General features: G+C 52.7%; 65 protein-coding genes and 1 tRNA gene. 56 read left to right on the top strand and 10 right to left on the bottom strand.

Going from position 1 to position 50,941, the window contains the following annotated elements:
• Nucleotides 1-76: 76 nt before the first annotated feature.
• The 17 genes from QLG07_RS12950 to QLG07_RS12870 all read left to right on the top strand — a co-directional run bounded on the left by QLG07_RS12950 (nucleotide 77) and on the right by QLG07_RS12870 (nucleotide 7,296).
• Nucleotides 77-283, top strand: a complete 207-nt coding sequence (locus QLG07_RS12950) for a DUF551 domain-containing protein (RefSeq protein WP_282469383.1) — start codon at nucleotides 77-79, stop codon at nucleotides 281-283.
• A gap of 88 nt (nucleotides 284-371) precedes the next feature.
• Nucleotides 372-638, top strand: a complete 267-nt coding sequence (locus QLG07_RS12945) for a DUF4752 family protein (RefSeq protein ID WP_282469382.1) — start codon at nucleotides 372-374, stop codon at nucleotides 636-638.
• The gene (locus tag QLG07_RS12940) at nucleotides 635-844 is read left to right on the top strand and encodes a hypothetical protein (RefSeq protein WP_282469381.1); all 210 of its coding nucleotides are present in this window, start codon (nucleotides 635-637) and stop codon (nucleotides 842-844) included. Before QLG07_RS12945 ends, QLG07_RS12940 begins: the two co-directional genes overlap by 4 nt.
• Nucleotides 841-1,020, top strand: a complete 180-nt coding sequence (locus tag QLG07_RS12935; RefSeq protein ID WP_282469380.1) for a hypothetical protein — start codon at nucleotides 841-843, stop codon at nucleotides 1,018-1,020. The genes QLG07_RS12940 and QLG07_RS12935 overlap by 4 nt, the downstream gene beginning before the upstream one ends.
• Before the next feature lie 2 nt (nucleotides 1,021-1,022).
• Nucleotides 1,023-1,472 (top strand): DUF1367 family protein, encoded by a 450-nt coding sequence (locus QLG07_RS12930; protein ID WP_282469379.1) that lies wholly within the window; start codon nucleotides 1,023-1,025, stop codon nucleotides 1,470-1,472.
• Between the two features lie 9 nt (nucleotides 1,473-1,481).
• Nucleotides 1,482-1,841: a hypothetical protein gene (locus tag QLG07_RS12925; protein ID WP_282469378.1), complete on the top strand. Its 360-nt coding sequence runs from the start codon at nucleotides 1,482-1,484 to the stop codon at nucleotides 1,839-1,841.
• On the top strand, nucleotides 1,805-2,011 hold the full coding sequence (locus QLG07_RS12920; RefSeq protein WP_348994611.1) for a NinE family protein: 207 nt from the start codon (nucleotides 1,805-1,807) through the stop codon (nucleotides 2,009-2,011). Before QLG07_RS12925 ends, QLG07_RS12920 begins: the two co-directional genes overlap by 37 nt.
• Nucleotides 2,012-2,143: 132 nt before the next feature.
• A complete protein-coding gene (locus QLG07_RS12915; RefSeq protein WP_282469376.1) occupies nucleotides 2,144-2,722 on the top strand; it encodes a recombination protein NinG in 579 nt (192 codons plus the stop codon).
• A complete protein-coding gene (locus QLG07_RS12910) occupies nucleotides 2,719-2,838 on the top strand; it encodes a YlcG family protein (protein WP_282469375.1) in 120 nt (39 codons plus the stop codon). The genes QLG07_RS12915 and QLG07_RS12910 overlap by 4 nt, the downstream gene beginning before the upstream one ends.
• Nucleotides 2,839-2,938: 100 nt before the next feature.
• The gene (locus QLG07_RS12905) at nucleotides 2,939-3,562 is read left to right on the top strand and encodes a hypothetical protein (RefSeq protein ID WP_282469374.1); all 624 of its coding nucleotides are present in this window, start codon (nucleotides 2,939-2,941) and stop codon (nucleotides 3,560-3,562) included.
• Nucleotides 3,563-3,822: 260 nt separating this feature from the next.
• Nucleotides 3,823-4,215, top strand: coding sequence for an HNH endonuclease signature motif containing protein (locus tag QLG07_RS12900; protein WP_282469373.1), 393 nt, complete (start codon nucleotides 3,823-3,825; stop codon nucleotides 4,213-4,215).
• Nucleotides 4,216-4,499: 284 nt separating this feature from the next.
• Nucleotides 4,500-4,820, top strand: a complete 321-nt coding sequence (locus QLG07_RS12895) for a phage holin family protein (RefSeq protein ID WP_048918233.1) — start codon at nucleotides 4,500-4,502, stop codon at nucleotides 4,818-4,820.
• Nucleotides 4,813-5,445 carry a glycoside hydrolase family 19 protein gene (locus QLG07_RS12890; protein ID WP_282469372.1) on the top strand — a complete coding sequence of 211 codons (633 nt, stop codon included), beginning with the start codon at nucleotides 4,813-4,815 and terminating at the stop codon, nucleotides 5,443-5,445. Before QLG07_RS12895 ends, QLG07_RS12890 begins: the two co-directional genes overlap by 8 nt.
• A complete protein-coding gene (locus tag QLG07_RS12885) occupies nucleotides 5,433-5,849 on the top strand; it encodes a DUF2570 domain-containing protein (protein ID WP_282469371.1) in 417 nt (138 codons plus the stop codon). The genes QLG07_RS12890 and QLG07_RS12885 overlap by 13 nt, the downstream gene beginning before the upstream one ends.
• A gap of 316 nt (nucleotides 5,850-6,165) precedes the next feature.
• Nucleotides 6,166-6,714, top strand: coding sequence for a KilA-N domain-containing protein (locus tag QLG07_RS12880; protein WP_282469370.1), 549 nt, complete (start codon nucleotides 6,166-6,168; stop codon nucleotides 6,712-6,714).
• A gap of 108 nt (nucleotides 6,715-6,822) precedes the next feature.
• Nucleotides 6,823-7,062: a hypothetical protein gene (locus tag QLG07_RS12875; RefSeq protein WP_282469369.1), complete on the top strand. Its 240-nt coding sequence runs from the start codon at nucleotides 6,823-6,825 to the stop codon at nucleotides 7,060-7,062.
• 48 nt (nucleotides 7,063-7,110) lie between these two features.
• Nucleotides 7,111-7,296 (top strand): hypothetical protein, encoded by a 186-nt coding sequence (locus QLG07_RS12870; RefSeq protein WP_282469368.1) that lies wholly within the window; start codon nucleotides 7,111-7,113, stop codon nucleotides 7,294-7,296.
• Here the strand turns inward: QLG07_RS12870 and QLG07_RS12865 are convergent.
• Together QLG07_RS12865 and QLG07_RS12860 are read right to left on the bottom strand one after the other, a co-directional pair.
• The gene (locus tag QLG07_RS12865) at nucleotides 7,262-7,708 is read right to left on the bottom strand and encodes a hypothetical protein (protein ID WP_282469367.1); all 447 of its coding nucleotides are present in this window, start codon (nucleotides 7,706-7,708) and stop codon (nucleotides 7,262-7,264) included. The genes QLG07_RS12870 and QLG07_RS12865 overlap by 35 nt on opposite strands.
• An 83-nt stretch (nucleotides 7,709-7,791) precedes the next feature.
• Nucleotides 7,792-8,007 (bottom strand): hypothetical protein, encoded by a 216-nt coding sequence (locus QLG07_RS12860; RefSeq protein ID WP_282469366.1) that lies wholly within the window; start codon nucleotides 8,005-8,007, stop codon nucleotides 7,792-7,794.
• 41 nt (nucleotides 8,008-8,048) lie between these two features.
• Between QLG07_RS12860 and QLG07_RS12855 the strand changes: the two genes are divergently transcribed.
• The 20 genes from QLG07_RS12855 to QLG07_RS12760 all read left to right on the top strand — a co-directional run bounded on the left by QLG07_RS12855 (nucleotide 8,049) and on the right by QLG07_RS12760 (nucleotide 25,176).
• A complete protein-coding gene (locus QLG07_RS12855) occupies nucleotides 8,049-8,486 on the top strand; it encodes a ubiquitin carboxyl-hydrolase (protein ID WP_282469365.1) in 438 nt (145 codons plus the stop codon).
• Nucleotides 8,479-9,726 (top strand): phage terminase large subunit, encoded by a 1,248-nt coding sequence (locus tag QLG07_RS12850; protein ID WP_282469364.1) that lies wholly within the window; start codon nucleotides 8,479-8,481, stop codon nucleotides 9,724-9,726. Before QLG07_RS12855 ends, QLG07_RS12850 begins: the two co-directional genes overlap by 8 nt.
• A gap of 11 nt (nucleotides 9,727-9,737) precedes the next feature.
• Nucleotides 9,738-11,087 (top strand): phage portal protein, encoded by a 1,350-nt coding sequence (locus QLG07_RS12845; protein WP_282469363.1) that lies wholly within the window; start codon nucleotides 9,738-9,740, stop codon nucleotides 11,085-11,087.
• Nucleotides 11,044-11,994, top strand: coding sequence for a phage minor head protein (locus tag QLG07_RS12840; RefSeq protein ID WP_282469362.1), 951 nt, complete (start codon nucleotides 11,044-11,046; stop codon nucleotides 11,992-11,994). The genes QLG07_RS12845 and QLG07_RS12840 overlap by 44 nt, the downstream gene beginning before the upstream one ends.
• Nucleotides 11,995-12,003: 9 nt before the next feature.
• Nucleotides 12,004-13,278, top strand: coding sequence for a hypothetical protein (locus QLG07_RS12835; RefSeq protein WP_282469361.1), 1,275 nt, complete (start codon nucleotides 12,004-12,006; stop codon nucleotides 13,276-13,278).
• Nucleotides 13,278-13,730 carry a hypothetical protein gene (locus tag QLG07_RS12830; RefSeq protein ID WP_282469360.1) on the top strand — a complete coding sequence of 151 codons (453 nt, stop codon included), beginning with the start codon at nucleotides 13,278-13,280 and terminating at the stop codon, nucleotides 13,728-13,730. The genes QLG07_RS12835 and QLG07_RS12830 overlap by 1 nt, the downstream gene beginning before the upstream one ends.
• A 14-nt stretch (nucleotides 13,731-13,744) precedes the next feature.
• Entirely contained in the window at nucleotides 13,745-14,842 is a 1,098-nt protein-coding gene (locus QLG07_RS12825; RefSeq protein ID WP_282469359.1) for a major capsid protein, read from the top strand.
• Nucleotides 14,843-14,852: 10 nt separating this feature from the next.
• Nucleotides 14,853-15,143: a hypothetical protein gene (locus QLG07_RS12820; protein WP_282469358.1), complete on the top strand. Its 291-nt coding sequence runs from the start codon at nucleotides 14,853-14,855 to the stop codon at nucleotides 15,141-15,143.
• 57 nt (nucleotides 15,144-15,200) lie between these two features.
• Nucleotides 15,201-15,599: a hypothetical protein gene (locus tag QLG07_RS12815; protein WP_282469357.1), complete on the top strand. Its 399-nt coding sequence runs from the start codon at nucleotides 15,201-15,203 to the stop codon at nucleotides 15,597-15,599.
• Nucleotides 15,600-15,768: 169 nt separating this feature from the next.
• Nucleotides 15,769-16,116 (top strand): hypothetical protein, encoded by a 348-nt coding sequence (locus QLG07_RS12810; protein ID WP_282469356.1) that lies wholly within the window; start codon nucleotides 15,769-15,771, stop codon nucleotides 16,114-16,116.
• A gap of 1 nt (nucleotide 16,117) precedes the next feature.
• Nucleotides 16,118-16,486 (top strand): HK97 gp10 family phage protein, encoded by a 369-nt coding sequence (locus tag QLG07_RS12805; RefSeq protein WP_282469355.1) that lies wholly within the window; start codon nucleotides 16,118-16,120, stop codon nucleotides 16,484-16,486.
• Nucleotides 16,483-16,866 (top strand): hypothetical protein, encoded by a 384-nt coding sequence (locus QLG07_RS12800; protein WP_282469354.1) that lies wholly within the window; start codon nucleotides 16,483-16,485, stop codon nucleotides 16,864-16,866. Before QLG07_RS12805 ends, QLG07_RS12800 begins: the two co-directional genes overlap by 4 nt.
• A gap of 24 nt (nucleotides 16,867-16,890) precedes the next feature.
• Nucleotides 16,891-17,634, top strand: coding sequence for an Ig-like domain-containing protein (locus QLG07_RS12795; RefSeq protein ID WP_282469353.1), 744 nt, complete (start codon nucleotides 16,891-16,893; stop codon nucleotides 17,632-17,634).
• A gap of 49 nt (nucleotides 17,635-17,683) precedes the next feature.
• Nucleotides 17,684-18,358, top strand: coding sequence for a DUF6246 family protein (locus tag QLG07_RS12790; protein ID WP_282469352.1), 675 nt, complete (start codon nucleotides 17,684-17,686; stop codon nucleotides 18,356-18,358).
• Between the two features lie 42 nt (nucleotides 18,359-18,400).
• A complete protein-coding gene (locus QLG07_RS12785; RefSeq protein WP_282469351.1) occupies nucleotides 18,401-21,148 on the top strand; it encodes a tape measure protein in 2,748 nt (915 codons plus the stop codon).
• A gap of 1 nt (nucleotide 21,149) precedes the next feature.
• Entirely contained in the window at nucleotides 21,150-21,374 is a 225-nt protein-coding gene (locus QLG07_RS12780) for a hypothetical protein (RefSeq protein WP_282469350.1), read from the top strand.
• A gap of 12 nt (nucleotides 21,375-21,386) precedes the next feature.
• Nucleotides 21,387-21,881, top strand: coding sequence for a hypothetical protein (locus QLG07_RS12775; RefSeq protein ID WP_282469349.1), 495 nt, complete (start codon nucleotides 21,387-21,389; stop codon nucleotides 21,879-21,881).
• On the top strand, nucleotides 21,881-22,348 hold the full coding sequence (locus tag QLG07_RS12770) for a hypothetical protein (RefSeq protein ID WP_282469348.1): 468 nt from the start codon (nucleotides 21,881-21,883) through the stop codon (nucleotides 22,346-22,348). Before QLG07_RS12775 ends, QLG07_RS12770 begins: the two co-directional genes overlap by 1 nt.
• On the top strand, nucleotides 22,311-22,730 hold the full coding sequence (locus QLG07_RS12765) for an NlpC/P60 family protein (protein WP_282469347.1): 420 nt from the start codon (nucleotides 22,311-22,313) through the stop codon (nucleotides 22,728-22,730). The genes QLG07_RS12770 and QLG07_RS12765 overlap by 38 nt, the downstream gene beginning before the upstream one ends.
• Complete coding sequence (locus QLG07_RS12760) at nucleotides 22,717-25,176, top strand: host specificity factor TipJ family phage tail protein (RefSeq protein ID WP_282469346.1); 2,460 nt, start codon at nucleotides 22,717-22,719, stop codon at nucleotides 25,174-25,176. Before QLG07_RS12765 ends, QLG07_RS12760 begins: the two co-directional genes overlap by 14 nt.
• A 42-nt stretch (nucleotides 25,177-25,218) precedes the next feature.
• On the opposite strand, the gene QLG07_RS12755 is transcribed toward QLG07_RS12760, so the two are convergent.
• Both QLG07_RS12755 and QLG07_RS12750 read right to left on the bottom strand, forming a co-directional pair.
• Nucleotides 25,219-25,689, bottom strand: a complete 471-nt coding sequence (locus tag QLG07_RS12755; protein WP_282469345.1) for a hypothetical protein — start codon at nucleotides 25,687-25,689, stop codon at nucleotides 25,219-25,221.
• 43 nt (nucleotides 25,690-25,732) lie between these two features.
• The gene (locus QLG07_RS12750; protein WP_282469344.1) at nucleotides 25,733-26,119 is read right to left on the bottom strand and encodes an Arc family DNA-binding protein; all 387 of its coding nucleotides are present in this window, start codon (nucleotides 26,117-26,119) and stop codon (nucleotides 25,733-25,735) included.
• A 109-nt stretch (nucleotides 26,120-26,228) separates the two neighbouring features.
• Between QLG07_RS12750 and QLG07_RS12745 the strand changes: the two genes are divergently transcribed.
• The 5 genes from QLG07_RS12745 (at nucleotide 26,229) to QLG07_RS12725 (ending at nucleotide 32,368) form a co-directional block, all read left to right on the top strand.
• The gene (locus QLG07_RS12745; RefSeq protein ID WP_282469343.1) at nucleotides 26,229-26,390 is read left to right on the top strand and encodes an Arc family DNA-binding protein; all 162 of its coding nucleotides are present in this window, start codon (nucleotides 26,229-26,231) and stop codon (nucleotides 26,388-26,390) included.
• A 71-nt stretch (nucleotides 26,391-26,461) separates the two neighbouring features.
• On the top strand, nucleotides 26,462-27,355 hold the full coding sequence (locus QLG07_RS12740) for a phage antirepressor N-terminal domain-containing protein (RefSeq protein WP_282469342.1): 894 nt from the start codon (nucleotides 26,462-26,464) through the stop codon (nucleotides 27,353-27,355).
• 84 nt (nucleotides 27,356-27,439) lie between these two features.
• Complete coding sequence (locus QLG07_RS12735) at nucleotides 27,440-28,144, top strand: Rha family transcriptional regulator (protein WP_282469341.1); 705 nt, start codon at nucleotides 27,440-27,442, stop codon at nucleotides 28,142-28,144.
• Nucleotides 28,145-28,237: 93 nt separating this feature from the next.
• Nucleotides 28,238-30,445, top strand: a complete 2,208-nt coding sequence (locus QLG07_RS12730) for a hypothetical protein (RefSeq protein WP_282469340.1) — start codon at nucleotides 28,238-28,240, stop codon at nucleotides 30,443-30,445.
• 66 nt (nucleotides 30,446-30,511) lie between these two features.
• On the top strand, nucleotides 30,512-32,368 hold the full coding sequence (locus tag QLG07_RS12725; RefSeq protein WP_282469339.1) for an acyltransferase family protein: 1,857 nt from the start codon (nucleotides 30,512-30,514) through the stop codon (nucleotides 32,366-32,368).
• Nucleotides 32,369-32,468: 100 nt separating this feature from the next.
• On the opposite strand, the gene QLG07_RS12720 is transcribed toward QLG07_RS12725, so the two are convergent.
• The 5 genes from QLG07_RS12720 to QLG07_RS12700 all read right to left on the bottom strand — a co-directional run bounded on the left by QLG07_RS12720 (nucleotide 32,469) and on the right by QLG07_RS12700 (nucleotide 36,542).
• Nucleotides 32,469-33,218 (bottom strand): BRO family protein, encoded by a 750-nt coding sequence (locus QLG07_RS12720; RefSeq protein WP_282469338.1) that lies wholly within the window; start codon nucleotides 33,216-33,218, stop codon nucleotides 32,469-32,471.
• Between the two features lie 386 nt (nucleotides 33,219-33,604).
• Entirely contained in the window at nucleotides 33,605-34,141 is a 537-nt protein-coding gene (locus QLG07_RS12715) for an HNH endonuclease signature motif containing protein (protein ID WP_282469337.1), read from the bottom strand.
• Nucleotides 34,142-34,158: 17 nt separating this feature from the next.
• Nucleotides 34,159-35,316: a tyrosine-type recombinase/integrase gene (locus tag QLG07_RS12710; protein WP_282469336.1), complete on the bottom strand. Its 1,158-nt coding sequence runs from the start codon at nucleotides 35,314-35,316 to the stop codon at nucleotides 34,159-34,161.
• Nucleotides 35,317-35,476: 160 nt separating this feature from the next.
• Nucleotides 35,477-35,551: transfer RNA gene (locus tag QLG07_RS12705), tRNA-Arg, on the bottom strand.
• A gap of 70 nt (nucleotides 35,552-35,621) precedes the next feature.
• Nucleotides 35,622-36,542, bottom strand: coding sequence for a formate/nitrite transporter family protein (locus tag QLG07_RS12700; protein WP_282469335.1), 921 nt, complete (start codon nucleotides 36,540-36,542; stop codon nucleotides 35,622-35,624).
• Between the two features lie 247 nt (nucleotides 36,543-36,789).
• Between QLG07_RS12700 and ccmA the strand changes: the two genes are divergently transcribed.
• From ccmA to mlaA, 10 genes are all read left to right on the top strand, one after another.
• Nucleotides 36,790-37,407: a cytochrome c biogenesis heme-transporting ATPase CcmA gene (ccmA, locus tag QLG07_RS12695; RefSeq protein WP_048915371.1), complete on the top strand. Its 618-nt coding sequence runs from the start codon at nucleotides 36,790-36,792 to the stop codon at nucleotides 37,405-37,407.
• A complete protein-coding gene (ccmB, locus tag QLG07_RS12690) occupies nucleotides 37,407-38,066 on the top strand; it encodes a heme exporter protein CcmB (protein WP_282469334.1) in 660 nt (219 codons plus the stop codon). Before ccmA ends, ccmB begins: the two co-directional genes overlap by 1 nt.
• A 79-nt stretch (nucleotides 38,067-38,145) precedes the next feature.
• Nucleotides 38,146-38,889, top strand: coding sequence for a heme ABC transporter permease (locus QLG07_RS12685; protein WP_187497734.1), 744 nt, complete (start codon nucleotides 38,146-38,148; stop codon nucleotides 38,887-38,889).
• The gene (ccmD, locus tag QLG07_RS12680) at nucleotides 38,886-39,119 is read left to right on the top strand and encodes a heme exporter protein CcmD (protein WP_187497735.1); all 234 of its coding nucleotides are present in this window, start codon (nucleotides 38,886-38,888) and stop codon (nucleotides 39,117-39,119) included. Before QLG07_RS12685 ends, ccmD begins: the two co-directional genes overlap by 4 nt.
• Complete coding sequence (gene ccmE, locus QLG07_RS12675; protein WP_282469333.1) at nucleotides 39,116-39,598, top strand: cytochrome c maturation protein CcmE; 483 nt, start codon at nucleotides 39,116-39,118, stop codon at nucleotides 39,596-39,598. The genes ccmD and ccmE overlap by 4 nt, the downstream gene beginning before the upstream one ends.
• Complete coding sequence (locus QLG07_RS12670) at nucleotides 39,595-41,550, top strand: heme lyase CcmF/NrfE family subunit (protein ID WP_048915376.1); 1,956 nt, start codon at nucleotides 39,595-39,597, stop codon at nucleotides 41,548-41,550. Before ccmE ends, QLG07_RS12670 begins: the two co-directional genes overlap by 4 nt.
• Nucleotides 41,547-42,104: a DsbE family thiol:disulfide interchange protein gene (locus QLG07_RS12665; RefSeq protein WP_048915377.1), complete on the top strand. Its 558-nt coding sequence runs from the start codon at nucleotides 41,547-41,549 to the stop codon at nucleotides 42,102-42,104. The genes QLG07_RS12670 and QLG07_RS12665 overlap by 4 nt, the downstream gene beginning before the upstream one ends.
• Complete coding sequence (locus tag QLG07_RS12660; RefSeq protein WP_282469332.1) at nucleotides 42,101-42,559, top strand: cytochrome c-type biogenesis protein; 459 nt, start codon at nucleotides 42,101-42,103, stop codon at nucleotides 42,557-42,559. Before QLG07_RS12665 ends, QLG07_RS12660 begins: the two co-directional genes overlap by 4 nt.
• Nucleotides 42,556-43,776, top strand: a complete 1,221-nt coding sequence (gene ccmI / locus QLG07_RS12655) for a c-type cytochrome biogenesis protein CcmI (RefSeq protein ID WP_282469331.1) — start codon at nucleotides 42,556-42,558, stop codon at nucleotides 43,774-43,776. The genes QLG07_RS12660 and ccmI overlap by 4 nt, the downstream gene beginning before the upstream one ends.
• 27 nt (nucleotides 43,777-43,803) lie before the next feature.
• Nucleotides 43,804-44,565: a phospholipid-binding lipoprotein MlaA gene (gene mlaA, locus QLG07_RS12650; RefSeq protein WP_048915380.1), complete on the top strand. Its 762-nt coding sequence runs from the start codon at nucleotides 43,804-43,806 to the stop codon at nucleotides 44,563-44,565.
• Nucleotides 44,566-44,638: 73 nt separating this feature from the next.
• Here mlaA and fadL read toward each other — a convergent pair whose 3' ends face one another.
• A complete protein-coding gene (gene fadL, locus QLG07_RS12645; RefSeq protein ID WP_048915381.1) occupies nucleotides 44,639-45,976 on the bottom strand; it encodes a long-chain fatty acid transporter FadL in 1,338 nt (445 codons plus the stop codon).
• A 374-nt stretch (nucleotides 45,977-46,350) separates the two neighbouring features.
• Here fadL and QLG07_RS12640 point away from each other — a divergent pair, with 374 nt between their 5' ends.
• From QLG07_RS12640 to sixA, 4 genes are all read left to right on the top strand, one after another.
• Entirely contained in the window at nucleotides 46,351-46,647 is a 297-nt protein-coding gene (locus QLG07_RS12640) for a YfcZ/YiiS family protein (protein ID WP_099753350.1), read from the top strand.
• A 153-nt stretch (nucleotides 46,648-46,800) separates the two neighbouring features.
• Entirely contained in the window at nucleotides 46,801-48,111 is a 1,311-nt protein-coding gene (gene fadI / locus QLG07_RS12635) for an acetyl-CoA C-acyltransferase FadI (protein WP_282469330.1), read from the top strand.
• The gene (fadJ, locus tag QLG07_RS12630; protein ID WP_282469329.1) at nucleotides 48,111-50,264 is read left to right on the top strand and encodes a fatty acid oxidation complex subunit alpha FadJ; all 2,154 of its coding nucleotides are present in this window, start codon (nucleotides 48,111-48,113) and stop codon (nucleotides 50,262-50,264) included. The genes fadI and fadJ overlap by 1 nt, the downstream gene beginning before the upstream one ends.
• Nucleotides 50,265-50,434: 170 nt before the next feature.
• Complete coding sequence (gene sixA, locus QLG07_RS12625) at nucleotides 50,435-50,917, top strand: phosphohistidine phosphatase SixA (protein ID WP_048915384.1); 483 nt, start codon at nucleotides 50,435-50,437, stop codon at nucleotides 50,915-50,917.
• Nucleotides 50,918-50,941 lie beyond the last annotated feature (24 nt).

Genomic DNA, 50,941 nt, shown 5'->3' with positions numbered 1-50,941 from the left:
ACGCAATCATGAATCGTGAGATGGAAAGAGTGCTCCGCATTATCGGGGCCGGGCAAAAATTGAGAGGGAGTGAGTGATGAGCAACTGGATTAAGTGTAGTGAGCGGATGCCACCCAAAGGTAAAACGGTGCTGGTTTGGTATTTGGGTGACTGGGAGTTCGGCATGACATTCGGTGCTGGAATAATGTCAATCTATGAAGGCGGTGGATGGACGGTTATTAAAGTCGATACTAATCACCAAGATATTAATTGGCAGCCACTGCCCCCGCCACCGGAGGAATAATGCACCAGATATACACAACAGAGACACTCACAGGGCTGCTGATTATCGCGGTCCTTATTTTTTGGTGCTGGGCGGGGAGGAGGGGCTGATGGAAAAGATGAATTACGCGGATTGGATGACCGCAGTTTTAACTGCAATCGCATACCTGTGGATAGTCAAAAATTCCTGCTCATGGCTGCTGAAGATAGCTGCAAGGGAGTGGTCGAATCGACGAGAGAAGGACCGCAGGCAGCGAGCTGTTAATGAGCTTTACGACTCTTTCGACCTCGACACGCTGGAGTCAGGCAGCACAATGCGCATTACAACCAGAGGCAGCCTGGTGCTGGTTATGTATCGAGCGGAGACCAAATCATGACAGCAGAAATCATTCACATATCAATAACTCCAAGCTACCGCCTTCGGCTCGATGATGGCGGCTATGTCTTCATGTCCTGGCACAACTGGTACGGCCCAGCCTTCTACCACGACAAATTGGAGCGCCGCGACTATGAGGACTGGTACGAAAATCCATTAGTTTGTCGGGCGCTAGACTGGTTTCTTGCAAGAGGTAAAAAAGCATGACAGCAGAAATCATCCCAATTAAACAGCCGGACCATTTGAGCGAAATTCACAGCGCTTTACTGCTGCTGAAGCTGTTTAACATGGAGGGCGGCCACAGCCCGCATGTAATCGATGAAGTGATTACCAAAGGCCAGATTCACGCAGAGAAATTGCGAGCACAACTGAACCGGAGGTGATAGTGCAATTCGACCTGGTAAAACATCCGGGCGGGGTATTTTCTCTAGTGAACGACAGTGACATCGAACGACTCCATCGCTTCAAAAATGGCGAAACCTACTGCGCCGACATCAAGCTCTCTCGCAACCCCCAATTTCACCGCAAGGTAATGGCCTTTTTCGGTTTCTGCTTCGAGCACTGGTGTGCCGCCCGGGCCGGGATAGGTAATGCCGACGAGCACACGCAGCGCACCCGCTTCAGGAAAGACCTGACGATACTGGCAGGCTTCTACGAAACGGTTGTGAACATCCGCGGAGAGGTGAGGGCAGAGGCAAAGAGCCTGGCGTATTCGAATATGGACCAGGAAGAGTTTGAGCGTTGCTATTCATCACTGATAAACGCCGCAATCAAGCACGTATTCGCCGGAACGCGTGACCCCAACATTCTCAATCAGCTTCGGAGCTACTTCTGAGGATTAATTATGACAGCACGATACGAAATTCGACAACTGCTCAGCAAGGCAGACAAGCCGCTCACTCACGTTGAAATAATCAAACATGTGGTCGGTAAAGACTACAACGTTAACTCGACAAAATCAGCTCTGGCAAAAATGGAGTGCATTGGCGAGGTGATTAACAGCGGCGTGTGGAGAAAGCCTCTTTACACGCTCAACACCGATTTCAAGCCGAAGGAAATCATCAGGAAAGAGAAGATGGTTACCTATCGCCGCAATCCAGAGAAGCCCAAGCATCAGGATGGGAATGGGATTTTCACCATTTGCCGCCGGAAGAGCAGGGTTTATAAATGGATCGACCTTCCTCTGCAGGCGTTACGCCAATGAGCCGACAGAAATCAGCAACACAGCGAGCAATCGACTCACTAATATTCACCCCCACCGCAAGAAGCCGCAGCAAGCGAAAGTTGGTACCGCCAGCGAGCCATGTAACCACCTACGACTATGTGTACACGCTGCTCCGGGCGAAGTTCGATCGAATGAGGAGGACGCGATGACACAACCAGCTGACAGGGCCTGTGCTGATTGTGGCCTTTCGCTGTCACCGGATGAAACATGGGTGTGCGAAGAATGTGACTCACTCTACATGATGATTGGATATGAAGTTATTCAGACAGTCAGGAGGGAGGATGGCGACAATGCTCAAGCCACCGAAGCCGAAAAAGTGTAAAGCCTGCTCTGAGAAATTCACCCCACGCAACACCCTGCAAACCGCCTGCTCTCCAAAATGTGCAATCCAACTCGCTAAGCAACTCACCCAGCGCAAGCAACAGCGCGAGGAGAAAGAGCAGCGTGCAGCCTGGAATAAGCGCAAAGCAGAAACAAAACCTTTAAGCCACTGGATGAGCATGACTCAGCGTGCGTTTAACGACTACATCAGGGCGCGGGACGGGGAAATCTGCATCAGCTGCGGAAACACTTCGGCAGTCAGCTATCACGCCGGGCATTACCGGACGACAGCGGCGGCATCACAGCTAAGGTTCAACGAAGACAACTGCCACAGCCAGTGTGCAGCGTGCAATGTGCATCACTCTGGCGCGATTGGTCCATACCGCATCAACCTGATAGCCAAAATCGGACCTCAGCGCGTCGAGGCGCTCGAAAACAACAATAACCCTCACCGATACTCCCGCGAAGAACTGGACGCCATCAGAGCGCGTTACAGAGCTTTGCTGCGTGAGCTGAATAAACAAAGAGAGGCAGCATGACCGAATACCTAAGGCAAAAGTGGAAGCTCCTCAGAATGTACCGCAGTAAATCCAGCCTGCTTTATGACTATCGGATTTTGCAAAACTTCAGCCACATCATGAGGAGGGCCACATGACCTGGTTAACCCAACTACTCAGCTACTTCAAGCCAGTCACTCCAACCATCCAGCCAACTCACACCCAGTCATGGGCAGTTACTCCAAAGGGGAAGAAAAGATGAGAATCGAACGTGATTATCAGCTGGTAGTACGCCTGGCCGATGTTCGCACCGCTGCAGATATGCGCCGTCTCTTCGGTACCGGATGGAAGACGATAAACAGATCGCAACAGGCATGGATTCGCCACCTGCTAACCGTATGGGGTGACCACCTATCCGGCGATGAGTACGAACGCGGGCAGATTAACGTGATAGGGCGCCTCATGATGCGCTGTGAATGGAGCGAGCAGAAAGCGAAGCAGATTGAGAGGGTAGTTACAGAGCTTCACTGTGAGGGCTACAGAGGGGAGGAATTGATGCGAAAAGCTCGCGATATTCTGGTTCCGCAATCATCCGCAAGCAACATCATTGCTCTCGCCAAAGAATCAGATGATGCTGCTTTCATGGAATCAGTAATCGTAAAGACGTTTGGCAGAGATAATCCCATCCGCTCTGTAGCCAGATTACGATACTGCAAGTGCAAGAGCGCGCAAAACATTGCTCAGAGCCTCATTTACTTCACCGGGATAACCTCGAAGGAGGCCAGAAACAGGATGGAATGGGCGCAGGATATTCTTGAAGGAGAATTGTTTTATGCCGTTAAGCGCGAACAGGAGAAAGAAATTACTGCATTAGTTGCTTAATAGCACGAATTGCTAAAGACAAAGGGCAATAAACCTGGCACATTGCAGCTATGCTCGGGAAGCAAAGCGAACTGAGCGCGGTGATGACGAGGAAATAATTAAACGGCGGATATAAGCCCTCTGGCATTCAGCTGAAGCATCACCGTAAGAAGCCCTGGTTAATCGCCGGGGCTTTTTTGTTTTCAAAACAGCATATAGCTTCACTGGCCAGAAAAGAGTTAATATATTTTATAATTCTCCATGGCTCAGAGGGATTCTATGTGAAAACTTTGGAAAAGAACGGGTTAACTATCAATGTATATTCTTCTGGGCAAATCGAGATTCCGGAAAGAGAGATAACCCAGATGGGTAAAAACTCTGAATATGTAAGAAAAATCCCCACCGTAACACTAACCCCAGTATCGAATGGGAAAGCAGGATACTTTCAAGTAAAAGTATGCAACAAGCGGGTAGAAGCAAGGTATTACGTTCACAGGCTGGTATGGGAAGCTTTTTTTGGCCCTATAGCAGAGGGTTACGAGATAGACCATATCGATGAAGATAAATCTAATAATGCGCTTGAAAATCTCACTATTGTTACCCGCAAGCAAAACATGGAAAAAATGAGGGCAAGCAAACCTCATGTCATAAAAAACCTATGGCAAAACAAATAGTTTACAAAATATTCTTTGGTCGAATAAATTTCTAATCTCGCCCAACAGCGGCCTCTTTCTTTTGCGCCCCCGAATAAATCATACCCTCAACCTGACATAAGTCGGTGCGGCGCACTTTAAACAAAAAATCCGCTCAATGGCGGATTCTTCGGTTAGCTACCTCACGGCACAAGGCGGAGCTTCTTCTATCGACAAGATGAAGTTTACCCGGACTTGTTCAGCTCAACATTTAGACAACTCTGAAAACGGACAAGTCCCCTACACGGGGGTTGAATGTGAAAAATATGCCTTATAAATCCGATCCGGGCTTCATTGCCACGCTGATTGCGCTGGGCATGACTGTGCTCGGGGCGGTGGCAGCATATGCCTACAAAGTTCTCAGCGGAGACGCGTTCTCGTGGCGCACGCTCTGCCTGCAGTTAATCGTATCCATATTCGCCGGATTCCTGATGATGCTGCTCGCTACTTATTGGAAGTGGCCTCAGGAGGTTACTGGTGCCATATGTGGTATGGCCGGTTGGTCTGGTTCATCTCTTATCAAGGCTCTCGAAAAGCGATTCCTTCAAAAAGCCTCTGGTGACATTGGAGTAACAGGAAATGACTAAAGACCAGTTCAGACGCGCCGCGAACATCAGTCAGTCTCTGGCTGAAAAGTGGTTCGGACCTGTCACATCTGCGATGGATGAGTTCGGCATCGACACGCCGAAGCGCCAGGCTTATTTCATGGCGCAGGTCGGCACTGAGTCCGGCGGATTCACCAGTGTGAGCGAGAGCTTCAACTACTCCGTTGCAGGGCTCGCTTTATTCGGATCGCGACTGACACCTGCACAGCGAGAGCAACTTGGGCGTAAGCCAGGAGAGTTTGCATTATCCCCTGAGCGACAGATGGCTATAGCCAACCTCGTTTATGGTGGCCGATATGGTAACAATCTCACAGGTGAGGGATGGAAGTATCGCGGGCGCGGACTGAAGCAAGTCACGTTCCGCGATAATTACTCTGCATGCGGCAAAGCATTGGGAATCGATCTCGTTAAACAGCCTGAGCTACTGCAGACCGATATGAACGCGGCACGCTCTGCCGGGTGGTTCTGGAAAGCCAATAACTGCAATCAGTTCGCTGACGCAGGTGATGTGGTTGGGCTGACAAGGCGCATTAACGGCGGCAATAACGGGCTGGATGATCGCAAGGCCAGAACAAAGATTGCGGAGAGTGTTCTATGCCAAGCCTGAACGCACTGAAAATTCTCATTCCGGTCATCTTCACTGTCATCATCATCGGCTTTATTGCAAAGCTGGGATATGACAATCAGAACCTGACAAACCGCAACGAACGCCTGCGCACATTAAACAGCGAACTGCTAAGCAAGAACAACGACCTCGCGGCCACAATAAAGAACCTTGCTGACCGCGTCGGAGAGCAGAACGAGATTGTACGGACTGAGGCAAAGCGCCGGGCCGCCGCAGAAATGAAACAGCAGGGGTTGCAGGATGAAATCAAAGACGCACTCCGTGGCAATACGTGCAGCGTTGTTGTTATGCCTGACGACGTTACTGGCAAGCTGCGCGAACAGGCAGATTCAGTACGCAACGGTAAAGACACCTCACCTGCCGATTCCAGCCAGCCTGCTAAGTGAATGCCCGGTACCGGATATCCCCAAGCACATGACATACGGCGACAGCGTGCTTCTTAACTTCAGGCTCCTTGACTCTCTCGACGAGTGCAACGGCAAGCTGAGAGCAATCAGCAAGATTGACGAAAACAGAGCCTGACTTAGGTCGGGCTTTTTTTAAGCCCGCAGTAAAACCTCCGCGCACCGCAATGCGCTTCTAACCAAACCGAATCCTATCCCTTTGAAATGAGCCTTTGAGGAAGTCAGTCTAGTGCTGGCGAGCCTTCGGTTGGCTGATTTCCATTGCGGCAAAGGTTCATTTCAAAGAAAGGTAAACGCAATGAAAGAATTAAAGCTATTCAACCATCCTGTGCGAGTGAATGACGAAGGGCTGATTTGCCTTACTGATATGTGGCAGATCGCAAAGCTAAGGGCAGAATCTGGTGATGATAAATTCCTAGCAGGAAGGGATATCAACAGTATCAGGCCATCTCAATTTGCAAGGCTGGACTCCACAAAGCTATTTATCAATGAGTTATCTAAATGTGATTTGAACACACATTTAAAAACCATACGTGGAAAGCACGGCGGAACCTTTGGCAGTCGCTATGTGGCCTACGAGTTCGCTGGTCATATCGATCCGGCTTTCAAGGTTGGCGTGTATACGGTGGTAGATAAGTTCCTTTCTGGCGAGATGGTCACCATGGCTAGTTATATGGCAGAAGCCAACATAGCAGACCACATTTACCACGAGGAAGCATCCTTGGTTAGTGACGCGGCAAGGACAATGAGCTACTGGGGTGTAGGCGGGAGAAAGCGGCACCTGACGGTTAAGCGGCAAGAAGCATACGAAAAATTACAGGTCGCCATCCCCGGCCTACCGCAGTGACCATCACAAGGCCCATTTGCGAGTGGGCCTGATGATGAATCATAAATTTAGCTTCACTAAGATTAATACTGGCGATAATGTGTAGCCTCATTTTAAAAAGGAGGATTTATGCCAGTACCACATAAGGTTGTAGAAGAGTATATTTTCGATGTGCCCGGATTAGGCACGGTTAAGGGGCGCATTGTCGAACCGATGATCCCTTTCACATCCCCTTTATTTTGGCAAACCAGCCACAGTGGTAATACCCACGTAATGAATAGTGGTGGTGATATAGACATAGTTAGAGAACTGCTTTTTCAATATGTTGACACGCTGGATTCTTCATCAAAACCTAACTCTTATTATTGATAAGCATTAAGCCGCCTCCGGGCGGTTTTTTATTGCCTGGAGAAACTCATGGCTGACACCTACCGCATCACAGTAACCACTAAGTCAGGCGAAACCCATACAGGACTCATGACCCGATCACAACCTGAGATGGTTAACGGATTCATTGGTGTTGCTCGGGAAGATGGCGCTTGGGTATACCTCGCGCCGGATGACGTGCTCAAGATGGAGTATCTGCCAGTGCAATCTGGATAAAGTCCCAGCGATTTAGATAACTATCGTCGTCTGATTTAGAAATCTTGAAGAGCGGGACCTGGTGATGCCATGTAGACAGGGCATCTACATCGCGGCTTGGAACAACATACACCGCAGGGGCTGATGTGTTGTTCATATCCTCAGACATGTTACAGAAGACATAAAACAAGTCAGGTGAAACTATTGGTCTGTGGTTACCAACAGTCCATTGCCTTGGGGCTGACCTGGCCCAAGAACCCTTAACCTGAATGCTTATGCTCTTAGAGCCGTCAATTGTCGCGATGATATCAACTCTGCTTGTGCCGCTAGTCGTTAAAGCCGCGCTTATGCCTAAGCGAGAAAGCATATATGCAACGTAATATTCTCCTGCATCACCTGCATTTTTTGTGGTGCGTTTAATAACTTCTGACATATCAATCCTTGGAATTCACATGGCACTCACTGACAAACAAGACATGTTCTGTCGCGAGTACCTCATTGGTTAGTGTGAAGAGATTATTCACCAAGAATGCTATTTATTTTATCTATCAGGTCTGCCATCTCTGTGCGCACCTCTTGCAATGGCCGACCACTCGCCTGCGAAAAATGTGACAAGAACTCTTCAAGGTTCCGCCCAACGATAGCGTCAAATCCTTCAGTGATAACAATGCCACTACGATCAATGGCTGTGGCAAACGTGCGCCCGTAGGCAAATGAATTTATGACGTACATGAACCCTCCCATGAAAAGTAAATATTAATAACAGGAAAACCATGGCGACCAAACAAAAAACTGGCCGCCCTTCTGATTATCTACCAGAGGTGGCTGCTGACATCTGTTCACTGCTTGCCGATGGAGAGAGTCTACGCAAGGTATGCGAACGTCCCGGGATGCCTGATAAGGCTACCGTATTCCGTTGGCTGGCTAAACACGATGAGTTTCGCGACCAATACGCGAAAGCCACAGAGACCCGTGCCGATGCTATTTTCGAAGAGATGTTCGCCATTGCTGATGAAGTGGCAGAAGAAGCAGCCGCGGTCGGTAAAGCACGTCTGCGAATCGATACGCGTAAATGGGCTTTGGCCCGCATGAATCCGAAGAAGTACGGCGATAAGGTCAGCCAGGATATCGACCATCGCTCTTCAGATGGCAGCATGGCAACCAAGCCAACTACTATTCAGCTACTGGCAGTAGAGCCCAAGCATGAGTGATACAGTCCAACTCCCAATCCCAGCCAAGCTTGCACCGCTATTCACCGCCGACAACAAACGCTATCGGTGCTCACACGGTGGGCGAGGCAGTGCCAAGACCCGCACATTCGCAATGATGACCGCCATCAAGGCTTATCAGGCAATGATGAATGGCGAGGCGGGTGTCATCCTGTGTGCGCGTGAATTCATGAACTCTTTGGAAGAGTCCAGTATGCAGGAAGTGAAACAAGCTATCCTCGGCGTTCCATGGCTCGCTGCTCACTTCGATATTGGCGAGAAGTACATCCGCACGATTGATAAAAGCGTCAGCTACGTGTTCGCTGGCCTGCGCCATAACCTCGACAGCATTAAGTCGAAAGCACGCATCCTGCTTTGCTGGGTGGATGAAGCCGAATCAGTCAGCGAAATAGCCTGGCAGAAGCTCAGCCCTACTGTTCGAGAAGAAGGCTCAGAGATTTGGGTGACGTGGAACCCGGAGCGCGACGGCAGCGCCACTGACAAGCGATTCCGCAAGGAGGCTGGCGAAGACTGCATTACGGTCGAGATGAACTACACGGACAACCCATGGTTCCCCGGCGTGCTTGAGGGTGAGCGGCAGAATGATGAGCGTCGCCTTGACCCCGCAACATATGCCTGGGTGTGGGAAGGCGCCTATCTCGAAAACTCTGACAAGCAGGTACTGGCCGGGAAATATCGCATTTCTGAATTCTCACACAGCCTGTGGAAGGAAGCAGATCGCCTGTTCTTCGGTGCCGACTTTGGTTTCGCTAAAGACCCAAACACGCTTACCCGCTCATTCATTCTGCACAACCGCCTGTACATTGAGTATGAGGCTTACGGCCAGCAGACTGAGTTAGACCACATGCCCGCGCTATACGACAAAATACCCGGTGTGCGCGATTGGCCGATTAAGGCTGACTCAGCAAGACCGGAGACAATAAGTTACCTCAGGCGCCAGGGCTTCAATATCTCTGCTGCTGAAAAATGGCAGGGCAGCGTAGAGGACGGCATAGCCCACCTGCGCGGATTCGACGAGATAATTATTCATCCTCGCTGTAAGAACGTGGCGATAGAGGCCCGCATGTGGTCATACAAAACTGACCGCATTACCGGCGAGGTGCTCCCGAAACTTGCTGACGGATTCGAGCACTGCTGGGATGGCATTCGCTATGGACTTGATGGTCACATCAAGCGCAAATCGCAATCAGTCGGGATGATGATTCCCAAACGCCTTCGATAAACGGATAAAGCATGAGCAAAAACCTACAACTGGCCGTCAACCATGCGTTGAACGACGCCCGGATGGCACGCGCCCGTATGGGTATGCTTTCCCCGACAATGGGCCTCGACACCAAGAGAAGTGCAGCGTGGTGTGAGTACGGATTTAAAGAAGAGCTGACTTTTGATGACCTCTACAAGCTTTATCGGCGGGGAGGCATTGCCCACGGCGCCGTTATCAAGATCATCACGCACTGCTGGAAGACATACCCTGAAATCATCGAGGGTGATAAGCAGGATAAAGCGAAGAAAGTCACTGCCTGGGAACGGTCTAACAAGTCAGTATTCACCAGCCGATTCTGGCGAGTCTTTGCACAGGCCGATGCCCGTCGCCTGGTTGGTCGCTGGTCAGGAATCCTTCTTCACATTCGCGACAATAAAGCCTGGAACCTACCCGTAACCAGGGGGCGTGGCCTGGCTAAGATAACCCCAGTTTGGGCTGGGGCGCTGAAGCCTTACAAGCTTGACGAGAATATCAACTCAGTCACCTATGGTGAGCCCATTATGTGGGAGTACACCGAGAGGCTGACTAATGGTGGTGTTCGCCGCGTGAAGATTCACCCTGATCGCGTGTTCATCCTGGGCGACTATTCAGAAGATGCCATTGGCTTCCTTGAGCCGTCATATAACGCCTTTGTGAGTCTGGAGAAGGTGGAAGGTGGTTCCGGTGAGTCATTCCTGAAAAACGCGGCTCGTCAGCAAAATATCAACTTCGATAAAGAGGTCGATTTCGGCAACCTCGCGTCAATGTATGGCGTGACAGTCGATGAGCTTCAGGATCGCTATAACGAGGCAGCCAGAGAGATTAACCGTGGAAACGACACCCTGCTAATTACACAAGGTGCTCAGGTAACACCCATGGTAACTGCTGTCTCCGACCCTTCACCTACGTATGACGTTAACCTACAGACTGCCGCTGCAGGGGTAGATATCCCGGCAAAAGTATTGGTAGGTATGCAGACAGGTGAGCGTGCCAGCTCAGAAGACCAGAAATACATGAATGCCCGGTGTCAGTCTCGCCGCGTTGGCGAACTCTCCTACGACATAGAGGACTTCACTGACAAGCTGATTGGCCTGGAAATCATCTCGCCGGTACCCGAGAAAACAGTCATCTGGGATGACCTCAACGAGCAGTCAGCATCAGAGAAGCTGGATAGTGCTGTGAAGATGGCGCAGGTAAACACTGCGTTAGTCGCAACCGGGGAGGTCGCCTTCACCGGGGAAGAGATTCGCGTTGCAGCAGGATATGAAGGTCAGACGGAACCACTGGGAGAGACGGATGAAGAAGACTCCGAAACCTCCGATACTGCCGGGAAATCCTAAAGACCCGACCGGAGTCGACAGGTTAGAGCGCAGTGCTATGAAAGACTTCGCCAGGCGCATAAAGAAGATTGGTAACGCATATGCAGCAGCGTTAGAAAGAATCCCCGCCTCACTCGCAGTTAACGCCAGGTACGAATATCAGCTCGACCCTCTGCTACTCAACATGATCCTGAATGACGCCAGTCTGTTGGTTGACTCTGTGTTGCTAGAAGGCGACCAGAATAACCTGTGGCTGACTGAAGGATATATCGAACCGTCAGCAACCAGGGGAACGGCGCAGGCTTACGCCAATCTCAGCCAGCAGTCCGCAGTTTATGCAGCCAGCCGTGAATCATTCCAGGCGCTTCTGCTGAGTGCGCCCTATCAGCGCCGACTCTCACTGGTTTATGCCCGTGTATTTGAGGAGATGAAGGGCTTCACCGCTGAGATTAAGCGAGACATGGCCCGCGTGTTAACTGACGGGGTTGGGCGTGGCTTGAATCCTCGAGAGGTTGCCAGAAATCTTCGAGACCAGGTCGGGATCGAATCCCGGCGGGCAAACACTATCGCCCGTACAGAAATAACGACGGCTCTGCGGCGCGCGCGGTGGGATGAGGCGGAAGACGCGAGGGATGGTCTGGGTCTGCGGATTATGCTTCTGCATTATTCTGCTCTCAGTCCGACAACGCGGCAAACCCATGCCATACGCCATGCCCACCTTTACACGGTGGAAGAGGTGCGAGAGTGGTATGCGACCGGAGCGAACTCTATCAACTGCAAATGCACTCAGGTTGAGACGCTGGTAGATGAAAAGGGAAATCCTCTCAACGCCAAAGCCATCGATGTTGCCCGCAAAGAATTTCAAACCCAGTGGCAGAAGTTAGCCACCAACAAATCAAAATGTCATTGCTGCGCAAAGGCAGCCTGAGGTTAAACCATGCCAATGCAAGTAAATATCACCGCAAAGGTGAATAGCCAGTCTATTCGCCGAGAGGTGTACAACGGTCGCGATCACATCGTCATCCCCAGCTATACACTCCCGGCAAACGTCATCATGAATAACGAACTCTATCCAGAGTCAGAGATTGATGCGCATTACCAGGGGCTTGAGGGGACACTGGCACCCCTTGGTCACCCCACGGTAAACGGTCAGTTCGTTTCCGCATTCTCCCCTGAAGGAATCAACGTTGGTTATGCCGGGGCGTGGAATCGCAACGTCAAGAAGTCCGGTAATCGCATATACGTTGAAAAATGGGTTGATGTACTAAAGGCCAATGAGAGCGAGAGCGGGCGCGAACTTATCCAGCGTGTTGAGGCCATCGAGCGTGGGGAGGATGTCCCGCCAATCCATACCAGTGTTGCGGTTTTCCGCGACCAGATGCCCGCGACCGAAGAACAGAAAGCCATGGGCGCTAACCACGTTGTGAAGATCCATGCCATGGACCATGACGCAATCCTGCTTCATGAAGTGGGTGCCGCGACTCCTGAGCAGGGGGTCGGCCTGATGGTCAATGCCGACCTTGCTACGCCGATGAAGGTAAATTCTGGCGCCCTGATTGGTGAATCATATCGAGAGCGCGAGCGCCGCCTGGAGAAAGCCGCCCGAGAAAAATTCGCCACCGGACCGGATGATTATGCATGGGTCGCTGACTTTACCGAATCACAGGTAATCATCATCCGAAACGGCGGTGATGCACAGGTGTACGGTTACATCTCTGATGGCGGGAAGATCACATTTGATGATGCCGGTGAAAAAGTCACAAGGCAGGAATCTTGGGTAGCAATCGCAGCCAACAAATTTAAATCACTTTTCACACCGCAGGAACAGCCTGCAGCAAACCACCAAACGGAGGGCGATATGCCTTTGACCAAAGAAGAACTCGACCAGATCGGCAATATCGTCAGCAGCGCCATCGCTGCAAACAACGAAGTGTCGCTAAAGCCGATTACCGAAGCACTGACAGGCATTCAGGCCAATCAGAAAACACTGTCCGACTCCCTGACCGCTAACTCCCGCGCTGAAGAAGCTACCAAACGAGCGGCAGTAGCAGCGGTGCATGGAGAAATCGTTGCAAATGCACTATCTGGCGAAGCGCTTGAAGCAATGCACAAGAGCATCGGATCGCCAGCCCCATTGGGCGCTAACTCAGCAACCAATCAGGCCCCAACTGATGCGCCAGACCCTAAATCTTACTTCGGAGGTGCTGCTTAATGGCACGTTATCGTCGAGTAAATATTGACGGTCAGTCACTGTACAAGACCGAAACACGCGCAACCGCAGCCGCTCTACTTCCGGGTACAGCTGCCGTCATCAACTCAAGCGATCAGTTTGCACAGGCAACAGCATTGCGTGGCCGCATCTACATTATCGATGTTGCATATCACCAGGGCTTGAAGATCACCGAGGCCGTACCGGCTGGTGATTCGGTTGTTGGTAATTACGTGGAGGAAGGTCGCGAACTGGCATTGCTCTGTGTGGCTGGCGCATACAAAAAAGACACCCCTATCAAGTTGGGTACTGCTGGTCAGTTCACCATCGCCACAGCAGATACCGATACGGTGATTGGCTACAGCCAGGACGAGGCGACAATTGCCGCCAGTTCTACCGACTTCATCCGCGTTCGTATGCGCGTTGGCACCGTTGCCGCAGCCTCTGGCGCGTAATCAGGAGAAACAGAATGTATTTTACCGCTGAAACACTGGCAACAAACAGCCGACTGCAGGGTCACTGGAGTGAGTTGTGGGCCAACCGTAATATCTGGAACCAGCACCACGACATGATGGTTAATGCGTATCGCACCAGCATGACTCCTGAAATGCTCGCAGCTAATGCTGTTGGTGGCTTCACTCGCGAATTCTGGGCCGAGCTGGACCGCCAGGTAATTCAGATGCGCGATCAGGAAACTGGCATGGAAATCATCAACGACCTGATGTCCGTTCAGACAATCCTGCCAATCGGCAAGACTGCGAAACTTTACAACGTTACTGGTGATATTGCTGATGACGTTTCGATCAGCATTGATGGTCAGGCACCGTATTCATTCGACCACACTGAATACGACAGCGATGGCGACCCGATTCCAGTATTCACCGCGGGGTACGGTGTAAACTGGCGCCACGCAGCAGGGTTGAGCACAGTCGGCATTGACCTGATGCTGGACTCTCAGGCATCAAAAATGCGTAAGTTCCACAAAAAACGCGTTGCCTACTATCTCAACGGTAATAGCGCAATCTCCGTGCAGGGTTACAAAGCACAGGGACTGAAGAATCACCGGAACACCACCAAAATCAACCTCGGTAGCGGCGCAGGTGGTGCCAACATCGATCTGACAACTGCGACCCCGGCACAGATGCTGGCCTTCTTCGGTCCAACCGGAGCTTTTGGCCTGAATGCTCGCAAAAACAAGGTCACTGCTTATGACAAGCTCTGGGTGAGCGCTGAGATCTGGGCGAACATGTCAAAGCCGTACCTGATTGATATCAACGGCGGCACTAATGCCATGGTAAGCGGCACCATCTTCGATGCTATCTCCAAGTTCATCCCGGCAAAATCCATCCAAATGACTTACGCCCTGACGGGGAACGAGTTCCTGGGCTATGAACGCCGTCAGGATGTGGTTTCTCCGCTGATTGGCATGGCTGTTGGTATCGTTCCGCTGCCTCGCCTGATGCCGCAGAGCAACTACAACAACCAGATCATGTCTGCTGAAGGCATCTCGGTTAAGCGTGATGGTGAAGGCCTGGGCGGTGTTGTTTACGGCGCCGTACTGGCGTAAGGGGGCGGGAATGTCTAAATACGAAGTAATTAAGCCATGGCATGGGGTATCAAAAGGCCAGACCGTTGAGATTGGTGAGTTGCACCCGGCCTTAGCCTCGCATGTTCGCCTTATTGGTAGTGAGTCGGGCGAACTGTCACCTGCAACCCCAGACGCCAAAAGCGAAGGCAAGTCTCGAAAAGAGGTTATTGCCGACCGCCTTACTGAGCTTGGTATTGAGTTCAAAGGTAACCTGGGCGCAGAAAAGCTCTCGGAGCTACTGCCGGATGGCGAACTTGAAAAGCTTTTTCCCGCAGAATAACAGCCGCCGCTAAGGCGGTTTTTTTATGCCCTGTTTCGGCGGGGCTAAGAGGTTTTCATGGTTACCCAGGAACAGGCAAAAGAGTATCTGGAGAGCCAGGGCATCACATTGCCCGACTTCATTCTTGCCGCACTTGTAGAGCAGGCCAACAGCATCCAGGAATGTCTGGATGCTAACTACCCGGCTGCTACTGCGACACTCATTCAGATGTACCTGTTAGGACTGATGGGGCTGGGGCAGGGCGATAAATATATCAGCTCTCAGTCAGCCCCGTCTGGTGCGTCGAGGTCATTCCGATACGGTTCGTTTGCAGATCGATGGAAAGGCTCCCTCGGTCTGCTAAGAGGTCTGGATAAGTTCGGATGCGCCGCATCACTTATTCCTCCAGATCCAACTCAGAAGGCCTTTGCTGGCATCTGGATTGGCAAGGGTAGCTGCATGTGTGGAGGGGAATGATGTCGATACCAGCATCATTGCGCCTTCCTAGAAAATTCCAGCGCGTGTGGGTGAAGACCGATAGCGGGAAGGAAACTACCGGCTATGTGAACGCTGCGGGAGAGTGGCGCATTAACTGCCCGCTTATTGCGGCTGAGAATCCCACTGTCGTGAGCTGGAGGGAGTAGCAATGTCATCTTTAGCCAGTTGGTCATACACGGCTCAGGCGACCATCTGGAAGCCTCTGGGGCTGGATGAGTACGGCGATTCTCTTGGCTGGTCTGAGCCACTGGTAATTGTCTGCGACTATCAGGGCGGCCTGAGCAAGCGGTTTGGGGCGATAGGCGGCGAGAAGGTGGTCAAGAACACTATCTGGACTGAGTACGCACTGGCAGATGCCGGTGATTACATCCTCATTGGTGCGTCGAGCAACCCTGACCCGATCGCAGCAGGCGCCGATGAGGTGATGCAGGCCATTCGGTATGCTGACACATTCGAGCGAACCTCTGACGACTTCGCAATTCTGACAGGAGTCTGATATGGGCGTGAAAGTTAAAGGCATCCGTCAAGCTCAGCAGAACCTCAATCGTCTGGTGGGTGATATTCAGGGCCGTAAAGCGGTGAGGGCGCTGCAGAGCGCTATGATTATCGGCTCATCGCAGGCTGCGCTATACACACCTATCGACACCTCAACGTTAATCAACAGCCAGTATCGCGAGCTCGATATAAAAGGGACGCGGCTAACCGGGCGGGTTGGCTACTCGGCTAACTATGCGGTTTATGTTCACGATCCGAATGTGCCGCAGACCTTCCGCCGGGCTACGGCGCAGAAAGAGTTCCTCACCAAAGGCTTCGAGGATACTCGCGAACTCATCGACCGCACCATTAAAAAGGAGATGTCACTGTGACCCCTCCGATGCACAAGCGCGTGCTGAACTACTTCAATGATGCAGCACTTACTACCGGCTATCTTCCTCAGCTTCTTGTGTGGAATGACACAGGAAAGCTCACCGATAACTTCATGGTTTTCCGTCCTAATGGCGGCGGACCTGTCCGCAACCAGCTTGGCGGTGACTATTACGTTATGGTCGATGTTATCGGTGCGAAAGGTGCCAATGGCGCGGTAGATGAGCGTGTACAGGCGATCATCGATTTCGTTCAGCAAAACCCAATGGTCGACGCTTGCGTTGGCTACCTGGAAAACCTCGGCGGCATTCCTGCCCCCGTCCAAACAACCGAAGGCCGCCTGGTCTATCGGCTTCAGTTTGTTGCCACCTTCGGCAGCTAAATAAACGTCAAAGAGGAATTACCCATGGCAGATTGCCAGAACAGCAACGAACGTTTGTTCGGTGGCGCAGTTGTGCTTGAAGTTGCCGATGGTTGCAGCGACACGCTGCCGCAGGAATCGGAATGGAAAGCGCTGGCCGCCGGAACGAGTAAAGGGTGGGACTTCTCACCAAACACAGTCACTTCTGATGCAGACGATGGCGGCGGCTTTGTCGAGAGTATCATCACCAACTCTGATTTCACCATCAGCTTCGAGGGTGAGGTGCGTAAGAAGGGCAAGCTCGACCAGTACGGCGTAGGCCGCTTCATCAAGTATTTCGCCGCAGAGCTGAAGGCCAGGCGCCAGCCAGGCATCTGGGTTCGCATGGAATACGGTGAAATCACCTTCATTGGCTATATGGTGGTAACGGCGCTGAGTTCTGACGGCGGCACCAATGACATCGTGACATTCACCACTGAGTTCAAAGTGGGTGACGCGACAACCATTCAAGTGCTCGACACTGACGAAACCATCCCAGCTACTGGAGTTACAGTAACCCCGGCAACGGCAAACCTGGTGGTTGGGGCTACGCGCCAGCTTACCGGGGCAGTGCAGCCGACCAATGCCACTGACCGCACCGGATCATGGACAACATCAGACGCAACTAAAGCTACGGTGAGCAATACAGGCCTGGTGACGGCAGTGGCTGCAGGTAGTGCGACTGTTACCTTCACGTCTACCGATGGCGGCTTCACCGGTACCACAGCAGTAACGGTTACTGCTTCGTAACCATTCCAAAGGGCTGGCTTCAGCCCTTAATAATGATTATGGAGACCACATGACGCCGTATAAAGAGATTGGTGAGTGCCTCATAACTGCTGGTGAAGATGAATATTTCTTCCGGCCATCATTCTCCGCAATGAGCCGCATTGGTGAGCCACAGGAGATCGTGCAGGCATTCTATGACCTGCATAACGATGAGGTTACACCGCTGCTTCAGCGAGCCATGGATGCATACGGAACCATCCCCGCATGGTTGCTCGATCATGTGAGCCGCAGGGAGATTGGTAAACCCGCAATTATGGCCGCAATGAGCGTATTGACTGCATGTTGTGAGCGTGACCTGTCTCGGCTAATAGGCGAGATTATCCCCGGCAAGTCTGGCAAATGGACGTTCGTCTGGCGAAAAGGGGCGATGCCACTGAGTGACATGGTTCTCATCGCCCAGTCACTTATCACCCACGGCATAATCGGAAAAGCTAAGGTGCGCCAGCTCCAGCGGCATGAGAGCAACAAAGCTACTACTGAGTTCAACGCCTTCGAATACATCAGCGCCGCACGTAACCACTTCGGCATGAGTCGGGACGAAGCAGAGCAGTTAAGCATGACGGAATTTCAAATGATGCTAGCCGCGAAATATCCCGAGCAGAAAGGCTTTACGCGTGACGAGTACGAAGCCGTGGCAGATGAATATCTTGCCAAGAAGGCCAGAAGACTTTCAAAGGCCAAATGATAGTGAACCGCTTCGGCGGGTTTTTACGCCCGGAGAGAAACAATGGCGACAGTTGACGGTGGAAAGCTGCAGTATGAAATCGAGATAGAAACAGCCAAGCTTATGACTGGTAGTCGTAAAGCTTCTGTAGTGCTTGAGCAGTTAAACAAAAATGCGCAGGCAGCCAGTGGTGGTTTTGACAAAGTAGATTCCTCCGGAAGAAAGGCATCAAGCACGCTTGGTTCGGTTTCTTCCGGGGCAAAAAATGCTGGTGATAACCTATCTTCTGCTGGTCGAGGAGCAGAGCAACTAGGGGGAGGCTTCTCGCGTCTCGCTAGTTTGGTTAAGGGCTACATAACCGTGCAGGCCGCCCTTAAGCTAATTGAAATAGCTGATGACATGACAATGCTGCAGGCGCGAGTAACGCGACTCAGTGGCAGCATGGAGGAGGCTAAAAACACCATGGCATCACTATCCGCGATTGCGGCTAATACAGGCAATAGTCTAGCCAGTACAGAGAAACTTTGGGAAACCCTTACCGCCAGCCTGAAAGAAGCGGGAGCAACTAACGGTCAGGTTCTTATGCTGACCGACACGCTTCAGAAAATTGGTGTGGTTGGTGGATCATCTGCGGAAGAGATGTCGAATGCACTGCGTCAGTTCGGGCAGTCGATAGCCGGTGGCGTTGTACGAGCGGAAGAGTTCAACTCTGTACTGGAGAATATGCCGGAACTGGCGCGACAAATGGCGGCTGGCCTCGGTTTGTCACTTGGGCAGCTGCGTCAGCGTATGCTGGAAGGAAAGCTGACAGCGGAGGATGCACTAAACGCGATCCAGAAGCAGGCTGGCAATGTAAATACTGAATTCGAAAAAATGCCAGTGACGGTGGATCGCGCCAAAAATAGTCTTGATGTCGCCTTCAAAAATATGATTAACGACCTCAATCAGTCTATTGGCTTAACCCAAGAGCTGGCAGGTCTGATGCAGTCTGTTGCCAACAACCTCAACTTTTACAACAAGAATGTGGGAGATTCTTCCCGCATGCCTAAGCTCATCTCCCTCCAAAAAGAGTACAACGAAGAGCTTAGGGACGGGCAACGCTGGTATGAGTCTGACACAATATTTCAGCAGAGAAGGGGGGAGGCAGCCAGCAAGCTCAAACAGGTCGAAGGAGAAATTGCTCATATCCGCGCTAAAGCAGCTAAGGACATGGAGGACTCCAGTAAGCATATAGCAGTAAAGGGCGCTGGCACTGCTAATCCGAAGCAAGATGACCTGATTAAGAAATCACAGCGCCGAATCGAACTTTCAAAGCTCGAAGGAGAGGCACGCGCAAGGCTGCAAGCTCAGTATGACGCAGAAGACGCTGGCATTAAAAGCACCGACCCGCGGGTAAAATCGCTGCAGGACCAATATGCAGAAATTTACCGTAATACTCAGGCACAGAAGACCAACAATGCCGAGGGTAAGAAGTCAGCATCACAAGCAGAGTCGATAGCAGAGAAGCTGGCCGCTTTAAAAGAGCAGGCTGCGCTGTCTGCTGACTCTACAAGAGAATTAAGCCGTGAGCAGGCAATCCTAACAGCGCAGCAATCTCTCGGCAGTGCTGCCACTCAAGATGACATCAAGCTTGCAGGACAGTACGCTGCCGCAAAATGGGATACAGGGAATGCTATCCGCGCTCAGGCCGCCGCAGAGAAGTTGCTGCCAGAAAGCAGAGAAAATGCCAGTTACAGCCAGGATGTTAAGGATCTAAACACGGCGCTTGCTGCAAAGAAAATTAGCCAAGAGCAATACAACGCCACTTCTGAGCAGCTTGAGCAGCAGCACCAAGCTAACCTTGCGAAAATTCGCGCAGACCAGGCCGTTACTCCTCAGCAAGCTGCAGCTGGAACTGTCGACCCGGTGCAGGCACTTGCGAATGAAAATGCTCAGAAACTTGCGCTGATCCAGCAGTTTGAGCAGCAGAAAACAATCACCGAGCAGCAGGGTTTGGCGCTGAGAAATGCAGCCAACACTCAGTATGAAGAGCAAAGAATCGCGGCTCAGTGGGAAATCTGGCGTCAGCAAAGCGCAGGCAATGATGCAGCTGCGGCCGCGTTCGACTCATTCGCAGGAAATGCTTCAAACGCACTGACCGGAATAATCACTGGCAGTATGTCAGCGCAAGACGCCATGCGTTCGCTTGGCTCGACCGTGCTCAACAGCCTGGTCAACTCATTCGTCCAGATGGGGGTGGAGTGGGTTAAGTCAGCCGTGACTGGGGCTGCTGCTCAAACGACAGCTGTTGCCACTACCACAGCGGCCTCGGTTGCCGGAACGGCTACCACAACGGCAGCGAGTACAGCCGCGGCAGCCACTACGACGGCTGCGTGGACTCCCGCCGCGATAGTTGCCTCGATAGCATCATTTGGTACTGCAGCAGCTATTGGTCTGGGGGCAGTTCTTGGAGTGCTGGCAACCGGGATCGCTGGAAAAAGGAAAAACGGTGGGCCTGTCAGTGCTGGCTCAATGTACCAAGTGGGCGAGGGTGGAATGCCTGAAATCTACCAGGCAAGCAGCGGTAAGCAGTACATGATACCTGGCGATAATGGTTCAGTTATCAGCAACAAGGATATGCAAGGTGGTGGAATCACGATCATCAATAATATTGAGAACTATTCCAGCAATGCAACTGTAGATACACAAGCAACATCAGACGGTAACGGTAATGTCACTATACAGACTATTGTCACTGATATTGCCAACGGTGGTGAGATAAGTCAGGCTATTTCTAATTTTCACAGCGCCCCAAGAAGGGCAAGAGGATGATATGAAAAAAAACGCCACCGAAATAGCGAATTTAGAACCAGGAAAGGAGATAAAATTTGGTGCAAACAGACCACTAAGTTTTCGCATTACAACTATTGGGGGAAGCATCATTGAATGTGTAATTCCATCAAGCGAGTATCTTATCGTAACCAATGGTGGCGACCTGACTTCGTTCGACATTAATTATCATGATGATGATTCTTGTTTAAGAGGTATTTCTGACTGAATTGGAGTAATAATGATTGCCTATCCTGAATGGCTTCCGCTCGCACAGAAGAGCGGCAAATCTCCCAGCACCGATACAGGCTTCAGGACAGAGACTCCCCAGGTAGGTCCGCCAATTTTTCAGAAGCTCACTGACGACCTGAAGACTACTTTCAGCCTGACGTGGATTTTCACCCGTGACCAGCACCGGGCGTTTATGCAGTGGCTGCGCAGCCCAAACTACCTCGATAACGGAAACCAGTGGTTCACGATGCGCCTGGGGACCGGATCGGGAGATACAGGATTAGAGGTGCAGGAGCTTCATTTTACTGCATACCCAACCTGGAGCCAGTCCGGCAGCATCTATACATGGACGGGTAGCGTTATCTGCAGGCAGCTGAACAATTCGGACGATGAGTACGACGATATTATCGTCGAACTGCCGCCGCCGTGGGCCAGCTGGCTCGATATCATCGTGACCGGCTACCCGGACAATCGCGACCCCGAATCACTACCGAGATTACCCTGATGCCGACATTACGCGAGATAAGAGCGAGGCGGCCCAATCGCATTCAGTACGAAACCATCACGTTTTATCACTCCACATTCGGCTATGTCAGCATCGTCAACAACCAGGTATTTCCGAAAAACATCGCGGGCAGCGAATACTTGCCGTGCCGTTTCGAGCTGACAGAGAGCCAGCAGAGCAGCACCCCGGTAATCGACAGCACGCTTAAATTCAGCCGCCTCGCGCAGGATTTCAAGCAAAGGCTGAAGGCCTGGAAGAGCTATGCGCGCATTGAGCCAATCACCGCGACATATGCACTTTATGACGCAGATATGCGCACGCTGCTTAAGAAATGGCGGCTGTATGTGAGTGACTGCAACATGGATGGCAGTGATGTGAATGTGTCTCTGTCGATGACAAACCCGTTGAACAAAAATGTGGGGAGGCCCTATGACCCAGCAGACTGGCCCGGCCTGCAAATCGGCTAGTGAATTCGCGGCACGCATGATCGGGGTGCCGTGGCGCAACCGCGCCTGCACTTTCGACGCATGCGACTGCTGGGGCCTGGTCGTGATGTTTTATCGCCATGTGGAAGGCCGTGAAATACACCACTCGGCGGGATATGAGGCCGACAGCGATTTCATCACCTGTTTCGCCGATGAGGTCATCCACTGGTGTAGCGTGGCGGGTCCAGAGGAGGGGGGCATCTTCATTGCGTATGACGGAGATCGCCCGGCGCACATCGGCGTGATAGTCGATGGCCGTGCGCTTCACAGTCGTGGAGAGAACGGCGCCGTTCGCAGCGATCGCCTGGCCGCAGTTGAGCGGATGTTTACAAAATTGGAGTACAAGGCCTATGCCGCTGATTGAGTTACAGAGAGTGCCCGGCACGCCGCGCGAGAGATTTAGCGTTGCCGCTGGCACGCTGCTTTCCGAATGGCTGCTGAATGCCGACACGCACAGCGATGTTGTTGTCGTTTTCAACGGGCGGGAGCTGGGCCCGGATGACGAGGTAGGATTTGCGCTGCTTGAGGGTGACAGGGTGCAGGTTTTCGACCAGCCCAAAGGCGTGATCGGCGATGTGCTAAGTCCTATTTTCAAAGTAGTCAGCAAGGTTTTCAGCTTCCTGATGCCCAAACAGTCATTTTCTGTAGCGGACAGCAACAGTAAGGAATCGCCGAATAATAAGCTGACCGGACAGACGAATGTGGCGCGCACGTATCAGGCCCGGCCGGACGTTTACGGTCAGGTGCGGGCTTACCCGGACCTCATTCAGCAGTCCATGTTCGAGTTCATCGATAACGTCAAATACGTGACGGAGTGGATGAATTTCGGCCTGGGTAAATACACCGTCGAGAGCGTGCGCTACTCAGAATCAACGCTCGGTTCTCTGGCGGGCGCTTCGTATCAGGTATTCGGCCCGGGTGAAGTTATTCCGGTGATTTATGAAGGGTTCGAATTCGATGACGTTGACGGCCAGGAGATACCCGGACCGAATGAAAGTGGCGAATTCCCCGCTTACTCCGCGACAGCCAACACTGTAGTTTCCGGCCAGTTCTCCGGCGGGCAGGTCTCAATGAAAATCGTACTGCAGTCACAGTTCGACTACTTCTACAATCTGAGCAAGCCCCACGCAGTAACGTTTGTCATCAACGTGTCCTACAACACCGCAAGCGGCCCGGTGACGCGTGACATCACGCTGAATGCCGACCTGTTCAATGCCACAATTACCGATAATGGCGCCACGATTAATCCCGTGCGTTATTACAATTTCTTCTTCAACAACCTTAGCGGCAGCGATGCGCAAACCACGCCATCGAATGCAACGATTAACACCACAAAATTCGTGCTCAATGACAACCAGCCCCTGGTTGTCGGCCCGTTTTTTGCTCCGGTCGAGGGTGGCCAACTGTGGGTTCATTTCCAGGCGCAACTCGGCGACGGTGACTATGCGAATTACTCAGGGACCATCTGGAAAGTTGACGCTGATAACAACCCGGTAGCCGGGACTACGCAGAATTTCTCCGGCGGACTCAGCAACAACAGTGGCGGATCGGACACAATTTACCGCACTGTGAAAATCACGCCAGCGGCTGGATATGGGCGCTATGCAGTGCAGGTCTATCGGACCAACAACAGTAACGATACCAGCGTGCTGCAGCTGAGCGAGGTTCATATTGTCAGGGTGAGAAATAATGAGGTGCATCCTGATGACACGCTTGTGCGGGTGACGGTCAGGGCCACCGAGCAGGCAACTGGCGTGCGAGACCGAAAATACAACGCTCTCATTACCCGGCACACTATCAGCTACAGCATGACGACGCGTACGGTTGATTACACCCTGCGGCCGTCCCGGTCATTTGCCGATGCGCTGGCTCACCAGTGGCTGGTTATTGGCGGGGAGGATGAAAGCTCAATTGACCTTTATGGCCTGTATCAGATAGCAGGTTCATTGCCGGATCCGCGCCTGGGGTACTTTGACTATACCTTCGACGACGAGGATATCTCGCTCGGAAACCGGGCGGAAACCACGTGTAACGTAGCGCGTGTGGTTGCTTTTTGGGAGGATGCCGTGCTCTCGTTCGTTCGCGATCAGCGCGTACAGTATCCGGCGACCACCTTTAACCGCTCTAACATGGTCGCTGACGAGTATAAATTGTCCTACTCAATGACCATGCCAGGCGGCTATGACGGCGTGGAAATTGAGTATGTAAGCCCTTCAACAAACAAGAAAACCTATATCCGGTACCGGGTTACTTCAACCGGCATTGTGAAAGAGGCTGCCAAGAATCCCCTCAAAATCTCTCTGAATGGTTCACGGAATGAGTACCAGGCCAATGACCGGGCGCTGGTTGAGGTCAATAAGCTGGTGCACTCGCGCGGCAAGATGAGCTGCAAAACGCTGGCTGACGGCCAGTATGTGTCCGTCGGGGATATGGTGCAGGTGCCGGACACTTACGACACCAATCAACAGTCAGGATATGTTGTGCGCCGGGCAGGGAATGACTTTGACACGAGCGAGGCTATCACATTTAGCGGCCAGATGTTCGTCACCGTCACTGACAGCCTTGGTCGCACGTCAGAGCGTTATCCCGCGACAATGAGGCCAGATACACGCTTCGGTTTTACCGCAGCCCTACCGGATATTAGCCTCAATATTTACGACGGGTACAGCGTGCAATCGCCATCACGCTATGTCATTGCGACGCAGCAGGAGATGGATGCAACGCTCTGGAAAGTTGACGACAAGAAGCCCAATGCCGACGGAACGACATCATTCACGCTGTCGGAGTACAGCGATCTGATTTACCCCTAAAAGCAAGCCCGCTCAGGTGGGCTTTTTGTTGATGTGTCGTGATCACTTAATTAGAGCTGCTAGCCCGGCAGTTGTAACCGTCTGGACGACAGTCTTGAGTGACTCCGTCGTCAGCTCAGACAGCTTAGACTTTGCCTTCTCTTTCTCCGCATCGTTCATACCTGAAAGGGCGATGAGGTCTTCAAGCACAACCACGGCATCGCGGTGGAACTTGATGGTTTGAACGTTCAGGATTGCGCTCAGACCTCCATCATCCCGTATAAAATCAATCCCTTTATGGGTTATCTTTGTAAGCGAATCAATTGTCATAGGTATGCGACGGGCCAATTCAGAACTGACTTTAGTCTCAATCAGACCATGATCAGACAGATACAATATGTTTGCTGTGAAATTTTCTTTACCCCCAAAGCCTTCAACGAATTCGGTTAGAGAACGACTGTCAGCTGTGGCCGGGTAAATGTCACATAAGTACTGCAGCAATCTTCTTTGGATGGTTCTATCGAATTTGTCCATATGTTTTCTTTCCAGCGAGATATTTTTGACATCGATAGCCCACTCAGGTGGGCTTTTTGTAGGTATCTGGACGCGGAACTCCTAGGGCTTCGTAATCGACATTTGCATCAAGAAATGCCTGAACGTCATAACCAGTTTGCTTCCTTACCAAAGCCTTTATCAACATAACCTGCTCTTTGTAAAGCTGTATGGATTCGGCTTGTAATTTCATTGATTCAACTAGCTGATTTATTGTTTCATGCAGTCCATCAATCACCTGTGAATTTTTACCCCGAACCTCTCCAGACTGCTCTCCCAAAGCCGATTCAAGCAAGGATACAACTTCAGAGTTAACAGACCGCCCGTTAGCTGCGGCGCTTTCTTGAATTTTAATTTTTAGCTCTTCAGGTAACCGAATACCTAAAGGAGCGATTGCACTTGCACCTTTCATAACCACACCCTTATACATATCTTCTACATAATGTAGTGGAAATGTCGTTGACAATCTACGCTCATGATGTAGCATTGGTTGCTACATTATGTAGTGATTGGGAGAGTTCATGTATCAAGTTAAAGATATCCCTCCAACAGGAGTGCGGTTACCGCCATGTCTGAAAGAAATCTTAAAGTCAGCGGCAAGAAATGAAGGTCGATCATTGAACAGTGAGCTTATAAAGCGCCTAGAGAAGAGCTTAAAGCAGGATGGGCTTCTTGAAACATAAAAACGACGAAGCCCCAACTGCTAGAACAGTCAGGGCCTCTATTTGTTAACCCAACTTGCGGAAGAATTAACATGAACAGTATAGCAATTATTGAAGCAGTAAACACCACCTCTTTACCATTCCATGGCCAGCACATCATCACCGCAATGGCGGCGGGCGTGGCTTATGTGGCAATGAAGCCTATTGTCGAGAACATTGGTCTTGCTTGGGGTGCTCAGCAGCAAAAACTCATGCAAAACAAGGATAAGTTCAACTATATCGATATCAATATGGTTGCCGGAGATTTGAAAAAACGCATGATGGGATGCATCCCGCTGAAGAAGCTAAACGGTTGGCTGTTCAGTATCAACCCAGCGAAGGTGCGCGACGACATTCGCGATCGTTTGGTGCGCTATCAGGAAGAATGCTTCACCGCTCTGCACGACTACTGGACCAAAGGCGCTGCCATCCGCAAGCCGGAGACAACCGTTGATGATCGCACACCGCTGCGTGGCATCGTCAACCGCATCATGGGTAAGTACGGCATGACCTATCAGGCGGTTTACAAGCTGGTTCACAAAGAGTTCGGCGTTAAGCATATCGACGAGCTGTCAGCAAAGCAGACTGCTGAGGCAGTGGAGTATCTGGCCGGGAAAGTCATTGAAGGTGAGTTCGTTGGGAAGGAATCACTTCCGACTAAAGCAACCAAACAGTTCAGCGACGAGGAAGTGGTGAATCTCTGCTACATGCAATTGTGGATGGAGAAGGCGCAACAGGCTGGCAAACAGGTTTACCCGGCTATGAAGCAGCTGCGCTCAGAGTTCTCAGGATTCTTCTACGACCTGGCGCATGAGACGCGCTTCTTCACGCAGGGGACCAAAGAGGCTCTTTTGCGAGAGGCTGCAAACTTGGACAAGGCTGAAAGGTCAGTAGTGAACGCTGAAGGCATGTTCAGGAAATTACGCGATACAAGGGGGATTCACTGATTGGCGTATGGGATGGCGCAAAAAGAAAAACCAGCAGGGTCTAGCTGCTGGCTATCAGGTGTCAAATAAAACTTCGAGGTCTAAATGACTAAACTTACTGTAGCAAAACAAAGATCTGCTGTCACTAAAATGTCGAGCCGTGAGATTGCAAAATTGACTGGGAAGCAGCATAAGCATGTACTGGAAGATTGTCGCAAGATGTTTGAAGCGCTCAATTTTCAATCGGCCGAGTTTTCGGCTGATTACCAAGATGGTAAAGGGCGCACCTACCAAGAGTATTGGCTAGACCAAGACCTGACTCTCACCCTAATGACTGGCTACAGCATTCCGCTGCGTCACAAGGTGGCAACCCGCTGGCGTCAGCTTGAGTCTGGTGAGGTTCTGCCGCAAAAGTCTAAGTCGCACTTGCCTGAGTATCGTCGCGCTCGCGCCATTAAGATGGAAGTTGAGGCAATGAGCATGGCGCTTTCATTCATGCCCAAGCTGAGCGACGTGGCAAAGCAGACTGCGATGGCCCGCGCGGTGAATGATGCGGCCGGGATTGAGCTTTTGCCGCTGCCTAAGATGGAGGAGCATTACCATACAGCTAGCGAGGTTGGCGATATGCTCGGGGTATCAGCACAGAAGATTGGCCGCATCGCCAATCTTAATGACCTGAAGACTGACCAGTACGGAATTTTCGTAATGGATAAGTCAGCCTACAGCAGTAAGCAGGTTGAAGCATTCCGCTACAACGCAGAAGGTATCAAGGCGCTACGACATCTGATTCACGGCGCCGACGTTGCATAATTAGAAACACCACCAATAAGCCCGCACTCGCGGGCATTCAAAACCACCACAACGATAACGCTGATTTCAGCGTCGAATCCTCATGGGAAAATTATGGCTACCACACCAACGCAAGACGCCGTACCGTCCGAATCACCTCGCGACCTAAAATTCAACGCGGGGAAAATTGACGAGTTTGTCACCTCTCTGGCGCTTAAATATGCTGACAGATTTGGAGGCGAACACTACACCATTGAGGGCCTGCGCTGGCTGGCACAGCAGGCTATCGCACAATACGGATGGATCCCGGTGGGAACCTTCCAGGCTGGTTCCACCATTACCCTGCCGAATCAGATTTTGAAAGACACAACAGACGGAGAGTATTACCGCTGGGACGGTGCTCTGCCGAAAATTGTGGCAGCAGGTTCAACGCCAGCATCTGCAGGCGGAACTGGAACGGGAGCCTGGCTATCGATTGGGGATGCCACACTCCGCTCGTGGGTGAACAGCAATATCTCCATCAACTTCAACAGCGTGACCGATATGATCGCCGGCAAAGCCATATCGGGTAATACCATCCCACTGATTAACGGAATGGTAGCGGTGACTTTCGCTAATCAGTACGGCGTGAAGCAGGAATCAAAATGGCTGATTTCGACAGTAAAAGACACCACGACTTACTCTGTGAGCCTTGGTAATGGAGGGTTTGCTAACCTTATCTGCCGCGCAGATATGAACTATGCTGAGTTTGCATTTGGCGGTACAGCAGCTCAGAACGTGGCAGCAGTCGATGAAGGAAACCGTGTAGCTCGCGCACAGGCTATCGTTCGCAGCCTGTCATTCCCTGCTGGCATTTATCAGATTGGCGCTTTCACGCTGGATGTTGATAAGCGTGCGTTCCGGTTCTGGGGTGCTGGATGGGATAGCACGATGCTGGTATCTACCACCTCTGGTATCTCGATGCACCATCTCGGCATTGACCCTCGCGACCGCAACAGGGACAAATTGCACTTCTACCAAGAGGTAGGCGGCTTCATGCTGGACGGAAATATTGACGGCAATGGCGCCAGCGCAGCATCTCGAAGCGTCTGTACAGCCCATTATGCAAAATTGAGCTATAAATCAGTTGGTCATCGCTGGTCTAACATCGATATATGTGCATTGGTAGTACATTGGACTGGTCTTACGGGTTCCCGCACTAACGGGGCAACTGTTACGCAATACGGCCTGCGTGCTCGGTATAACTCAATCAAACTGGATGGATATATTGGAGGGGCATCGACTACAGTGGCGTGTGCTATTGGAGGTCCGAGAACAACTCTTGCAGCAGCTGCAAGTGCAGGATCTACAACTATTACCGTAGCGTCGGCAACTGGATTTACTATTTTTGACATCATTGAAATACAGGGCGGGACAACTCTTGAAGCTCCATACATAATAGGGATATCAGGTAATATTCTAACCTTAGATAAGCCATTATCTAGTTCTCATACAAATGGCTCTGCTGTTTTAGTACCTGTTATAGGAACATCGTTAACTGGAACAGTAGAAGTTGGGCAACTGCAAGTGTGGAATTCAGGTGCGACAGAAATACATGGTTTGTATGCTGAGGAATCTAGGGTGTTTATTTATGGCTATGTCGATGGACTTGACATTCATGGTGCGTCGTTCGCTCAAGCAAATCCTTCTGTTACTATAGACTCTGGAATTGACAGAAGGTCCAGCATAAAGATTTCAGGAATAACTAATGAGTTCACAATTGCAGTTAACATTAACGAAAGAACAACAATGTCAGTAAACGACAACATTGATTTATACAACTGGCCTGAGGTAGACATTAGTCAAAATCTGCATTCCCTGCAGGGGATATACGTTAATGGTAGGTATATTTTCAAGTCAATAAAAACTGAGAGGTTCTATGATAGCTCTCAGACACCTAACTCAATAACAAGTTTTAAATTTACTGGGTTATCTACATCACAAAGTTCACCTGGGGCTACAGAGGTTCTTAGGTTCACCCAAGATAGTTCAATGAAAGGATACGATGGACATACATTTAATCTGAGTGCAACTGTAAGAAGGGCAACCGGCCTTACAGGATATCTGGAGAGAAAAGGGCAAACCTCAATAATCGGTTCAGCCATTTCTGACACCCCGGCCGCAAGCTATAAAACGCTTAACAACTACTTTAGTCCAGTTTCTGGTCTTGATATTCTCTTTGGTAGCAATACAGGAAGGGCTGGCATGACGCTGAGAGGGGAGGATGCGGGTGGGCAAGGTGTTAAGGTAATAGTTTCGGGAGAAGTCACTAACGTTATTTAAGTTCTTGCTGATTCTGAGTAAAGAAACAGTTATGATCTGTGAAAAATCATAACTGAGGCTATCGATTTGAAATTTCGCAAGGATATTAATGGGTTAAGGGCTATAGCTGTTCTTTCAGTAGTTCTTTATCACTTCGGAGTGCCAGGGTTTGGCGGTGGTTTTGCTGGGGTTGATGTTTTTTTCGTCATCTCTGGATTTTTGATGACAGGGATCATACTGACAAGAGCTGAAAACGGCACTTTTAATCTGGCTGAATTCTACCTTGAAAGGGCTAGGAGAATTATTCCAGCCCTTGCTGTTCTGTGCATGTCGGTTTTAGCATTTGGGTGGTTTTATTTGATACCAACAGATTTTAATACTCTAGCATCACATGTTCAGTCTAGTGTTTTATTTTATTCAAACATAGATTATTTTCATAACATAAACTATTTTGATTCTTCATCAAAAGAGAAATGGCTGTTGCACACTTGGTCACTTTCTGTTGAGTGGCAGTTTTATATAATATATCCAATTTTAATAATGCTTTTAAGAAAGGTTGTTTCTGAGAGAAATATGCCATTCATACTAGCATTTTTTATGCTGGCTTCTCTAATTGCATCCTGCCATATGGTTAGTGTAAATAAATCTTCAGCATTTTACTTGCTTTACTATCGAGCTTGGGAAATGCTGGCTGGAGGTGCTATTTTTAGCATTTCCTCTATAATAAAGATTAAGAGAGCTAGAGAGTTTAAATTTTTAGGTATTTTGTTGGTTATGGGCTCTGTAATACTATTCAATAACATGAGCTCATGGCCGGGTATAAATGCAGTTATTCCGGTTTTTGGTGGGGCTATATTTATATTGGGATGTAGCTCTAATTTTTTTATAACAGATAATGTTGTATTTCAGTACATTGGTAAAATATCTTATTCAGTTTATCTTTGGCACTGGCCTATTTTTGTTTATATTAATTTCATGGGCTTTGATGGTAGTACCTATGTTATTTCTGCTATTGCTCTGTCTTTTTTAATTGGTAGCCTCTCTTATCACTTAGTTGAAAGGCCTTCGATAAATATTTTAAAGAAAAATTCGACTTATAAATATAGAGAGTTGATATTTTGTTTTGTTGTGGTTTTTATTCCATATAAAGTTTCAGCATATGTGCTAAGTGATAGCGGAGTTCCTTCAAGATTTCCCTTTGCTCTCATTACTCCATCGCAGTTAGCTAAGGAGAGGGCACGGTATTGGGTTGATGGGGATAAACTGCACCCAATTCCTAAGAATGGTGAAAAGAAGATAATAATCATTGGAAATTCTCACGGCGTCGATTTGACATATGCACTTGTTGAGAATGGATTAAAAGGTGAAATTAGCTACCTGAGGACGACAAATTTATGTAGTAATTTTGGATACACACCAAACTCCACGGCTGATATTAAGCACTGTGATAAAGTCTTGGATAGCGTGTTAAGTTTCAAGGGGATAAAAGATGCTGATATCATAATTATGCACGACAACTGGAAGGTGGTTGATATTGGTGATACCAATAAAATTCTTCGTGAGTTGAGAAGTAGGACTGATTCGCCAATTTATGTTGTTGGGCCTAAGATGGATTTTGAGATGTCAGCTTCAGAAATTGTAGTTGAAGCTATGAAAAATAAAAGCGTAAACCCTAGCATGGTAAATAAATTTGCGGAAAGATATTATGATGTGAGTAGGTTTTCTTTGAATACAGATCTAATAAACTTTTTCGCAAATTCTGGTCTTGATAAATTTAACATATTTTATATTGACGCGTTGCGCGCACAATGCGGAGTAGAGCAAAAATGCGAAATAATATCGGAAGATAAGAAATTTGAGTATTTTGACACAAATCATTTTACTCTTGAAGGGTCGACTATCTTTGGAAGGAATCTTAAAAAAATCTATCCTGAGCTATTCTGATTAACTACCCGCACATGCGGGTTTTGCTCTTACCAATCATCATCCTGACAATTTTCCCTGCTAACCCGGTTAAGTATGGCGCTTCCGTGCGCCATCGCCATCACTGGCGACTAAGCAACTCTTTCACGCCGTGCTCGCTGAGCTTATCAAGCATTAGCGCTCCGGTGCTTTCCTGATTTTGTAGTTCCATAAGTTTGTGGCGCATATCGTTAAGCAGCGGTTCGATTGCTCCGCGCTTGCGAACGACCTTGCTAATAACCTGCTTCTCGAAGTCATAGAATGCAGCATGCACAGCTGATGTTATTTTCATGATTCGGCGGCACTCTTCGCCCAGTACAGGCAAGTCTTCTACAGAGAAAGGCTGCGGAGATGGTCGCCCGGTGGCAGAGCGTAGGCAGTACCAGACTCCAGCATTCCATGCCTGATCGAACTTCATTCCATTTGTCATCAGCCACACAAGGCGCTTTAGGTTTCCCATATCGGCAGGGGAAAGAGGTTCGGATTGCGGCTGCTTTTCATAACGACCAGTTTTACGGATCGTTGGCAGCACTTCGTTAAACACCCAATCCTGGAACTGTTTTGCTTCTGGCTTGTTGCTTCGGAAGATGACGCGGTACAGGTTCGGTTCGTTGACGAATGTCAGTTGCTGCTTGCCGCCATCGGTAGGGATTACATTTTTTGTAACCCCTTTGATATCCATCTGAAAGCGCGATGGACTGGCAACTGCAACAGATAATACATCGCACACATCTTTAAGGCAGAACCAAGGTTCACCGCCGATCACTTGGATGCGTATGTCATGGGATTCTTGAAATGAAAAAGATACATGATGGTTAGCTAATGCTGACATAGTAATGACCTCGTGTTAGTGAGACTTACACCACCTTCGAGACCAATCTTGGGTGGTGAGTTGTGCGGAGTTGGTCTTACCGGCTAACACGAACCCGGCGCTTCCGTAGAAGCCCCCACACAACCCACCATAATTTTGATGTGACTGTGCTATGCGCATAAAAAAACCACGTCAGGCGTGGTATGCGCCGTGTTAGATATCCGGGAGACCAATCCCGGCAACCGATTTTGCGGCTGCACGGGGAATATAGCCCCGGATATCTGAAATAGTCAAGAGAAAGGAATTTTGAAGGCGAGGCGCTGAGCGAGGTGATTGTGATCGGGACCGTCGTGCTGACGATTACGCAGCATCATGATTTCAACGGGCCGGCGATTTGATGGGCGGGGCTAGCTCCCCGCTTTAATCGTTACCTTTCCGTCAATCCAGTCATTCTTTGCCGACGAGAAAGAGCCGTGAAATTTGTTTTTTGCCTCCACTGCTACCAACTCCGCTAATTCAATGTCATTGTAGCTTCCAAGGTGCAACGTAACCCCATCGACCATTATCCTGACTCTCCATTTACTGCCTATGCGGCCAACGCCAGTGACTCCACTGGTGTTATCACTCCTCATCCCTGCATTTCTGCAATTTTCTGCATTGGTGGCCAGTCGAAGATTGCTTATGCGATTATCACGTCTGTTTCTATTAATGTGATCAATGCATGATAATGGGTACACCCCGTATGTATAAAGCCATGCAAGCCGGTGAAGAAGATAATAGTTACCGTCTACTTTTAATTTAAAATATCCACTACTATCAACGGATACTATTTTCTTCCCTGCGGCGGCGCAACCTTTGCTTTCCCTCCAAAAGAAATCACCGGATTCAGGGTTATATGTCAAAACTTCCTTGAGACGCTTTTGTGTGATAATTCGTTCTTGCATGAAAACCCCTTACAAAATTAAGAAAACTTCCCATCCAAAAAATCAGCCCACCACTGCATCATCTCGCGCCGCTTATCAAGATACTGCGCGTGGTTGTAGATTCCGCGCACAGATCCGCTGTTGGCGTGCGCAAGCTGCTTCTCAATGGCATCAGCAGGCCACTCATGCTCGTTCATGATTGTGCTGAACTGGTGGCGGAACCCATGCCCGCTCGCAAGCCCCTCATATCCTATCTGCCTGATGACAAGAAGAACGGCGTTTTCGCTAATGGACTTCTTTTTGTCATTCCTTCCGGCAAACACAAAATCTGATATTGGTCCCGTTATGGGCTTTAACCCCTCAAGCAAATCCACGACCTGTTGTGACATCGGAACGATGTGAATTCGCCGACCCTTCATCACCTTTTCGGAGATGGTGATAGTCCTGGTTTCAAAGTCGATGTCCTTCCATAGCATGGAGCGCAGTTCGATAGTTCGGAGCGCCGTGTACTGAAGAACCTGCGTTGCCACCTTTGAAACGATGCTCCCGGAGAAGCCAGCCAGCGCTTTATTAAACGCAGGTATCTGGTCGGCGGGAAGGAAAGGGTAGTTCTTTTTCCGATATCCCTTCATTGCGTCAGCCAGGTCAGGCGCCGGGTTATATTTGGCTCGCCCGGTAATTATCGCGTACCGGAATACTTCCCCGCACCTGCGCCGGGCTTTATTTGCGCGCTCCATGGCACCGCGAGATTCAAACAGGCGAATGACTTCCAAAATCTTCATTGGCTCGATGTCGTTAATATCCATGGCGCCGATCATTGGAAGGATGTCATCACGGAACATACGGGACAGCTCGTCGCCATACCCGGCAGACCACACCTGTTTTTTGTGGTCGTACCATTCGGCGTATATTGCCCCGAAGGTGTTATCAGCTACCGCCTGCTTCTTTGCCTTCACCGGATCCACACCATCAGACACTTCCTTTCTGGCGCTCCATGCTTTATCCCTCGCTTCCTGCAAAGACATCAGTGGGTATTTCCCCACCGTTAAAACCTTTTCCTTCCCGTCAATTTTATAACGCATCTGCCATACCTTCCTGCCGGAGACGGGCACGTACAGATAGAGACCGTTGCTGTCCAGTAGTCGGTATGGCCTTTCCTTTGGCTTTGCTGCTTCTATCTGCTTCACGGTCAGCATGGGTAAAATTCCGGTGGGTAAATTTATTTACTCGTTTTTTACCCGCTTAAGAGTGCGGCTGTCAACGAACCATCGCGAACTATGGCGAACTGGTAATTTAAGTGAGTGCTGAGTTTAAAGGGATTTAGCGGACTACTGCGGAGGGTGGCGAACTGGTAAATGGTGTCCCCTGCAGGAATCGAACCTGCAACTAGCCCTTAGGAGGGGCTCGTTATATCCATTTAACTAAGGGGACCGCGGCGCGCAGTATAGCGCAATTATCGCCGCGGATTAACCAGTTACCTGACTGACTGCGCGTTTAACCATCAATCCGCGCAATCCTTCTTCTCTTTATGCTGCTTACGCTTCGCCTCGGCCTGCGCTTTAGCTTTGGCCTCGGTGCTCATATCGTTGCGGATCTGCGCGTGGCTGATCAGGGCAAAGATAAAGGTGCCGCCGATGATATTACCCGCCAGCGTCGGCAGGGCAAAGGGCCAGATAAACTGCTGCCACGGGATCTCACCGTTAAACACCAGATAGAAGATCTCAACCGAACCGACCACGATATGCGCCAGGTCGCCGAGCGCTACCAGCCAGGTCATCAGGATAATAATCCAGATTTTCGCGCCGCCAGCGGAAGGGAACATCCATACCATAGTGGCGATAATCCAGCCGGATACCACCGCATTGGCAAACATCTCTCCCGGCGTATTCTCCATCACTTTCTGACTGATGCTGACAAAGGCGCTGCGCACCGTATCGTCAAAAATGGGCATATGGGTAAAGGCCAGCGCCGCCAGCGCGGTACCCACCAGGTTCCCGACCAGGACCAGCCCCCAAAGGCGCAGCAGCAGCAGCAGGTTACTGCCGCTAGGTTTATGCATTATCGGCAGCACGGCCGTCACGGTGTTTTCAGTAAACAGCTGCTGGCGCGCCATAATGACGATAATAAAGCCGAAGGTGTAGCCGAGGTTTTCCAGCAGAAACCCCCCGGGGACGTCATGCAGATTGGCCTGAAAGATCCCTTTTGCCATCAGCGATGCGCCCATCGACAGCCCGGCCGCGATGGCGGAAAACAGCAGCGCCAGCCCATCACGCTCTAACTCCTTTTCACCTTCCTGGCGGATCTGTTCATGGACCGCAGCAGCGCGTGAGGGCAACGCCTCCTCATCCACCTCGATCTCTTCGCCCTGTTCGCTCTCTTCGCTCTCAACCTGATTTTCAGTCTCTTTTTGTGTGTTATCCATTTTTCCCCCCCAGTAATAAAGTGTCCTGATAAGCGTAGCGGGTATTGTCGCTAAAAAGTGAAATGTAAGTAGATTTTATAAGAAGAGTAACAAAGCTTTAACCGCAGCGATGTTTTCAGCTGTTTTTGTGCGCTTTAGGGCGTACAGAGCCGCAAAACCGCGCCGGGCGCGACCTGCCGCGTTTCAGCGAACGTAAAGCCTGTGGTACTATTCGCCATCAAATTTAACAAAGTGTGATCTTCCTCCCATGCTGGCAGCCAGAAATCTGACATGTGTTCGCGACGAAAGGGCGCTGTTTCGCAATCTCAGCTTTACCGTTGCGGCGGGTGAAATTGTGCAGGTTGAAGGGGCGAATGGGGCAGGGAAAACCTCACTGCTGCGAATTCTTGCCGGCCTCAGCCGGGCGGAGCAGGGAGAGATCCTCTGGCAGCAGGAAAGCATCCAGCGCCAGCGCGAAAGCTATCATGCCAGCCTGCTCTACCTCGGCCATCAGCCGGGGGTGAAGGCGGTGCTGACGCCGTTTGAAAATCTCAGTTTCTGGCATGCCGAACGTACGGCGGATGAGCTGTTTCAGGCGCTTGAGCAGGTTGACCTCACCGGTTATGAAGATGTGCCCGTCGCAGCCCTTTCCGCCGGGCAGCAGCGGCGCGTGGCGCTGGCGCGGCTGTGGCTGAGCCAGGCCGCACTGTGGATCCTCGATGAGCCGCTGACGGCAATCGATAAATCCGGCGTGGAGAAACTGATGGCGCTGTTTGTGCAGCACGCAGAGCAGGGCGGGGCAGTGATCCTCACAACCCATCAGGATCTGCCAGGGGCCGCTCAGCGCGTCAGCCGTATTCGTCTCACTTGCGCAGGGGAGCCGTGATGTTCTGGCGCGTACTCAAGCGTGAACTGCGCATTGCCTTTCGCAGCGGCGCGGAGATTATTAATCCGCTGTGGTTTTTCCTGATTGTGATTACCCTGTTTCCACTCGGCATCGGCCCGGAGCCGCAGCTGCTGGCGCGAATTGCCCCCGGGATTGTCTGGGTTGCGGCGCTGCTCTCCTCGCTACTGGCGCTGGAAAGACTGTTTCGCGATGATTTTCTCGATGGTTCGCTGGAGCAGCTGCTGCTGCTGCCCGCACCGCTGCCGATAACGGTTTTGGGCAAGGTAGCGGCGCACTGGATCGTCACCGGCCTGCCGCTGCTGCTGCTGTCGCCGCTGGTGGCGCTGCTGCTGTCGCTGGATTTTGCCAGCTGGCGCGCGGTAGCTCTGACCCTGCTGCTGGGGACACCCACCCTGAGCTTCCTCGGTGCCATTGGCGTCGGGCTGACGGTCGGGCTGCGGCGCGGTGGCGTATTGCTGAGTTTACTGGTGCTGCCGCTGGCGGTACCGGTGCTGATTTTTGCCAGTGCGGCGATTGATGCTGCCGGGATGGGCTTGCCGATTGATGGTTACCTGGCCATTCTCGGCGCGCTGCTGGTGGGGAGCGCCACGCTGGCGCCGTTTGCCACCGCAGTAGCTTTACGGGTAAGCGTGCACTAAACGGCTAACAGAGACCGGTGCGCGCGGCAGTTCCGATGCAGATACCAGAACGATTTCTTTTATTGTGAGCAAAATAATAATGTGGAAATGGATACATCAACTGGGCCAGCCCGAGCGGCTGTACCCGTTATGCGGCCGTTTTGTGCCGTGGTTTGCCATTCCCGGCATCGCGGCGCTGCTGCTGGGCTGGGCATGGGGATTCGGTTTTGCCCCATCAGATTATCAACAGGGTAACAGCTATCGCATCATCTATATCCACGTGCCTGCCGCGATGTGGTCAATGGGCATCTATGCCTCAATGGCGATTACGGCCTTTGTCGGGCTGGTGTGGCAGTGGAAAACCGCCGATCTTGCCGCCGCCGCAATGGCTCCGGTGGGGGCGGTATTTACCTTTATTGCTCTGGTGACGGGTTCCGCATGGGGTAAGCCGATGTGGGGGACCTGGTGGATCTGGGATGCACGCCTGACCTCGGAGCTGGTACTGCTGTTCCTTTATATGGGCACTATCGCGCTCTATCACGCCTTTGACGACCGCCGCATGGCGGGCCGCGCGGCCAGTATCCTGATCCTCGTTGGGGTGGTTAACCTGCCCATTATTCACTACTCGGTGCAGTGGTGGAACACGCTGCACCAGGGGTCAAGCGGGGTGTTGCAGCAGGCGATAGACCCGAGTATGCGCACGCCGCTGCGCTGGTCAATCCTCGGTTATCTGCTGATATTCGTCACCCTGACGCTGATGCGCCTGCGCAATCTGCTGCTGCTGAGCGAGCGCCACCGCCCGTGGGTGGCTGCCGTGGCGGCAAAAGGGGGGCGTAAATCATGACGCCGGCATTCTCTACATGGCACGACTTCTTTGCCATGGGTGGCTACGCCTTCTATGTCTGGCTGGCCGTAATCTGTACGCTGGTTGCCCTTGGCGGCCTGGTACTGCATACCGTTTTACAACGTCGTCGGCTGCTGGCGGATATTCGTCAGCGCCAGGCGCGTGAACAGCGCATTCGTGCGGCAAAAGTGAAAAAAAACGCCGGTGAAGCGGCAGGAGAGCCATCGTGAATCCCCGTCGTAAAAATCGCCTGATGCTGGTGATGGTGGTGCTCGTCGGGCTGGGGCTGGCAACGGCTTTAGTGATGTACGCACTGCGTTCTAATATCGATCTGTTCTACACCCCTGGTGAAGTGGTGTATGGCAAAGGTGAAACCCACGTTAAGCCGGAGCCGGGGCAGCGGCTGCGTATTGGCGGCATGGTGATGCCGGGCAGCGTTAAGCGCGACCCGGATACGCTGAAAGTCGCCTTCCAGCTGTATGACAACAGCGCGGTGATTAACGTCAGCTACGAAGGTATTCTGCCTGACCTGTTCCGCGAAGGGCAGGGCGTAGTGGCGCAGGGCGTACTGCAGGACGGTACGCACGTTATCGCCAAAGAAGTGTTGGCCAAGCACGATGAAAAATACACGCCACCGGAAATCAGTGACGCGATGAAGAAGAATCACACCCATCCTGCCGCTAACGACAATAACGGAGGCCAGTCATGATCCCCGAAATCGGCAGCTTCCTGCTGTGCCTGGCGCTGGCGCTCTCCCTGCTGCTCAGCGTCTACCCGCTGTGGGGCGCGGCGCGCCACGATCGTCGGCTGATGGGGCTGGCCCGTCCGCTCTCCTACGGGCTGTTTGCCTGTATCGCGGCAGCGTTTATTATCCTCGTTCACGCCTTTGTGGTGAATGATTTCAGCGTGGCGTATGTGGCCACCAACTCCAATACGCTGCTGCCGGTTTACTACCGGGTGGCTGCCACCTGGGGCGCGCATGAGGGATCGCTGCTGCTGTGGGTGCTGCTGCTGAGCACCTGGACGCTGGCGGTGGCGCTGTTCAGCCGCGCGATGCCGCTGGAGGCGATTGCCCGCGTGCTGGCGGTGATGGGGATGATCAACCTCGGCTTCCTGCTGTTTATCACGCTAACCTCGAATCCGTTTACCCGCACGCTGCCGGACTTCCCTATCGACGGCAGCGACCTGAACCCGATGCTGCAGGATATTGGGCTGATCTTCCACCCGCCGCTGCTGTATATGGGCTATGTCGGCTTCTCGGTGGCGTTCGCTTTTGCGATTGCCTCGCTGATGGCCGGACGGCTGGATACCGCCTGGGCGCGCTGGTCGCGTCCGTGGACCACGGCGGCCTGGGTGTTCCTCACCATCGGCATCGTGCTCGGTTCCGCCTGGGCTTATTACGAGCTTGGCTGGGGCGGCTGGTGGTTCTGGGATCCGGTCGAGAATGCCTCGTTTATGCCGTGGCTGGCCGGAACGGCGCTGATCCACTCGCTGGCGGTTACCGAGAAGCGCGGCACCTTTAAGGCCTGGACCGTGCTGCTGGCGATCGCTGCCTTCTCCCTCAGCCTGCTGGGCACTTTCCTGGTGCGCTCCGGGGTGCTGGTGTCGGTGCACTCGTTTGCCTCCGATCCGGCGCGCGGCATGTTTATCCTCGCTTTCCTGATTATTGTTATCGGCGGTTCGCTGCTGCTGTACGCCATCAAGGGCAGCAAGGTGCGCAGCCGGGTGCAGAACGAGGTGTGGTCGCGGGAATCCTTCCTGCTCGGCAACAACGTGCTGCTGATTGCCGCGATGCTGGTGGTGCTGCTCGGTACGCTGCTGCCGCTGGTGCATAAACAGCTGGGGCTGGGCACCATCTCCATCGGCGAGCCGTTCTTTAATACGCTGTTTACCTGGCTGATGGCTCCGCTGGCGCTGATGCTCGGCATCGGTCCGCTGGTGCGCTGGCGTCGCGATGAGCCGCAGAAGCTGTGGAAGCGGCTGGCGATTGCCGTGGTTGCTACCCTGCTGCTGTCGATACTGCTGCCGTGGCTGATGCAGGACCGCATTGAAGCGATGACGGTTGTGGGGCTGATGATGGCGATCTGGGTGATTATCCTGACGCTGCTGGAGCTGCACGAGCGCGCCACTCACCGCCACAGCTTCCTGCGCGGGCTGCGCCATCTGTCGCGCAGCCACTGGGGCATGGTGCTGGGCCACCTCGGCGTGGCGGTAACGGTGATCGGCATCGCCTTCAGCCAGAACTACAGCGTGGAGCGCGATGTGCGTATGAAGGCGGGTGACAGCGTGGATATCCACAACTATCACTTCACCTTCCGCGACGTGCAAAGCCTGCAGGGACCGAACTACTCCGGCGGCGTGGGCATTATCGACGTGACGCGCAACGGTAAACATGAGGCCACGCTGCACGCGGAAAAACGTTACTACAGCGTGGCGCGCACCATGATGACCGAAGCGGCGATCGACGGCGGCTTTACGCGCGATCTCTATGCGGCGCTGGGCGAAGAGCTGGGCGGTAATTCGTGGGCGGTACGCATCTATTACAAACCTTTTGTGCGCTGGATCTGGTTTGGCGGCGTGTTTATGGCGGTGGGCGGCATTTTCTGCCTGCTCGACCCGCGCTATCGCGCCAGTAAGAAAGCGCAGAAGGAGCTGGCATGAGCAAGAAAATCCTTTATATCCCGCTGATCCTGTTTCTGCTGCTGGCGGCGGCGCTGCTGTGGCAGCTGACCCGTAACGCCAACGGCGATGATCCGACGCGGCTGGAGTCGGCGCTGGTCGGCAAGCCGGTGCCGGTATTTAAGCTGGAATCACTCGACCAGCCGGGCAAAACCTTTGACCAGTCAGTGCTGACCGACGGTAAACCGCTGCTGCTGAACGTCTGGGCTACCTGGTGCCCAACCTGCCGCGCGGAGCATCAGTACCTCAACACGCTGGCGACCAAAGGCGTGCGCGTGGTGGGCCTGAACTATAAAGACGACCGCCAGAAAGCGATTAACTGGCTCAATACGCTGGGTAACCCGTATGCGTTGAGCCTGTATGACGGCGACGGGATGCTGGGGCTGGATCTGGGCGTGTACGGCGCGCCTGAAACCTTCCTGATCGACGGTCACGGGATTATCCGCTATCGCCACGCGGGCGATCTCAACGAGCGCGTGTGGAATGACGAAGTCAAACCGCTGTGGCAGAAATATAGCCAGGAGAGCGGTTCGTGAAATCTATTCTGATCCTTATGGCGTCACTGCTGTTTAGCAGCCTGGCGCTGGCCGATAATATCGATACTTATCAGTTTGATTCAGTCACCCAGGAGCAGCAGTACCGCCATCTGACCGAATCGCTGCGCTGCCCGAAATGCCAGAACAACAGCATTGCCGACTCAAACGCGATGATCGCCGGGGATATGCGCCTCAAGGTGTATCAGCTGCTGCGCGCAGGGCAGACGCCGGAACAGGTGAAGGCGTATATGGTGGCGCGCTACGGTAATTTTGTCTCTTATCAGCCGCCGCTGACTGCCTCCACCCTGATCCTGTGGGCTGGCCCGGCGCTGTTTGTGATAATTGGCGCGCTGGTGATTATTTTGCGCAGCCGCAAACGCACGCCGCATGTCGAGCTGGATGCCGCCGAGCAGCAGCGGCTGGATGCGTTGTTAAATAACAGGAAGCAACCATGAGCGCACTTTTGCTAACCCTTCTGGCGCTGCTGATCGCCGCCTGCCTGCTGTTTGTTCTGGCCTGGCGCAGAAATAGCGGCAGCGTGAGTGACCGCGATACGCTGAACCAGACTTTTTATCATCAGCGCCTGCGCGAGCTGGAAGAAGATGAAGCGCAGGGCGTGGTGGCCGAGCGACCGGAGATGGTGCGCGAACTGCAGCAAACGCTGCTGCTGGACGTGCCGCCGCACTCCGCCCAAGCTGAACGTCAGGTCAGCCGCTGGGTGCTGCTGCCGGGCGTGCTGCTGCTGCTTGCCGTCAGCATCGGTTTCTATCTGAAAACCGGTGGCCTGTCGCAGGTGCTGGCGTGGCAGCAGGTGAACAACGAACTGCCCGCGCTGCGTGCCCAGGTGATGGACCCGCAGGCCCGCCCGCTGAGCATGGAACAGCTGGCGCGCCTGGCATTAGGCATTCGCAGCGAGCTACAGCGCGACCCGACAAATCTCAACGACTGGATGATGCTCGGCCGGCTGGGCATGGTGCTGAACAACGCCAGCACGGCCAGCCAGGCGTTTCGTCATGCATTACAGCTGGCGCCAACCGATGAGCAAGTGCGCCTGAGCTATGCTGAAGTGTTGACCCGTTCTGAAGATCCGCAGGACAACAGCCAGGCAACGGCAATGCTGGAAGAGATGGCGCGTCATGACGGCAGCGATTTGCGGGTGCTGGGCTTATTGGCATTTAATGCTTTTGGTCAGCAGCGCTATGCGGAGGCGATTAGCGCCTGGCAAAAGATGTTACAGTTGTTACCGGCTGACGATCGGCGCGTGCTGATGATCCAGCGCAGCATCGAGCAGGCCAAAAGCGCATCCGGTAAGCAAAATAGCCAGCTGGCACTAACGGTCGCTCTGTCGCCTGCGGCAGAAAAAATGTTACCAGAGGGCGGAGTGTTGTATATTTCCGTGTCAGACGGGAACTCACCGGTCCCCGTGGCGGTGAAAAAGTTACCGCTGAGCCATTTTCCTTTATCGCTCACTCTGGATGACAGCAATGCCATGATGCCGCAGCGTCTGTTATCCGCGCAGCACCAGTTACAGGTCCGCGTGCGTATTTCACGTGATGGCAGCGCCAATCCGCAGCCGGGAGACTGGTTCGGGCTGAGTGCGGTCACCCCGTTTGCCGGGCAGCAGCAGATGGCTGTTGAAATTAACCGGCAAATGTCATCCGCTGGGCGATAATTTATAAAACAGTACAGGGAGAAAACTATGAACTATCGCCTGACGGGCTTAGTGCTGGCGAGCGTACTGATGGTGGGTTGCGCTAGCTCTAAACCGGGGGATGAACCACAGGGTCGTTCCGATCCGCTGGAGGGTTTCAACCGTTCAATGTTCAATTTTAACTACAACGTGTTGGATCCTTATGTCGTGCGTCCCGTCGCGGTGGCCTGGCGTGATTATGTGCCGGTGCCTGCGCGCACCGGCCTGGGGAACTTCCTCAGCAACCTCGATGAGCCTGCCACCATGGTGAACTACTTCGTGGAAGGGAATCCGTACAAGGCGATGGTGCATTTTAACCGCTTCTTCCTGAACACCCTGCTGGGCATGGGCGGCTTTATCGATGTTGCCTCCATGGCTAACCCGAAACTGGCAAAAGAAGAGACGCGCGCCTTCGGCAGCACGCTCGGCCATTACGGTGTGGGTTACGGAACTTATGTGGAGCTGCCGGGCTACGGTGGCTTTACGCCGCGTGAAGATATTGGCGGGCTGGTCGACGATGTGTACCCACCGCTCAGCTGGCTGACCTGGTGGATGTCGATTGGTAAATGGACGCTGGAAGGGATTGAAACCCGTGCCCAGCTGCTGGATTCCGACGCTATCCTGAAAAACTCGAAAGATCCTTACGCCTTCGTGCGTGCGGCCTATTTCCAGCATCATGATTTCCTTGCCAGCGACGGCAAGCTGATCCCGCAGGAAAACCCGAACGCGACGGCGATTGAGGGCGATCTGAATTCTATCGACTCCCAGTAAATACCCGATTAGCTTCAGGCAATAAAAAACCCCACTGATGTGGGGTTTTTTGTACTTAGAGCCTGCCGGGCAATCAGAACTTGTAGTTAAAGCTCGCGCCATACAGCCACGCTTTACCTTCAGAATTAAAGGTATAAGGGGTTGCTACGCCGCCATTTCGCGCGGTGGCAACCGGGTCGGTACCCTCTTTAATCGTTACGCTCTGGCCGTGCATGTAGGAGACGCCGACATCGACTGAAGCATTATCGTTAAACGCGTAGGACGCGCCGGCGCTCAGCCACAGGCGATCCTGATCGGGAATCGAGATTGAGCGTTTGTCAGAAGGGACCGGGCTGTCATCAAAGGCGATACCGGTACGGAAGGTCCAGTTTTTATCGTAAAAGTAGCTGGTACCCAGCGCGATGCGGTAGGCATCGTGGTAGCTCTCGTCCTTCAGGAACAGATCATTGCCGTTGCTGTCAGTGGCGCGCAGTTCCTGGAACTGGCTCCAGCTGGTGTAGGCCAGGCTGTAGTGCACCGCCCACTGAGGCGCGACTTTGTGATAACCGGAAACTTCCCACATCTCTGGCAGATGCAGCGACAGCGACCCCGGAATTGTCTGGCCGCTGGTGCCGGTTGGCAGGCCGAACTGACCGCCAATCGGGTTATAAGCTACCGGGATATCGCTGCGATAATCGCCGTCGAAGTCGATTTTAACTTCAGAACGGTAGGTCAGGCCGAAGCGGTTGTTGTCATCCACTTCATACAGGATACCGGCGTTCCAGCCGTAACCCCATTCGTCACCTTTCAGATGGGCAATCTGCGTATCGGCCGGTGCAGCAGGTAATCCTGCGGCAGGCAGTAGGGCACCAAGCTCACCGATATTACGTTCGATTTTGGCACGGGCGTAGACAGCATCAAAACCTACGCCAAAGCTGAAGTGCTGATTAAGACGATAGGCGGTGCTTAAATTCAGGTTCATGGTCATTAAATCGGTTTTACCCGCAAACGGACCGCCGGCATAACCATCATTAAATTCTGTTGCCAGACCGTAATTAGAGGTGGCGCTGGCGCCAACCCACCACTGGTCGTTTATTGGCTGAACGTAGTGAATATTAGGAACCCACTGCGTTGGCGCAATATTATCGGCGTTCAGGCTGTTGCCGGAACCGGATTCACCGCTAATATTCACGTCCGGGTCGATAAATACCCCGCCGATGGAAAACATCGGGCGGTCCATCAGTGCCATGGTTGCCGGGTTACGACTGGCGGACGCGGCGGTATCACCCATCGCGCCTTCACCAGAATAGGCACGACCCAGGCCAATCGTAGAAAATTCGTTTAGCTGAAAGCCGGCTGCGACGACATTCGAAGAAACAAGCGCCACTGCTGCTGCGAGTGCAGACTTAGCAAACAGGTTTTTATGGTTCATGACCACAACCTCATTATCGGATTTTTATTAAACTCTGTTACTTAGCGTAACAAGGGATCGCGAATTCTAGGGACTGACAGACAACCAACAAATCAGACCAGTGGCGCAAGTATAGGTCTGACCTGTATATGTGTTGCAATAATGTTTTTTAAATATTGCGGAAATGATGCTGGAAAAGAGATCTGGCTAACAAAAAACTTACACTTGATATTTGCTGGTCTTAGTCTGACTTGTTTTGGATCAAATAATAGTGTGATTTTCGTCACTTAACACGCTGTTTTTGCCCGATGGCTGGAGCTGAAAACCGGGCAAGCGTAGACTGACGCCAGTCTAAATAATCTGCCGCCGCATCTGGGTGGCATGCCGGAGGATGTATGAGCGATGCCATTAACCGCTGTAGTGCCAGTGAAACGGCGGCCTGTTGCTGTGTGGATGTGGGCACGATAATGGATAATACCGACTGTACTGCCACATTCAGCCAGCTATTTAGCACCCATGCTGAAGCCCAGGCGATGCTGCAGTCGCTGAGTGAAAAAGCGCGGGCGGTGGAATCTGAACCCTGCACTATTGACAGTCGCATCAGCGAAACGCCACAGGGCGTACAGCTGGACTGTGATTTTACCTTCAGCTGCCAGGCTGAAACGATGATCTTCCAGCTCGCTCTGCGTTAATCTCCGTGGCGGAGGAGCTCTCCTTCGCCAGATTCGTGTTTCCACTCGCATTTTTCTCTTCCCGTCGTAGCGCCCGCATCAATTCTGATTACACTTATCAGGTCCGACCTCTTTGGCAATGATGCCTTTATCGACACGACACAGGTGAGAATAATGAGCAAAGCATTACCTTTGCTGACCCGTCAGGGCGATCGTATCGCCATTACCCACGGTTTACGTACCCCCTTTGCCCGCCAGGCAACGGCTTTCCACGGTATTCCTGCGCTGGAGCTTGGCCGCATGGTGGTGAGTGAACTGATGGCGCGCAGCGAGCTGCCGGCTGACATCATTGAGCAGCTGGTCTTCGGCCAGGTGGTGCAGATGCCGGAAGCGCCAAATATTGCCCGTGAAATCGTGCTGGCCAGCGGACTCAACGTCAGCACGGATGCTTACAGCGTCAGCCGCGCCTGCGCCACCAGCTTTCAGGCGGTAGCCAACGTGGCGGAAAGCCTGCTGGCGGGGACGATTCAGGCAGGCATCGCCGGCGGGGCTGACTCCACTTCCGTGTTGCCGATTGGCGTCAGTAAAACCCTGGCGCGCACGCTGCTCGACCTCAGTAAAGCACGCAGCGTCGGGCAAAAGCTCAGGCTGCTTTCCCGCCTGCGCCCGCGTGATTTAATGCCGGTGCCGCCTGCGGTTGCGGAGTATTCAACCGGGCTGCGCATGGGCGATACTGCCGAACAGATGGCGAAAAGCCACGGCATCACGCGTGAACAGCAGGATGCGCTGGCGCACCGTTCTCATCAGCACGCCGCGCGTGCCTGGCAGCAGGGGCTACTGAGCGCAGAAGTGATGACGGCGTTTGCGCCACCGTGGAAGCAGCCGCTGGAGCAGGACAACAACGTGCGCAGCGACGCTAAGCCGGAAGATTATGCGCGCCTGCGCCCGGCCTTTGACCGCCAGCACGGGACGGTGACGGCCGCCAACAGTACGCCGCTGACCGACGGTGCGGCGGCGGTGATCCTGATGACGGAATCGCGCGCGCGCGAGCTGGGCATAACCCCGCTCGGCTATCTGCGCAGCTATGCCTTCACGGCGATTGGCGTGCGCGAAGATATGCTGTTAGGGCCATCTTATGCTTCACCGCTGGCGCTGGATCGTGCCGGAATTACCCTTGCCGACCTCAGCCTGATCGATATGCATGAAGCCTTCGCCGCCCAGACCCTGGCTAATCTGAAAATGTTTGCCGATGAGCGTTTTGCCCGTGAGGTGCTGAACCGTCCGCACGCGCTGGGGGAAGTCAATCAGGAACAGTTTAACGTGCTAGGTGGCTCCATCGCTTATGGCCACCCGTTTGCCGCCACCGGGGCGCGTATGATTACCCAGACGCTTAACGAGCTGCGGCGGCGCGGCGGCGGCTTAGGGTTAGTCACCGCCTGCGCGGCAGGTGGCCTCGGTGCAGCCATGGTTCTGGAGGCGGAATAATGGAACAGACAAGCGCATTTACGCTGACGATGCGCCTGGATAACGTGGCGGTGATTACCCTCGACGTACCGGGCGAGAAAATGAATACCCTGAAAGCGGAGTTTGCTGCGCAGATCCGTACGGCAATCCGCAATGCGCGCGCCAATCCCCGGCTGGCTGGCATCGTACTGATTTCCGGCAAGCCCGATTCCTTTATTGCCGGGGCAGATATCAGCATGATCGCCGCCTGTGAAAATGCTCAGCAGGCGCAGTCGCTGGCCGAGCAGGGGCAGAACGTGATGGCCGAGATTGAAGCGCTGCCGGTTACGGTGGTGGCAGCTATCCACGGTGCCTGCCTGGGTGGTGGTCTGGAGCTGGCGCTGGCCTGCCACCGCCGGGTTTGCACGCTCGACGACAAAACCCGCCTTGGCCTGCCGGAAGTGCAGCTGGGGCTGCTGCCCGGCTCCGGCGGCACCCAGCGCCTGCCGCGCCTGATTGGCGCCTCGACCGCGTTGGATATGATACTTACCGGCAGAACGCTACGCCCCCGCGCCGCGCGCAAATGTGGGCTGGTGGATGATGCCGTCGCCCACAGTATCCTGCTGGATACCGCCGTTAAGCTGGCGCTGCAACCGCGTACCGCCCGTCAGCGTCTTCCGCTGCGCGAACGGCTGTTAGCCGGCCCGGCGGGGCGTGCCATCCTGTTCCGTCTGGCCCAGCGCCAGACGCAGGCGAAAACTCACGGCAACTATCCGGCGGCGGATAAAATCCTTAGCGTGGTGCGCTGCGGGCTGGAGAAGGGCAGCAGTAGCGGTTATGCCGCCGAAGCCCGCGCCTTTGGCGAGCTGGCAATGACGCCGCAGTCTGCCGCACTGCGCAGCCTGTTCTTTGCCACCACCGCAATGAAAAAAGAGCGGGGCGCACAGGCGCAGCCGCGCGCATTGCGCAGCATTGGCGTGCTCGGCGGGGGGCTGATGGGCGGGGGCATTGCCTGTGTGACCGCCACGCGTGCCGGATTACCGGTGCGCATCAAGGATGTCAGCCCGCAGGGTATCAATCACGCGCTGAAAACCAGTTGGGATCTGTTAAGTAAAGGCGTTAAAAGACGCCGGATAAGCGCGGCCGAACGCCAGCAGCAGATGGCACTGATCAGCGGTAGCACGGATTACCAGGGGTTCAGCCAGCGCGATATGGTGATCGAAGCGGTGTTTGAAGATCTGGCCTTGAAGCAGAAAATGGTGGCGGAGATTGAACAGCACTGCGGCGCAGAAACGCTGTTTGCATCCAATACCTCTTCGCTGCCGATTGCCGAAATCGCTGCCGGCGCGCAGCGCCCGCATAACGTTATTGGTCTGCACTACTTCAGCCCGCCGGAAAAAATGCCGCTGGTTGAGGTGATCCCTCATGCGGGAACCGCAGCAGAGACGGTGGCGACGGCAGTCTCTCTGGCAAGAAAGCAGGGTAAAACCCCCATTGTGGTGGCGGATAGCGCTGGCTTCTACGTTAACCGCATTCTGGCGCCCTATATGATCGAGGCGATGCACTGCCTGCTGGAGGGCGAACCGATCGAATCTGTTGATGCGGCGCTGGTTAAATTTGGCTTCCCGGTCGGTCCGGTGCAACTGCTGGACGAGGTCGGTATTGATGTTGGCACCCATATTATGCCGATCCTCGAACAGGCCTGGGGAGAACGTTTCGCCTTGCCGCCAGCGCTGGGTGCGGTGCTGAATGACGACCGCAAAGGGCGCAAAAACGGGCGCGGCTTTTATCTCTATCCGCAGAAAGGACGAAAAAAACAGGTGGACAGTGCCATTTACCGGCTGCTGAACATCACGCCAAAACACCACCTTGACGCACAGAATATCTCGCAGCGCTGTGTGATGATGATGCTGAATGAAGCGGCGCGCACCCTGGAAGAGCAGGTGATTGCCAGCGCGCGCGACGGTGATATCGGCGCGGTATTTGGCATTGGTTTCCCACCTTTCCTCGGGGGGCCGTTCCGCTATATGGACCAGCTGGGCATTGCTGAAGTGGTTAACAGTTTAGAGTTGTTAATGCAGCGTCACGGCGCGCGTTTTGCTCCCTGCGCGCTGCTGAAAAAAATGTTGGAACAGCAGCAAACGTTCTATAAACCGGACGTAAATCTGAATAGTTTTCGTGATTCAGCGGGTTAGTCTGGTCACGGGGTGAGTTACTTATGGCGGGTGCCCACCAGGGCGCTCAATAAGTAAACAATCGGTTGACTATACTCAAGGCATTGGGGTACAACACAGCGTTCATTCTCTGAATGAAGAGTCGGTTGGCGTTGTCCCCCGGCGTTTTTGTTTAACAACAGCGGTGCTATATGCAAGTTTTCATAATGCGTCACGGCGATGCGGCTTTAGATGCAGCAAGTGATTCAGTTCGACCTTTGACTCACTGCGGCTGTGATGAAACCCGTCAAATGGCGACCTGGCTTAGCGGTCAGTCGGTTGATATTGAACGGGTGTTGGTCAGTCCCTATCTGCGCGCCCAGCAGACTCTCAGCACGGTGCGTGAAGCGCTGCCTCTGCCGGAAGGTGAGGATGTGCTGCCAGAATTAACCCCGGGTGGCGACCCCGGGCTGGTGGCGTGCTACCTGCACGCGCTGGCGAATGAAGGCGTGAAGTCGGCGCTGGTGATTTCACACCTGCCGCTGGTGGGCTATCTGGTGGCAGAGCTGTGCCCGCAGGAAGCTCCGCCGATGTTCGCCACTTCCGCCATTGCCTGCATCGACTTCGATGCGGAAAATGTGCTGGGCAAGCTGGAGTGGCAGGTCTCTCCGGCGAAATTAGCCAAGGCGATGTAATCGCCTTGGGGGCCGGCCCCAAAA

This window comes from Erwinia sp. V90_4, from assembly GCF_029967685.1.
Classification (GTDB): domain Bacteria; phylum Pseudomonadota; class Gammaproteobacteria; order Enterobacterales; family Enterobacteriaceae; genus Erwinia; species Erwinia aphidicola.
This window is presented reverse-complemented; position numbering and strand designations above follow the sequence as displayed.

Excerpts from the sequence above, each read along its gene's own strand:
- QLG07_RS12950 (WP_282469383.1), top strand. The coding sequence starts at position 77 with ATGAGCAACTGGATTAAGTGTAGTGAGCGGATGCCACCCAAAGGTAAA.
- QLG07_RS12945 (WP_282469382.1), top strand. The coding sequence starts at position 372 with ATGGAAAAGATGAATTACGCGGATTGGATGACCGCAGTTTTAACTGCA.
- QLG07_RS12940 (WP_282469381.1), top strand. The coding sequence starts at position 635 with ATGACAGCAGAAATCATTCACATATCAATAACTCCAAGCTACCGCCTT.
- QLG07_RS12935 (WP_282469380.1), top strand. The coding sequence starts at position 841 with ATGACAGCAGAAATCATCCCAATTAAACAGCCGGACCATTTGAGCGAA.
- QLG07_RS12925 (WP_282469378.1), top strand. The coding sequence starts at position 1,482 with ATGACAGCACGATACGAAATTCGACAACTGCTCAGCAAGGCAGACAAG.
- QLG07_RS12920 (WP_348994611.1), top strand. The coding sequence starts at position 1,805 with ATGGATCGACCTTCCTCTGCAGGCGTTACGCCAATGAGCCGACAGAAA.
- QLG07_RS12915 (WP_282469376.1), top strand. The coding sequence starts at position 2,144 with ATGGCGACAATGCTCAAGCCACCGAAGCCGAAAAAGTGTAAAGCCTGC.
- QLG07_RS12910 (WP_282469375.1), top strand. The coding sequence starts at position 2,719 with ATGACCGAATACCTAAGGCAAAAGTGGAAGCTCCTCAGAATGTACCGC.
- QLG07_RS12905 (WP_282469374.1), top strand. The coding sequence starts at position 2,939 with ATGAGAATCGAACGTGATTATCAGCTGGTAGTACGCCTGGCCGATGTT.
- QLG07_RS12895 (WP_048918233.1), top strand. The coding sequence starts at position 4,500 with ATGCCTTATAAATCCGATCCGGGCTTCATTGCCACGCTGATTGCGCTG.
- QLG07_RS12890 (WP_282469372.1), top strand. The coding sequence starts at position 4,813 with ATGACTAAAGACCAGTTCAGACGCGCCGCGAACATCAGTCAGTCTCTG.
- QLG07_RS12885 (WP_282469371.1), top strand. The coding sequence starts at position 5,433 with ATGCCAAGCCTGAACGCACTGAAAATTCTCATTCCGGTCATCTTCACT.
- QLG07_RS12880 (WP_282469370.1), top strand. The coding sequence starts at position 6,166 with ATGAAAGAATTAAAGCTATTCAACCATCCTGTGCGAGTGAATGACGAA.
- QLG07_RS12875 (WP_282469369.1), top strand. The coding sequence starts at position 6,823 with ATGCCAGTACCACATAAGGTTGTAGAAGAGTATATTTTCGATGTGCCC.
- QLG07_RS12870 (WP_282469368.1), top strand. The coding sequence starts at position 7,111 with ATGGCTGACACCTACCGCATCACAGTAACCACTAAGTCAGGCGAAACC.
- QLG07_RS12865 (WP_282469367.1), bottom strand. The coding sequence starts at position 7,708 with ATGTCAGAAGTTATTAAACGCACCACAAAAAATGCAGGTGATGCAGGA.
- QLG07_RS12860 (WP_282469366.1), bottom strand. The coding sequence starts at position 8,007 with ATGTACGTCATAAATTCATTTGCCTACGGGCGCACGTTTGCCACAGCC.
- QLG07_RS12855 (WP_282469365.1), top strand. The coding sequence starts at position 8,049 with ATGGCGACCAAACAAAAAACTGGCCGCCCTTCTGATTATCTACCAGAG.
- QLG07_RS12850 (WP_282469364.1), top strand. The coding sequence starts at position 8,479 with ATGAGTGATACAGTCCAACTCCCAATCCCAGCCAAGCTTGCACCGCTA.
- QLG07_RS12845 (WP_282469363.1), top strand. The coding sequence starts at position 9,738 with ATGAGCAAAAACCTACAACTGGCCGTCAACCATGCGTTGAACGACGCC.
- QLG07_RS12840 (WP_282469362.1), top strand. The coding sequence starts at position 11,044 with ATGAAGAAGACTCCGAAACCTCCGATACTGCCGGGAAATCCTAAAGAC.
- QLG07_RS12835 (WP_282469361.1), top strand. The coding sequence starts at position 12,004 with ATGCCAATGCAAGTAAATATCACCGCAAAGGTGAATAGCCAGTCTATT.
- QLG07_RS12830 (WP_282469360.1), top strand. The coding sequence starts at position 13,278 with ATGGCACGTTATCGTCGAGTAAATATTGACGGTCAGTCACTGTACAAG.
- QLG07_RS12825 (WP_282469359.1), top strand. The coding sequence starts at position 13,745 with ATGTATTTTACCGCTGAAACACTGGCAACAAACAGCCGACTGCAGGGT.
- QLG07_RS12820 (WP_282469358.1), top strand. The coding sequence starts at position 14,853 with ATGTCTAAATACGAAGTAATTAAGCCATGGCATGGGGTATCAAAAGGC.
- QLG07_RS12815 (WP_282469357.1), top strand. The coding sequence starts at position 15,201 with ATGGTTACCCAGGAACAGGCAAAAGAGTATCTGGAGAGCCAGGGCATC.
- QLG07_RS12810 (WP_282469356.1), top strand. The coding sequence starts at position 15,769 with ATGTCATCTTTAGCCAGTTGGTCATACACGGCTCAGGCGACCATCTGG.
- QLG07_RS12805 (WP_282469355.1), top strand. The coding sequence starts at position 16,118 with ATGGGCGTGAAAGTTAAAGGCATCCGTCAAGCTCAGCAGAACCTCAAT.
- QLG07_RS12795 (WP_282469353.1), top strand. The coding sequence starts at position 16,891 with ATGGCAGATTGCCAGAACAGCAACGAACGTTTGTTCGGTGGCGCAGTT.
- QLG07_RS12790 (WP_282469352.1), top strand. The coding sequence starts at position 17,684 with ATGACGCCGTATAAAGAGATTGGTGAGTGCCTCATAACTGCTGGTGAA.
- QLG07_RS12785 (WP_282469351.1), top strand. The coding sequence starts at position 18,401 with ATGGCGACAGTTGACGGTGGAAAGCTGCAGTATGAAATCGAGATAGAA.
- QLG07_RS12780 (WP_282469350.1), top strand. The coding sequence starts at position 21,150 with ATGAAAAAAAACGCCACCGAAATAGCGAATTTAGAACCAGGAAAGGAG.
- QLG07_RS12775 (WP_282469349.1), top strand. The coding sequence starts at position 21,387 with ATGATTGCCTATCCTGAATGGCTTCCGCTCGCACAGAAGAGCGGCAAA.
- QLG07_RS12770 (WP_282469348.1), top strand. The coding sequence starts at position 21,881 with ATGCCGACATTACGCGAGATAAGAGCGAGGCGGCCCAATCGCATTCAG.
- QLG07_RS12765 (WP_282469347.1), top strand. The coding sequence starts at position 22,311 with ATGACCCAGCAGACTGGCCCGGCCTGCAAATCGGCTAGTGAATTCGCG.
- QLG07_RS12760 (WP_282469346.1), top strand. The coding sequence starts at position 22,717 with ATGCCGCTGATTGAGTTACAGAGAGTGCCCGGCACGCCGCGCGAGAGA.
- QLG07_RS12755 (WP_282469345.1), bottom strand. The coding sequence starts at position 25,689 with ATGGACAAATTCGATAGAACCATCCAAAGAAGATTGCTGCAGTACTTA.
- QLG07_RS12750 (WP_282469344.1), bottom strand. The coding sequence starts at position 26,119 with ATGAAAGGTGCAAGTGCAATCGCTCCTTTAGGTATTCGGTTACCTGAA.
- QLG07_RS12745 (WP_282469343.1), top strand. The coding sequence starts at position 26,229 with ATGTATCAAGTTAAAGATATCCCTCCAACAGGAGTGCGGTTACCGCCA.
- QLG07_RS12740 (WP_282469342.1), top strand. The coding sequence starts at position 26,462 with ATGAACAGTATAGCAATTATTGAAGCAGTAAACACCACCTCTTTACCA.
- QLG07_RS12735 (WP_282469341.1), top strand. The coding sequence starts at position 27,440 with ATGACTAAACTTACTGTAGCAAAACAAAGATCTGCTGTCACTAAAATG.
- QLG07_RS12730 (WP_282469340.1), top strand. The coding sequence starts at position 28,238 with ATGGCTACCACACCAACGCAAGACGCCGTACCGTCCGAATCACCTCGC.
- QLG07_RS12720 (WP_282469338.1), bottom strand. The coding sequence starts at position 33,218 with ATGTCAGCATTAGCTAACCATCATGTATCTTTTTCATTTCAAGAATCC.
- QLG07_RS12715 (WP_282469337.1), bottom strand. The coding sequence starts at position 34,141 with ATGCAAGAACGAATTATCACACAAAAGCGTCTCAAGGAAGTTTTGACA.
- QLG07_RS12710 (WP_282469336.1), bottom strand. The coding sequence starts at position 35,316 with ATGCTGACCGTGAAGCAGATAGAAGCAGCAAAGCCAAAGGAAAGGCCA.
- QLG07_RS12700 (WP_282469335.1), bottom strand. The coding sequence starts at position 36,542 with ATGGATAACACACAAAAAGAGACTGAAAATCAGGTTGAGAGCGAAGAG.
- ccmA (WP_048915371.1), top strand. The coding sequence starts at position 36,790 with ATGCTGGCAGCCAGAAATCTGACATGTGTTCGCGACGAAAGGGCGCTG.
- ccmB (WP_282469334.1), top strand. The coding sequence starts at position 37,407 with ATGTTCTGGCGCGTACTCAAGCGTGAACTGCGCATTGCCTTTCGCAGC.
- QLG07_RS12685 (WP_187497734.1), top strand. The coding sequence starts at position 38,146 with ATGTGGAAATGGATACATCAACTGGGCCAGCCCGAGCGGCTGTACCCG.
- ccmD (WP_187497735.1), top strand. The coding sequence starts at position 38,886 with ATGACGCCGGCATTCTCTACATGGCACGACTTCTTTGCCATGGGTGGC.
- QLG07_RS12670 (WP_048915376.1), top strand. The coding sequence starts at position 39,595 with ATGATCCCCGAAATCGGCAGCTTCCTGCTGTGCCTGGCGCTGGCGCTC.
- QLG07_RS12665 (WP_048915377.1), top strand. The coding sequence starts at position 41,547 with ATGAGCAAGAAAATCCTTTATATCCCGCTGATCCTGTTTCTGCTGCTG.
- ccmI (WP_282469331.1), top strand. The coding sequence starts at position 42,556 with ATGAGCGCACTTTTGCTAACCCTTCTGGCGCTGCTGATCGCCGCCTGC.
- mlaA (WP_048915380.1), top strand. The coding sequence starts at position 43,804 with ATGAACTATCGCCTGACGGGCTTAGTGCTGGCGAGCGTACTGATGGTG.
- fadL (WP_048915381.1), bottom strand. The coding sequence starts at position 45,976 with ATGAACCATAAAAACCTGTTTGCTAAGTCTGCACTCGCAGCAGCAGTG.
- QLG07_RS12640 (WP_099753350.1), top strand. The coding sequence starts at position 46,351 with ATGAGCGATGCCATTAACCGCTGTAGTGCCAGTGAAACGGCGGCCTGT.
- fadI (WP_282469330.1), top strand. The coding sequence starts at position 46,801 with ATGAGCAAAGCATTACCTTTGCTGACCCGTCAGGGCGATCGTATCGCC.
- fadJ (WP_282469329.1), top strand. The coding sequence starts at position 48,111 with ATGGAACAGACAAGCGCATTTACGCTGACGATGCGCCTGGATAACGTG.
- sixA (WP_048915384.1), top strand. The coding sequence starts at position 50,435 with ATGCAAGTTTTCATAATGCGTCACGGCGATGCGGCTTTAGATGCAGCA.